The organism is Allobosea sp. Root483D1 (assembly GCF_001429505.1).
Lineage (GTDB): Bacteria > Pseudomonadota > Alphaproteobacteria > Rhizobiales > Beijerinckiaceae > Allobosea.
The window spans coordinates 223853-277575 of record NZ_LMJW01000004.1 but is presented as its reverse complement, the minus strand read 5'-3'; the positions used below and the strand labels follow the sequence as shown (position 1 = coordinate 277575).

At 67.7% G+C, this 53723-nt stretch carries 57 protein-coding genes, 1 other RNA gene and 2 pseudogenes (2 of these 60 running past the window's edge); 29 read left to right on the top strand and 31 right to left on the bottom strand.

The annotated features are described in order from the left end of the window. Both ASE66_RS08370 and bluB read left to right on the top strand, forming a co-directional pair. Positions 1 to 1055 carry the 3' portion of a cobyrinate a,c-diamide synthase gene (locus tag ASE66_RS08370; protein WP_057189158.1) on the top strand. It extends 271 nt beyond the left edge of the window, so 1055 of the gene's 1326 nt are visible here — the last part of the coding sequence; the start codon falls outside the window, past its left edge; the stop codon is at positions 1053 to 1055. Then, the gene (gene bluB, locus ASE66_RS08365; protein ID WP_057189157.1) at positions 1052 to 1675 is read left to right on the top strand and encodes a 5,6-dimethylbenzimidazole synthase; all 624 of its coding nucleotides are present in this window, start codon (positions 1052 to 1054) and stop codon (positions 1673 to 1675) included. The genes ASE66_RS08370 and bluB overlap by 4 nt, the downstream gene beginning before the upstream one ends. 5 nt (positions 1676 to 1680) lie before the next feature. On the opposite strand, the gene ASE66_RS08360 is transcribed toward bluB, so the two are convergent. Further along, complete coding sequence (locus ASE66_RS08360; RefSeq protein ID WP_057189156.1) at positions 1681 to 2877, bottom strand: CynX/NimT family MFS transporter; 1197 nt, start codon at positions 2875 to 2877, stop codon at positions 1681 to 1683. Positions 2878 to 3024: 147 nt separating this feature from the next. Between ASE66_RS08360 and ASE66_RS08355 the strand changes: the two genes are divergently transcribed. Further along, complete coding sequence (locus ASE66_RS08355) at positions 3025 to 3945, top strand: LysR family transcriptional regulator (protein ID WP_057189155.1); 921 nt, start codon at positions 3025 to 3027, stop codon at positions 3943 to 3945. Here ASE66_RS08355 and ASE66_RS08350 read toward each other — a convergent pair. Then, complete coding sequence (locus tag ASE66_RS08350; RefSeq protein ID WP_057189154.1) at positions 3929 to 4582, bottom strand: CoA transferase subunit B; 654 nt, start codon at positions 4580 to 4582, stop codon at positions 3929 to 3931. The genes ASE66_RS08355 and ASE66_RS08350 overlap by 17 nt on opposite strands. Before the next feature lie 15 nt (positions 4583 to 4597). Further along, positions 4598 to 5302, bottom strand: coding sequence for a CoA transferase subunit A (locus ASE66_RS08345; RefSeq protein WP_057189153.1), 705 nt, complete (start codon positions 5300 to 5302; stop codon positions 4598 to 4600). A gap of 177 nt (positions 5303 to 5479) precedes the next feature. Between ASE66_RS08345 and ASE66_RS08340 the strand changes: the two genes are divergently transcribed. From ASE66_RS08340 to ASE66_RS08320, 5 genes are all read left to right on the top strand, one after another. Continuing rightward, complete coding sequence (locus tag ASE66_RS08340; protein ID WP_057189152.1) at positions 5480 to 6748, top strand: phosphopantothenoylcysteine decarboxylase; 1269 nt, start codon at positions 5480 to 5482, stop codon at positions 6746 to 6748. 4 nt (positions 6749 to 6752) lie between these two features. After that, entirely contained in the window at positions 6753 to 7238 is a 486-nt protein-coding gene (dut, locus tag ASE66_RS08335; protein ID WP_057189151.1) for a dUTP diphosphatase, read from the top strand. Further along, positions 7235 to 7687: an RrF2 family transcriptional regulator gene (locus tag ASE66_RS08330; RefSeq protein WP_057189150.1), complete on the top strand. Its 453-nt coding sequence runs from the start codon at positions 7235 to 7237 to the stop codon at positions 7685 to 7687. Before dut ends, ASE66_RS08330 begins: the two co-directional genes overlap by 4 nt. A gap of 96 nt (positions 7688 to 7783) precedes the next feature. Further along, positions 7784 to 8758: a cysteine synthase A gene (cysK, locus tag ASE66_RS08325; RefSeq protein ID WP_057189149.1), complete on the top strand. Its 975-nt coding sequence runs from the start codon at positions 7784 to 7786 to the stop codon at positions 8756 to 8758. After that, positions 8755 to 9207, top strand: a complete 453-nt coding sequence (locus ASE66_RS08320) for a GNAT family N-acetyltransferase (protein ID WP_057189148.1) — start codon at positions 8755 to 8757, stop codon at positions 9205 to 9207. Before cysK ends, ASE66_RS08320 begins: the two co-directional genes overlap by 4 nt. A 5-nt stretch (positions 9208 to 9212) precedes the next feature. Here ASE66_RS08320 and ASE66_RS08315 read toward each other — a convergent pair whose 3' ends face one another. From ASE66_RS08315 to rpmH, 6 genes and pseudogenes are all read right to left on the bottom strand, one after another. Next, entirely contained in the window at positions 9213 to 10064 is an 852-nt protein-coding gene (locus ASE66_RS08315; RefSeq protein WP_057189147.1) for a VOC family protein, read from the bottom strand. 165 nt (positions 10065 to 10229) lie between these two features. Further along, positions 10230 to 10895, bottom strand: a complete 666-nt coding sequence (gene yihA, locus ASE66_RS08310; protein ID WP_057189146.1) for a ribosome biogenesis GTP-binding protein YihA/YsxC — start codon at positions 10893 to 10895, stop codon at positions 10230 to 10232. Positions 10896 to 10904: 9 nt separating this feature from the next. Then, positions 10905 to 11537: a CatB-related O-acetyltransferase gene (locus tag ASE66_RS08305; protein ID WP_057189145.1), complete on the bottom strand. Its 633-nt coding sequence runs from the start codon at positions 11535 to 11537 to the stop codon at positions 10905 to 10907. Positions 11538 to 11835: 298 nt separating this feature from the next. Beyond that, positions 11836 to 13659, bottom strand: a pseudogene (gene yidC, locus ASE66_RS08300) (membrane protein insertase YidC); the annotation flags it as partial. A 44-nt stretch (positions 13660 to 13703) separates the two neighbouring features. Further along, complete coding sequence (rnpA, locus tag ASE66_RS08295) at positions 13704 to 14087, bottom strand: ribonuclease P protein component (protein WP_057189144.1); 384 nt, start codon at positions 14085 to 14087, stop codon at positions 13704 to 13706. Between the two features lie 56 nt (positions 14088 to 14143). Further along, positions 14144 to 14278: a 50S ribosomal protein L34 gene (gene rpmH / locus ASE66_RS08290; protein ID WP_057189143.1), complete on the bottom strand. Its 135-nt coding sequence runs from the start codon at positions 14276 to 14278 to the stop codon at positions 14144 to 14146. A 233-nt stretch (positions 14279 to 14511) separates the two neighbouring features. Here rpmH and ffs point away from each other — a divergent pair. The 4 genes from ffs to recR all read left to right on the top strand — a co-directional run bounded on the left by ffs (position 14512) and on the right by recR (position 17636). Beyond that, positions 14512 to 14610, top strand: an RNA gene (gene ffs / locus ASE66_RS31280) — signal recognition particle sRNA small type. A 98-nt stretch (positions 14611 to 14708) separates the two neighbouring features. Next, positions 14709 to 16565 carry a DNA polymerase III subunit gamma/tau gene (locus ASE66_RS08285; RefSeq protein WP_057189142.1) on the top strand — a complete coding sequence of 619 codons (1857 nt, stop codon included), beginning with the start codon at positions 14709 to 14711 and terminating at the stop codon, positions 16563 to 16565. 19 nt (positions 16566 to 16584) lie between these two features. Continuing rightward, a complete protein-coding gene (locus tag ASE66_RS08280; RefSeq protein WP_057189141.1) occupies positions 16585 to 16905 on the top strand; it encodes a YbaB/EbfC family nucleoid-associated protein in 321 nt (106 codons plus the stop codon). A 125-nt stretch (positions 16906 to 17030) separates the two neighbouring features. Beyond that, positions 17031 to 17636 carry a recombination mediator RecR gene (gene recR, locus ASE66_RS08275; protein WP_057189140.1) on the top strand — a complete coding sequence of 202 codons (606 nt, stop codon included), beginning with the start codon at positions 17031 to 17033 and terminating at the stop codon, positions 17634 to 17636. 7 nt (positions 17637 to 17643) lie between these two features. On the opposite strand, the gene ASE66_RS08270 is transcribed toward recR, so the two are convergent. Further along, positions 17644 to 17931 carry a hypothetical protein gene (locus ASE66_RS08270; RefSeq protein ID WP_057189139.1) on the bottom strand — a complete coding sequence of 96 codons (288 nt, stop codon included), beginning with the start codon at positions 17929 to 17931 and terminating at the stop codon, positions 17644 to 17646. Positions 17932 to 18120: 189 nt separating this feature from the next. Here ASE66_RS08270 and dapD point away from each other — a divergent pair, with 189 nt between their 5' ends. After that, the gene (gene dapD / locus ASE66_RS08265; RefSeq protein WP_057189138.1) at positions 18121 to 18963 is read left to right on the top strand and encodes a 2,3,4,5-tetrahydropyridine-2,6-dicarboxylate N-succinyltransferase; all 843 of its coding nucleotides are present in this window, start codon (positions 18121 to 18123) and stop codon (positions 18961 to 18963) included. 112 nt (positions 18964 to 19075) lie between these two features. After that, positions 19076 to 19669, top strand: a complete 594-nt coding sequence (locus ASE66_RS08260; protein WP_057189137.1) for a hypothetical protein — start codon at positions 19076 to 19078, stop codon at positions 19667 to 19669. A 27-nt stretch (positions 19670 to 19696) separates the two neighbouring features. On the opposite strand, the gene ASE66_RS08255 is transcribed toward ASE66_RS08260, so the two are convergent. After that, positions 19697 to 20251: a DUF1269 domain-containing protein gene (locus tag ASE66_RS08255; protein ID WP_057189136.1), complete on the bottom strand. Its 555-nt coding sequence runs from the start codon at positions 20249 to 20251 to the stop codon at positions 19697 to 19699. An 85-nt stretch (positions 20252 to 20336) separates the two neighbouring features. Next, a complete protein-coding gene (locus ASE66_RS08250) occupies positions 20337 to 21827 on the bottom strand; it encodes an MDR family MFS transporter (protein ID WP_057189135.1) in 1491 nt (496 codons plus the stop codon). Between the two features lie 161 nt (positions 21828 to 21988). On the opposite strand from ASE66_RS08250, the gene ASE66_RS08245 reads away from it, so the two are divergent. Together ASE66_RS08245 and ASE66_RS08240 are read left to right on the top strand one after the other, a co-directional pair. After that, positions 21989 to 22366, top strand: coding sequence for a hypothetical protein (locus ASE66_RS08245; protein ID WP_057189134.1), 378 nt, complete (start codon positions 21989 to 21991; stop codon positions 22364 to 22366). Continuing rightward, on the top strand, positions 22363 to 22863 hold the full coding sequence (locus ASE66_RS08240) for a hypothetical protein (protein WP_057189133.1): 501 nt from the start codon (positions 22363 to 22365) through the stop codon (positions 22861 to 22863). Before ASE66_RS08245 ends, ASE66_RS08240 begins: the two co-directional genes overlap by 4 nt. Here the strand turns inward: ASE66_RS08240 and ASE66_RS08235 are convergent. Beyond that, positions 22860 to 23321, bottom strand: a complete 462-nt coding sequence (locus tag ASE66_RS08235) for a winged helix-turn-helix transcriptional regulator (RefSeq protein WP_057189132.1) — start codon at positions 23319 to 23321, stop codon at positions 22860 to 22862. The genes ASE66_RS08240 and ASE66_RS08235 overlap by 4 nt on opposite strands. Before the next feature lie 115 nt (positions 23322 to 23436). On the opposite strand from ASE66_RS08235, the gene ASE66_RS08230 reads away from it, so the two are divergent. Further along, complete coding sequence (locus ASE66_RS08230) at positions 23437 to 24714, top strand: MFS transporter (protein ID WP_057189131.1); 1278 nt, start codon at positions 23437 to 23439, stop codon at positions 24712 to 24714. A gap of 58 nt (positions 24715 to 24772) precedes the next feature. Here the strand turns inward: ASE66_RS08230 and ASE66_RS08225 are convergent, their stop codons facing one another. The 4 genes from ASE66_RS08225 to ASE66_RS08210 form a co-directional block, all read right to left on the bottom strand. Further along, positions 24773 to 25261 (bottom strand): GlcG/HbpS family heme-binding protein, encoded by a 489-nt coding sequence (locus tag ASE66_RS08225; RefSeq protein ID WP_057189130.1) that lies wholly within the window; start codon positions 25259 to 25261, stop codon positions 24773 to 24775. Positions 25262 to 25359: 98 nt separating this feature from the next. After that, positions 25360 to 25968, bottom strand: coding sequence for a response regulator transcription factor (locus ASE66_RS08220; protein ID WP_057189129.1), 609 nt, complete (start codon positions 25966 to 25968; stop codon positions 25360 to 25362). Then, the gene (locus ASE66_RS08215; RefSeq protein WP_057189128.1) at positions 25965 to 27473 is read right to left on the bottom strand and encodes a sensor histidine kinase; all 1509 of its coding nucleotides are present in this window, start codon (positions 27471 to 27473) and stop codon (positions 25965 to 25967) included. Before ASE66_RS08215 ends, ASE66_RS08220 begins: the two co-directional genes overlap by 4 nt. Before the next feature lie 80 nt (positions 27474 to 27553). Further along, on the bottom strand, positions 27554 to 28528 hold the full coding sequence (locus tag ASE66_RS08210; protein ID WP_057189127.1) for a sensor histidine kinase: 975 nt from the start codon (positions 28526 to 28528) through the stop codon (positions 27554 to 27556). 189 nt (positions 28529 to 28717) lie between these two features. Here ASE66_RS08210 and ASE66_RS08205 point away from each other — a divergent pair, with 189 nt between their 5' ends. The 9 genes and pseudogenes from ASE66_RS08205 to ASE66_RS08170 all read left to right on the top strand — a co-directional run bounded on the left by ASE66_RS08205 (position 28718) and on the right by ASE66_RS08170 (position 37148). Beyond that, positions 28718 to 29521 carry a DeoR/GlpR family DNA-binding transcription regulator gene (locus ASE66_RS08205; protein WP_057189126.1) on the top strand — a complete coding sequence of 268 codons (804 nt, stop codon included), beginning with the start codon at positions 28718 to 28720 and terminating at the stop codon, positions 29519 to 29521. Positions 29522 to 29620: 99 nt separating this feature from the next. Next, a pseudogene (gene glpD, locus ASE66_RS08200) lies at positions 29621 to 30832 on the top strand (glycerol-3-phosphate dehydrogenase); the annotation flags it as partial. A 1-nt stretch (position 30833) separates the two neighbouring features. Then, the coding region (locus ASE66_RS33155) for a glycerol-3-phosphate dehydrogenase C-terminal domain-containing protein (RefSeq protein ID WP_274532943.1) at positions 30834 to 31148 on the top strand (315 nt) is incomplete at its 5' end. Continuing rightward, positions 31145 to 32230 carry an ABC transporter ATP-binding protein gene (locus ASE66_RS08195; RefSeq protein ID WP_057189125.1) on the top strand — a complete coding sequence of 362 codons (1086 nt, stop codon included), beginning with the start codon at positions 31145 to 31147 and terminating at the stop codon, positions 32228 to 32230. The genes ASE66_RS33155 and ASE66_RS08195, both read left to right, overlap by 4 nt. 1 nt (position 32231) lies before the next feature. Next, positions 32232 to 33326, top strand: a complete 1095-nt coding sequence (locus tag ASE66_RS08190) for an ABC transporter ATP-binding protein (RefSeq protein ID WP_057189124.1) — start codon at positions 32232 to 32234, stop codon at positions 33324 to 33326. Then, positions 33323 to 34222, top strand: a complete 900-nt coding sequence (locus ASE66_RS08185) for a carbohydrate ABC transporter permease (protein ID WP_057189123.1) — start codon at positions 33323 to 33325, stop codon at positions 34220 to 34222. The genes ASE66_RS08190 and ASE66_RS08185 overlap by 4 nt, the downstream gene beginning before the upstream one ends. Then, positions 34222 to 35019, top strand: coding sequence for a carbohydrate ABC transporter permease (locus tag ASE66_RS08180; RefSeq protein ID WP_057189122.1), 798 nt, complete (start codon positions 34222 to 34224; stop codon positions 35017 to 35019). The genes ASE66_RS08185 and ASE66_RS08180 overlap by 1 nt, the downstream gene beginning before the upstream one ends. Beyond that, entirely contained in the window at positions 35019 to 35297 is a 279-nt protein-coding gene (locus ASE66_RS08175; protein WP_057189121.1) for a DUF2160 domain-containing protein, read from the top strand. Before ASE66_RS08180 ends, ASE66_RS08175 begins: the two co-directional genes overlap by 1 nt. Before the next feature lie 78 nt (positions 35298 to 35375). Beyond that, positions 35376 to 37148, top strand: coding sequence for an ABC transporter substrate-binding protein (locus ASE66_RS08170; protein WP_156412062.1), 1773 nt, complete (start codon positions 35376 to 35378; stop codon positions 37146 to 37148). Between the two features lie 88 nt (positions 37149 to 37236). Here the strand turns inward: ASE66_RS08170 and ASE66_RS08165 are convergent, their stop codons facing one another. Continuing rightward, positions 37237 to 37641: a VOC family protein gene (locus tag ASE66_RS08165; protein ID WP_057189120.1), complete on the bottom strand. Its 405-nt coding sequence runs from the start codon at positions 37639 to 37641 to the stop codon at positions 37237 to 37239. A gap of 68 nt (positions 37642 to 37709) precedes the next feature. Next, a complete protein-coding gene (locus tag ASE66_RS08160; RefSeq protein ID WP_057189119.1) occupies positions 37710 to 38174 on the bottom strand; it encodes a MarR family winged helix-turn-helix transcriptional regulator in 465 nt (154 codons plus the stop codon). A gap of 68 nt (positions 38175 to 38242) precedes the next feature. On the opposite strand from ASE66_RS08160, the gene ASE66_RS08155 reads away from it, so the two are divergent. After that, on the top strand, positions 38243 to 38974 hold the full coding sequence (locus ASE66_RS08155; RefSeq protein WP_057189118.1) for a DUF899 domain-containing protein: 732 nt from the start codon (positions 38243 to 38245) through the stop codon (positions 38972 to 38974). A 140-nt stretch (positions 38975 to 39114) separates the two neighbouring features. Here ASE66_RS08155 and rfbB read toward each other — a convergent pair whose 3' ends face one another. From rfbB to ASE66_RS08125, 6 genes are all read right to left on the bottom strand, one after another. After that, positions 39115 to 40170, bottom strand: coding sequence for a dTDP-glucose 4,6-dehydratase (rfbB, locus tag ASE66_RS08150; protein WP_057189117.1), 1056 nt, complete (start codon positions 40168 to 40170; stop codon positions 39115 to 39117). Continuing rightward, complete coding sequence (rfbC, locus tag ASE66_RS08145) at positions 40167 to 40745, bottom strand: dTDP-4-dehydrorhamnose 3,5-epimerase (RefSeq protein WP_057189116.1); 579 nt, start codon at positions 40743 to 40745, stop codon at positions 40167 to 40169. The genes rfbB and rfbC overlap by 4 nt, the downstream gene beginning before the upstream one ends. A 123-nt stretch (positions 40746 to 40868) precedes the next feature. Further along, entirely contained in the window at positions 40869 to 42014 is a 1146-nt protein-coding gene (locus ASE66_RS08140; protein ID WP_057189115.1) for an anhydro-N-acetylmuramic acid kinase, read from the bottom strand. A gap of 163 nt (positions 42015 to 42177) precedes the next feature. Continuing rightward, entirely contained in the window at positions 42178 to 42384 is a 207-nt protein-coding gene (locus ASE66_RS08135) for a hypothetical protein (RefSeq protein WP_057189114.1), read from the bottom strand. Between the two features lie 85 nt (positions 42385 to 42469). Beyond that, a complete protein-coding gene (locus ASE66_RS08130) occupies positions 42470 to 44053 on the bottom strand; it encodes an ABC transporter substrate-binding protein (RefSeq protein ID WP_057189113.1) in 1584 nt (527 codons plus the stop codon). Then, positions 44050 to 45573 carry a serine hydrolase domain-containing protein gene (locus tag ASE66_RS08125; RefSeq protein WP_057189112.1) on the bottom strand — a complete coding sequence of 508 codons (1524 nt, stop codon included), beginning with the start codon at positions 45571 to 45573 and terminating at the stop codon, positions 44050 to 44052. Before ASE66_RS08125 ends, ASE66_RS08130 begins: the two co-directional genes overlap by 4 nt. A 223-nt stretch (positions 45574 to 45796) precedes the next feature. Here ASE66_RS08125 and ASE66_RS08120 point away from each other — a divergent pair, with 223 nt between their 5' ends. Next, entirely contained in the window at positions 45797 to 46108 is a 312-nt protein-coding gene (locus ASE66_RS08120; protein ID WP_057189111.1) for a hypothetical protein, read from the top strand. A gap of 12 nt (positions 46109 to 46120) precedes the next feature. On the opposite strand, the gene ASE66_RS08115 is transcribed toward ASE66_RS08120, so the two are convergent. Genes ASE66_RS08115 through ASE66_RS08095 form a run of 5 tightly spaced genes read right to left on the bottom strand, consistent with a single transcriptional unit; the run spans position 46121 to position 52192 of the window. Then, positions 46121 to 47407, bottom strand: a complete 1287-nt coding sequence (locus ASE66_RS08115; RefSeq protein WP_057189110.1) for a four-carbon acid sugar kinase family protein — start codon at positions 47405 to 47407, stop codon at positions 46121 to 46123. Positions 47408 to 47409: 2 nt separating this feature from the next. Further along, a complete protein-coding gene (locus ASE66_RS08110; protein ID WP_057189109.1) occupies positions 47410 to 48684 on the bottom strand; it encodes a ribulose-bisphosphate carboxylase large subunit family protein in 1275 nt (424 codons plus the stop codon). A gap of 4 nt (positions 48685 to 48688) precedes the next feature. Beyond that, a complete protein-coding gene (locus ASE66_RS08105; RefSeq protein WP_057189108.1) occupies positions 48689 to 49228 on the bottom strand; it encodes a VOC family protein in 540 nt (179 codons plus the stop codon). Between the two features lie 33 nt (positions 49229 to 49261). Next, positions 49262 to 51139, bottom strand: coding sequence for a TRAP transporter large permease subunit (locus ASE66_RS08100; RefSeq protein ID WP_082613282.1), 1878 nt, complete (start codon positions 51137 to 51139; stop codon positions 49262 to 49264). A 36-nt stretch (positions 51140 to 51175) separates the two neighbouring features. After that, entirely contained in the window at positions 51176 to 52192 is a 1017-nt protein-coding gene (locus ASE66_RS08095) for a TRAP transporter substrate-binding protein (protein WP_057189107.1), read from the bottom strand. A gap of 113 nt (positions 52193 to 52305) precedes the next feature. Between ASE66_RS08095 and ASE66_RS08090 the strand changes: the two genes are divergently transcribed. After that, the gene (locus tag ASE66_RS08090; RefSeq protein WP_057189106.1) at positions 52306 to 53382 is read left to right on the top strand and encodes a LacI family DNA-binding transcriptional regulator; all 1077 of its coding nucleotides are present in this window, start codon (positions 52306 to 52308) and stop codon (positions 53380 to 53382) included. Positions 53383 to 53596: 214 nt separating this feature from the next. On the opposite strand, the gene ASE66_RS08085 is transcribed toward ASE66_RS08090, so the two are convergent. Then, positions 53597 to 53723 carry the 3' end of an acyl-CoA dehydrogenase family protein gene (locus tag ASE66_RS08085; protein WP_057189105.1) on the bottom strand. Its footprint extends 1523 nt past the window's final position, so the window shows 127 of its 1650 coding nt (coding positions 1524-1650); the start codon falls outside the window, past its right edge; it ends in the stop codon at positions 53597 to 53599.

Sequence of the window (53723 nt, the reverse complement as noted above, 5' to 3'; positions counted from 1 at the left end):
TGGGGCTGTTCGACGGTGTTCCCGGTCCAGACGGCCATACCGGCGCCAGCGCCGACATCGCGGCGCTGCTCGGCTGGCCGGTCGTGCTCGTCGTCGACGTCTCCGGGCAGGCGCAATCGGCTGGCGCGGTCGCGCTCGGCTGCATGGCCTATGACAAGCGCATCCGTATCGCCGGGGTGATCCTCAACAAGGTCGCGAGCGAGCGCCATCGCCGCCTTGCCACGGCCGGCATAGAGAAGATCGGCCTCCCCGTTCTCGGCGCCTTGCCGCGCGAAGCGAGCCTGATCCTGCCCGAGCGCCATCTCGGCCTGGTCCAGGCCGGCGAGACCGAGGACCTGCACCAGCGCCTCGATGCGCTTGCCGATGCCATCGCGGCGGCGGTCGATCTCGACGCCGTCCTCGCGGCTGCCGGTGCGACCGCCTTGCCGGCTTCCACACGCCAGACGATCCCGCTGCCGGCGCCGGGCAAGCGCCTTGCGATCGCCCGCGACGCCGCTTTCAGCTTCGTCTATCCGCATGTCGAGGCGGGCTGGCTCGCGCAAGGCGCCGAGCTCGTACCGTTCTCGCCGCTCGCCGACGAGCCGCCGCCCGAATCCTGCGATGCCTGCTGGCTGCCGGGCGGCTACCCCGAGCTGCATGCCGGCCGGCTCGCCGCCGCCTCGCGCTTCCTCGACGGCCTGCGTGATTTCGCCCGGACCCGCCCGGTCCATGGCGAGTGCGGCGGCTATATGGTGCTGGGCAAGAGCCTGATCGATGCCGATGGCGTCAGCCATGCCATGGCCGGTCTGCTCGCGGTCGAGACCAGCTTCGCCAAGCGCAAGATGAACCTCGGCTATCGCAATGCGGCGCTCGCCACGGACGGGCCGCTCGGCCTCGCAGGCGATCGCCTCAGCGGGCACGAGTTCCACTATGCGACCGTGATCTCGCAAGGCGAGGATCCGCCCTTCGCGGTGGTCACCGACCCGCATGGCTCGGCTCCCGTGCCGGCCGGCAGCCGCCGCGGCCTGACCTCCGGCTCCTTCTTCCACGCGATCGCGGTGCGGGAGGGGGCGTGACCGCGCCGCCCGTCTTCGATGGCGACTTCCGCGACAAGCTCGGCGAATTGATCGCCTGGCGCCGCGATGTCCGGCGCTTCCGGCGCGAGCCGGTACCGGAAGAGCTGCGGGCAAAGCTGCTCGATCTGATGCAGCTCTCCCCTTCGGTCGGCCATTCGCAGCCCTGGCGCTGGCTGGAGGTCACCGATCCCGAGCAGCGCAGCGCGGTGCAGGCCAGCTTTTCCCGCTGCAATGCGGAGGCTCTGGCCGATTTCGAGGGCGAGCGCGCCGCGCTCTATGCCCGCCTCAAGCTCGAGGGCCTGTGCGAGGCGCCGGTGCAGTTCGCGGTGTTCTGCGACCATGTGACGGCACAGGGCCATGGCCTCGGCCGGCGGACCATGCCGGAGATGCTGGATTATTCGGTCGTCGCGGCAATCACGCAGTTCTGGCTCGCCGCGCGCGCCCATGGGCTCGGCCTCGGTTGGGTCTCGATCCTCGACCCGGCCGAGATCGCTGCAATCGTCGGCGCTCCCCCTGAGTGGAAGCTGATCGGCTATCTCTGCCTCGGCTATCCCGAAGAAGAGCACGAGGTGCCGGAGCTGGTCCGCGCCGGCTGGGAGAGCGATTCGCGGCTCGGCTGACGCAGCTAGGCCGCCCGCCTGCGCATTCCGCGCAGACCGAGCGCTGTCACAATGGCCAGCACGGCCGCGCCGCTGACCAGACCGGCTGCCGAGGGCCAGCCCAGCGCCTCGATGACGCCGCCGATGGCGACCGGGCCGACGACCTGGCCAAGATTGCTGCCCTGCATCAGCAGGCCGACGACGACCGGGGTCAACGCCGCCGTCGGCGCGAGCACCGGCGCCGAGGACAGCAATGTCGCAGGGATGATCCCGCCGACCATCGAGAACAGCGCGCAAAGCAGGAAGGTCGCGGTGTCCGGCAGCAGGCCAAGGAAGATGCCGATAGCGGACAGCCCCATGACGAGGCTCGCGGCGATGATCAGGCTGACACGCGAGACGCCGCGCGCCAGGAGCATGCCGGCGGTGAGGTTGCCGATGATGTTGACGGCGCTGGCGAGCGCACCGAGCAGGCCGGCGGTCGCGAGCGAGACCTGCATGCGCTGCATCAGCAGCACAGGCAGGAAGCTGAACAGGGCAAAGAACATCAGCGCATAGAGCGCAAAGGTGAGGCCCAGCAGCAGTGGCCCACGCGCGCTCAGCACCGCGCCGGCATCGCCGGCGAGAGCCGACCAGGATGGACGCGTACCGCCGCTGGGGTTCGGCACCGTGAGCACGGTCAGCACGATCGCGACGACCGCGAGAGCGCCGGTGACCCGCCAGATCATGCGCCAGTCGGTGAGCCAGAGCCCGGCAAGCATGGCGAGCGCGATACCGGTCGGCATGAAGCAGCTCCACAGCGCCATGGCGATGTCGCGCTGGGCGGGGCTGGCGACACGCTGCAACATGGCCGGCCCGGCAATGGTGATCAGCAGGAAGCCGAAGCCTTCGAGCACGCGCGAGGCCAGCAGCATCGGAAAGCGCGGCGCCGCGGCGCCCAGGAAAGCGCCGACCGCAACGGCCAACAGGCCGAGCAGCAGAACGCGCCGCGCGCCGAGGCCGATGGCGAGCGTGCCGACCGGGATGCCGCCGACCATGCCGAGCACGGCGAAGATCGAGGCGAGCCAGCCGAGCGTGCCGAGATCGAGCCCGAACTCGGCCTGGACCAGCGGCATCGCGATCGCGGCTTTGCCGACCTGCAGCGCCGCGACGATGCCACTGGCGACCACGACCGTGACGGCGAGCCAGTCGGTCCTGGCCCCGGGCGTTGCGACGGCGGCTGTCATGAGCGCGATCTCGCGACGATGATCTGAGCGGGATGACCGGCCATGCTCTGTTCCTCGGATCGCACTACCGCGTCGCCCGGAGATGCGGTTTTCCATCGATCTCGAAAAGTGAGATAATTGGCATCGAGTCGATCAAGGAAATCGATCATGCTCGATGCGCTCACCCTCGACCAGATGCGAACCTTCGTCACCGTCGCCGAAGCCGGCAGCTTCCGCTCGGCCGCGACGCGGCTGTCACGGGCCCAGTCTGCGATCAGCCATGCGATCGCCAATCTCGAAACGCAGCTCGGCCTCATCCTGTTCGACCGCTCCGGCCACCGGCCCGCCCTGACGGCGGAGGGACGAGCCCTGCTCGCCGACATCCGGGAGGTGCTGCTGCGCGTCGGTGCGCTGAAAGCGCGCGCACATGGCCTGAGCCAAGGCGTCGAGATCGAGCTGTCGCTGACGATCGACGTGCTGTTCCCCTCCCCGCTGATCGGCGCCGCCCTCGCCGGCCTGCGCGAGCGCTATCCGTCGGTCTCGATCCGGCTCGCCATCGAGCCGCTCGGCGGACCGATCGCGGCCTTGCTTGAGCGGCGCAGCGCGCTCGCCATCACGGTCGGCGAGAATTTCCGCGATCCGCGCATCGCGATCGAGGCGCTGACATCGATCGAGATGATCGCTGTCGTCGCGGCGACGCATCCGCTCGCCCTGGCCGGCGACGGGCGCCTTTTGACCCGCTCCGAGCTCGCCCAGCATCTCCAGATCGTGCAGATCGACCCGACGCCGATCTCGGGCGCGCAGGATTTCGGCGTGCTCTCGCCGCAGACCTGCCGCGTCACCGGGCAGGACACCAAGCATGCGATGATCCTGGCCGGGCTCGGCTGGGGGCGGCTACCGAACTGGCTGATCGAGCGCGACCTTGCCGAGGGCAGGCTGGTCCGGGTCGCGACCAGGGCGCTCGGCCGGAATGCCCAGCTTCCGGCCGAAGCCTATCTCGCCCACCGCCTCGACGAGGCGATGGGCCCGGCCGCGCGCGCCTTCGCGGAGGCGCTGGCGCAGCTTTGCGAGGTCAGAGCGCGACCTTGAACGGCGCCTCGGTCTTGTCCTTGATCTCGTCGAGGGTGACGCCCTCTGCGAGCTCGATCAGGGTCATGCCGCCGCCGTTCTCGTCGATCGCGAAGACGCCGAGGTCGGTGATCACCATGTCGACGACGCCGGCGCCGGTCAGCGGCAGGTCGCAGGCCTTGAGCAGCTTCGGCGATTCCGAGCCGTCCTTGTTCTTGGCGACATGCTCCATCACCACGACGACCTTCTTGACGCCGGCGACGAGATCCATGGCGCCGCCCATGCCCTTCACCATCTTGCCGGGGATCATCCAGTTGGCGAGGTCGCCATTCTCCGCGACCTGCATGGCGCCGAGGATGGAGAGGTCGATATGGCCGCCGCGGATCATGCCGAAGGAATCCGAGGAGGAGAAATAGCTCGTCGTCGGCAGTTCGGTGATGGTCTGCTTGCCGGCATTGATCAGGTCGGGATCCTCCTCGCCCTCATAGGGGAAGGGGCCCATGCCGAGCATGCCGTTCTCCGACTGGAGCTGCACGTTCATGCCGTCGGGGATGTAGTTCGAGACGAGCGTCGGGATGCCGATGCCGAGATTGACGTAGAAGCCGTCCTTCAGCTCCTTGGCGGCGCGAGCGGCGATCTGTTCACGGGTCCAGGCCATGTGCGTGATCTCCTCTCAGGCCGAGCGCTTGCGGGTGGTGCGCTGCTCGATGCGCTTCACCGGATTGGCGACGTGCACGATGCGCTTCACGAAGATGCCGGGCGTATGCATGTGATCGGGGTCGATCTCGCCGGCCGGGACGAGATGCTCGACCTGGGCGATCGTCATGCGCGAGGCCGAGGCCATCATCGGATTGAAATTGCGCGCCGTCTTCCGGTAGACGAGGTTGCCCTCGGTATCGCCCTTCCAGGCGTGGACGATCGAGATATCGGCGAAGAGGCCGCGCTCCATGATGTAGCGCTCGCCGTCGAACTCGCGCTCTTCCTTGCCTTCGGCGATCAGCGTGCCGACGCCGGTCTTGGTGAAGAAGGCCGGGATGCCGGCGCCGCCGGCACGGATGCGCTCGGCGAGCGTGCCCTGCGGATTGAATTCGAGTTCGAGCTGGCCCGAGAGGTACTGCTCGGCGAAGAGCTTGTTCTCGCCGACATAGGACGAGATCATCTTCCTGATCTGGCGTGTCTCCAGGAGGACGCCGAGGCCGGCGCCGTCGACGCCGGCGTTGTTGGAGATGAAGGTCAGGTCCTTGGCGCCGGAGTCGCGGATCGCCTCGATCAGCGTATCGGGAATGCCGCAGAGGCCGAAACCGCCGGCCATGATGGTCATGCCATCCTTGACGACGCCGGCGAGCGCCGCCTTGGCGTCAGGAAAAACCTTCTTCATCGGAATGCCTTCGTCGCTGGAGATCTCAAGGGAGGCTTTAAAAACAACTAGCCGAGCGCATGGTGCGGTTGCAACCTGTGTCGCTGACGCGCCCCTCGTGCGACGATGCACGACACATGACAGCCCGGCCCGGCCGATGCTACCAAACGGCGCGCCCTGCCTTCCGGAGCCACGCCCTTGCCCGCTTCCCGCTCCATCCTGCTGATCATCGGCGGCGGCATTGCCGCCTATAAGTGCCTGGAGCTGATCCGGCGCCTGAAGGACCACGGCATCGCCTGCCGCTGCATCCTGACCAGAGCGGGCGAGCAGTTCGTCACGCCCCTCGCCGTCTCCTCGCTCGCGGGCGAGAAATGCTTCACCGATCTGTTCTCGCTGACGGACGAGGCCGATATCGGCCATATCGCCCTGTCGCGCTCGACCGACCTCATCGTCGTCGCGCCGGCCACGGCCGATCTGATCGCCAAGATGGCGAACGGCCATGCCGACGATCTGGCGTCTACAGCGCTGCTTGCAACGGATAAACGCATCCTGATCGCGCCGGCGATGAACCCGCGGATGTGGCAGCATCCGGCGACCCGGCGCAACATGGCGACGCTGCAGAAAGACGGCGTCCTCGTCGTCGGCCCCAATTCCGGCGCCATGGCCGAGCGCGGCGAGAGCGGCCCGGGCCGCATGGCCGAGCCGCACGAGCTGCTCGTCGCGATCGAGCTCGCCCTTGCCGGCGAAGCCCGGCAGACGCCGGCGATCGGCTTCCTCGGCCGCCTGCCCGGCGGTGCGCCCTCCGGGCCGAAGCCGCTGGCGGGCAAGCGCGTGCTCGTCACCTCCGGCCCGACGCATGAGCCGATCGACCCGGTCCGCTACATCGCCAATCGCTCCTCGGGCAAGCAGGGCCACGCCATCGCCGCAGCCGCCGCTGCCGCCGGCGCGCAGGTAACACTGATCTCCGGCCCCGTGACCATTGCCGATCCCGCCGGCGTCGATACCGTCCATGTCGAGAGCGCCCGCGACATGCTGGCGGCGACTGAAAGCGCACTCCCGGCCGACATCGCGATCTTCGCCGCCGCCGTCGCCGACTGGCGCACCGCAGACGCCCCCGGCCAGAAGATGAAGAAGGATGGCAGCAAGCCGCCCAGCCTTGCCCTGGTCGAGAACCCAGACATCCTCGCCACCATCGCCGCGCGCGAAATCGACCGGCCGACCTTGGTCGTCGGCTTCGCGGCCGAGACGCAGAACGTCGTCGACTATGCCCGCGCCAAGCTGGCGAGGAAGGGCTGCGACCTGATCGTCGCCAACGATGTCGGCGGCACCGGCGTCATGGGCGGCGACGCCAACACCGTTCACCTCGTCAGCACCGACAGCGTCGAGACCTGGCCGACCCTGCCCAAAGCCGAAGTCGCGACGCGCCTCGTCGCGCATTTCGCCGCCCTGCTGTCGCAGAAGAGCTGAGGCGATGGCAACGCTCCGCATCCGCCGCCTGCCGCACGCCCATGACCTGCCGCTGCCGGCTTATGAGAGCGCCGGCGCCGCCGGGCTCGATCTGCGCGCCGCTCTGCCCGATGGGCCGCTGCGGCTGGAGCCGGGCGCGCGCCTGCTCGTGCCGACCGGCCTCGTGCTCGAACTGCCCGTGGGGACGGAGGGCCAGGTCAGGCCGCGCTCAGGCCTGGCACTGCGCCACGGCGTCACCCTGCTCAACACGCCCGGCACGATCGATGCGGACTATCGCGGCGAGGTCAAAGTCATCCTGATCAATCACGGGCAGGAGACCTTCACCGTCGCGCATGGCGACCGTATCGCCCAGCTCGTCGTCGGGGCAGTGCTGCAGGCCGAGATCGTCGAGGTCGAAGAGCTCACGGACACGGCGCGCGGCGCCGGCGGCTTCGGCTCGACCGGAGTGAGCGACCCCCCCCCGCGCCATGCGGCCGGAGGCAAGGCATGATCCAACTCTCACGCCGCAGCCTGCTTGCGGTCACCGCCGTGGTCGACATTGCCCTGCACGCCCGCCCCACCCCTGTCGCGGCCAAGGCACTGGCGGCGCGCCACGAATTGCCGCCGCGCCATCTCGAAACCGTGCTGCAGGCGCTGGTCCGGGTCGGCATACTTAAGGGCGTGCGCGGCCCGCGCGGAGGCTACGAGCTCGCCCGGGAACGCCGCCGCATCACCGCCGGCGAGATCGTGCGCGCCGCGATGCAGGCGAATGCCGACGAGACCCTGCCGCCGCTGCCGCAGTCCGCACTGGTGGATGTGGTGATCGACCCGATGATGCAGCAGGCCATGGAGGCGTGGCTCGCCAGGCTCGACGCGGTCAGCGTAGCCGACCTCTGCCGCGAGGCCGAGGAGCGTTCCGCGACCGGGAAACCACCGCTCGATACCAATTTCACGATTTGATCCGTTAAATGTCCAATTTCTCGACAGATTCTGTGATTTGATGCTAGCTTGAGGATCCAGTTCACAAGCCCAGACCAGTCCAACAAGGAGGCCGCCATGGCCGATGCAGCGCAGAAGCCCGCCCATGTTCCCGGCCGCGGCCGCGTCTACAACTCGATCACCGACACGATCGGCGATACCCCGCTGGTGCGCCTGAACCGCCTGCCGGCCGAGCGCGGCGTCCAGGCGACGATCCTGGCCAAGCTCGAATTCTTCAACCCGATCTCCAGCGTCAAGGACCGCATCGGCGTCGCCATGATCGACGCGCTCGAAGCCTCGGGGGCGCTCAAGCCGGGCGGAACCCTGATCGAGCCGACCTCGGGCAACACCGGCATCGCGCTCGCCTTCGCTGCCGCCGCGCGCGGCTATCGCCTGATCCTGGTCATGCCCGAGACGATGTCGCTGGAACGGCGCAAGATGCTGGTCTTCCTTGGCGCCGAGCTGGTGCTGACGCCCGGGCCCGGCGGCATGCGCGGCGCCATCACCAAGGCCGAGGAACTCCGGAACGAGATTCCCGGCTCGATCATCCCGCAGCAGTTCGAGAACCCGGCCAATCCGGCGATCCACCGCGCGACCACCGCCGAGGAGATCTGGAACGACACCAATGGCGGCGTCGACATCGTCATCTCCGGCGTCGGTACCGGCGGGACTATCACCGGCGTCGGCCAGGTGCTGAAGGCGAGGAAGCCGTCGGTGAAGATGGTCGCGGTCGAGCCGGAGGATTCGCCGGTCCTGTCGGGCGGCCAGGCCGGCCCGCACAAGATCCAGGGCATCGGCGCCGGCTTCGTGCCGGGCATCCTCGATCGCAGCGTGATCGACGAGGTCGTCACCGTCGGCAACCAGACCGCCTTCGAGACCGCGCGCGCGCTGGCCAAGGCCGAGGGCATCCCGGCCGGCATCTCCTCGGGCGCGGCTGTCGCGGCGGCGCTGGAGGTCGGGGCCCGGCCGGAGAATGCCGGCAAGACGATCGTGGTGATCATCCCGTCCTTCGCCGAGCGCTATATCTCGAGCGCGCTGTTCGAGGGTCTGTGACCCCAGCGAACCTGCAGATCGTCCGGCTGAGCGAAGCGCTGCCGGACGATCTGCCCGCCTTGCAGGCCGAGGCGGCAGCCGAAGGCTACCGCTTCGTCGAGGGCATCCTGGAAGAATGGGATGCCGGCCGCTACGCCGGCACAGATGGGCGCAATACGCTTCTCGCCGTCTATCACGAGGGCGCGCTGGCAGGGATCGGAGCGGTGACGCCAGACCCTTACGACCCCGCTCCCGACCTGCTGCGTATCCGCCATGTCTATGTTCGGCCGGAGCACCGGCGCGGAGGCGTCGGCAGGACGCTCGCCAGCGCACTGATCCAGCAGGGCCTCGCGCTGGCGCCACGGCTCTCGCTCAATGCCGCCGACGCAGGCGCCTCCGCTTTCTGGGAGGCGATGGGCTTTCGGCCGGATAGCGGCGGCACGCGCCGCAGTCATCTTCTGGAGCGCTGAGGCGTTCAGCGCCGCAGCGTGATCCGATTGCCCCAGGGATCAACGACCGAAGCTGCATCCCCGCTCACCGCAACCAGACGCCGGCTCAGCGCTGCATAGGCCTCATCGTCTCGCGCCACCAGTTCGAAGCTCGACAAACCCGCCTCGCCCTCCCGGCGCGGGCCGGCGCCGCGACTGTGCCAGGTATTGGTCGCGATGTGGTGGTGATAGCCGCCGGTCGCCAGGAAGCTCGCGCCGGGATAGTGCACCATCACCTCGAAGCCGAGCGCATCGCGATAGAAGCCCTCGGCCTGCTCGACGTCGCCGACGCGCAGATGGACATGGCCCATCACGGTGCCATCCGGCATGCCGGCATAAGCGCGATCGTCGGCGTCGCGCAGCAGCGCATCGAGATCGAGCCGCTCGGTCGCCATTTTGATCCGTCCGCCATCGAGGCGTGGCCATTCGGCTCGGCCGCGATCGCGATAGATTTCGATGCCGTTGCCCTCGGGGTCGGAGAGATAGAGCGCCTCGCTGACGAGATGGTTCGAGGCGCCTTCCAGCCCAGTACGCGTCTCGGCGGCATGCCCCAGCCAGTTGCCGAGGTCGCGGCGTGACGGCAGCAGGATCGCCATGTGGAACAGGCCGGCGGCCGAGGAGGGATGCTGCGCACCAGCCTCCAGCTTGACCAGCGGCTCGCCTGCGGCGCCGAGCACCGCGTGGTCCGTATCCTGCTCGATGACCGAAAGCCCGATCGCATCGCGATAGAAGGCCGTCAGCCCGGCGAGATCGCGCACGCGCAGGGAGACCGCCCCGATATGGACGGGGGCGTCGAGCGCTTCGTTACGAGGGGCCAGGGTCTCTGTGGCTGCGGACATGGGACTGCTCCAAACTTGCCGGCGGCAACGCCGCCTGAGAGCAAGATGGGGCTTTCAGCCGCGCTTGTCGTCCCCTTGCCGGGCAAATCCGATATTGCGCTATCGCAATCTAACCGAGCCCACGCTGCGAAATGAGAAGCGACGAAGCAATGACGGCCCGAGCCGTCAGGCGCGCTCCGCCAGAGCCCGCGCGATCGCCGCCCGGAACTCGGGGATGCCGAGCCCCTTTTCGCTTGAGGTCAGCAGCACCTCGGGGAAGGCGGCGGGACGGCGCTTGATCTCGTCATAGGTCGCCTCGGCCATGAAGGTCTGGTCGGCCGGCTTCAGCGCGTCGCCCTTGGTCAGCACGACCTGATAGCTGACGGCGGCCTTGTCGAGCGTCTCCAGCACGGCGCCGTCGACATCCTTGATGCCGTGACGGGCATCGATCAGCACATAGACGCGCATCAGATTGGCGCGACCACGCAGATAATCATGGATCAGCCGCGTCCAGGCCGCGACCTTCTCCTTGCCGACGGCGGCATAGCCATAGCCGGGCATGTCGACGATGGTCAGGCGCTCGTCATGATCGACCTGGCGGAAGAAGTTGAGCTGCTGGGTGCGGCCCGGCGTGTGCGAGGTCCGCGCCAGGGCGTTGCGGCGGGTCAGCGCGTTGATCAGGCTCGATTTGCCGACATTGGAGCGGCCCGCGAAGGCGATCTCCTGCCCGACCATGGGCGGCAGGTCGTCGATCTTGGTCGAGGCCCAGACGAAGTCCCAGGGGCCCTCGAACAGCTTGCGGGCGGTTTCGAGTTCGTAGGCGCTGAACGGCGTGGTCAGATCTGAGGTCATTGCCCCTGCCTACACGGCGGCGCGCAGCGCGTCGATGTCCGCACCGGCGATCAATGGCAGGTTGCGCGCGATCTTCTCGGGTTCCCAGTCCCACCAGCGGATCTCGAGCAGCGCCGCGACCACCTCCGGCGGGAAGCGCATCTTCACGACGCGGCCGGGATTGCCGACGACGACGGCATAATCAGGCACGTCGCGCGCGACCTGGGCACGCGTGCCGATGATGGCGCCGTCGCCGATGGTGACGCCCGGCATGATCACCGCCTCGCGGCCAATCCAGACATCGTTGCCGATCACCGTATCGCCGCGCAGGGCCAGGCCGTCACGGGTGAAGTCGGGGACGTTCTCGAAGCCGAACATGCCGAACGGATAGGTCGAGAAGCCGCCCATCGGGTGGTTGGCGCCGTTCATGATGAACTGCGCCGCCTGGGCGATGGCGACGAACTTGCCGATGATCAGCCGGTCGCCGATGAAATCGAAATGATAGCGCACGCAACGGGCGAGGAAATGCTCCGGGCCGCGCGAGTCGTCGTAATAGGAGTAGTCGCCGACCTCGACGAGCGGATGGTCGACGACCGCCTTGAGGAAGGCAGTGCCCTTCCAGCCGGCGATCGGATGGCGAGTTTTCGGATCGGGAAGAGGCATGGCGCGGCACTAAGCACATCGCCATCGTCGGGGACAAGCTACGAAACGGCTCAACCTGCCCGCAAACGAAAAACGCCGGAGCCCCGAGAGGCATCCGGCGTTCGATTTCTCTCGCGGGCGGGGCTTTCGCCCCGCTCCTTCACTTCTCGTTGCTGTTTGCCGGCTTTTCCGAAGCCGCAGCCGCGGCCGCGGGCTCCGGCTTCTTCTTGCCGACGGATTTTGCCGCGACCACCTTCGCTACTGGCTTGTCGGTGGCCGGCTTTTCGACGATGGGCTTGGCCACCACCGAAGCAGCCGGCTTCTTGCTGAACATGCCCTTGATATTGTCCCAGAGCTCGATCTTGACGCCGTGCTTCCTCATGATGAAGCCTTGCTGCGTCACCGAGAGCAGGTTGTTCCAGGTCCAGTAGATCACCAGGCCGGCCGGGAACGAGCCGAGCAGGAAGGTGAAGAACACCGGCATCCAGGTGAACATCATCTTCTGGACCGGATCCGGCGGCTCCGGATTCATCTTCATCTGCACGAACATCGTCACGCCCATCAGGATCGGCCAGATGCCGAGATGCAGCATGGCCGGCGGCGTGAACGGCAGGGCGCCGAACAGGTTGAAGAGATTGGTCGGGTCGGGCGCGGCAAGGTCGCGGATCCAGCCATAGAACGGCGCATGCCGCATCTCGATGGTGATGAACAGGATCTTGTAGAGCGCGAAGAAGACCGGGATCTGCACCAGCACCGGCCAACAGCCGGCGAGCGGATTGATCTTCTGCGTCTTGTACAGCTCCATCAGCGCCTGCTGCTGCTTCATCTTGTCGTCAGCATAGCGCTCGCGGATCGCCAGCATCTCCGGCTGGACCGCCTTCATCTTCGCCATCGAGGCGTAGGACTTGTTGGCGAGCGGGAAGAACAGGCCCTTCAGCAGGACGGTCACGACCAGGATGGCGATGCCGAAATTGCCGACATGCTTGTAGACCCAGTCCATCACGTAGAACATCGGCTTCGTGATGAAATAGAACCAGCCCCAGTCGATCATCAGCTCGAAGCGCTTGATGCCCTGGTTCTTCTCGTAGCCGTCGATCGCCGCGACTTCCTTGGCGCCGGCGAACAGGCGCGAGGCGGCGCTGGCCGAGGCGCCAGGCGCGACATTGACGGCTTCGCCGAGGAAGTCGGCCTGGTAGGTGCGCACAGCCCCGGTCTGCACCGAGGAGTAACGGCCCTCGTATTTCTTGCCCTGGTCCGGGATCGCGGCCGCAGCCCAGTACTTGTCGGTGATGCCGACGAAACCGCCGACCACGTCCTTCCAGGCCTTGCCATGCGTCGCCGAGCCGAGCGCCGGCTCCTTGTCGATGGCGTCGTAGGTGTATTCCTGCAGGCCCTGCTCGCCGAGCGAGCCGATCATGCCCTCGTGCAGCACGTAGTAGCCGAGCGTCGTCGGCTTGCCGACGCGCACGACCTGGCCATAGGGGTAGAGCGAGACGGCGCTCGCGCCCTTGTTCTCGACCTCGTCGCGGATCGAAAACATCGCGTTGTCATCGACCGAGATGGTGCGCTTGAACAACAAGCCCTGGCCGTTGTCCCAGGTCAGCGTCACCGGCTTGGCCGCGGTCAGGACCTCGCTGTCGGCGGTCCATACCGTGTTGGCATTCGGCAGCGGGACGTTGGCGCCAGGCCCCGCGACCCAGCCGAAATCGGAATAATAGGCATTCGGGCCACCGGCCGGTGAGAGCAGCACGATGATCGGGCTCTTCGGGTCGACCGTCTCGTGATAGGCCTTGAGCGAGACGTCGTCGATGCGCGCGCCGGTCAGCGAGAGCGAGCCGGCGATCTTGGGCGTATCGATCCTGAGGCGCGGACCGGCGGCGAGCGCCGCCTCGCGGGTCGCAGCGACCGGGGCGGCCGTGACAGGCGCCTGGCCGGGCTGAGCCGGCGCCGCACCCGGCGCTGTGCCGGGAGCAGCCGGAGCGCCGGAAGGCTGGGTCGCCTGCTGGCTCTGCGCCTGCTGGTTCTGCTGAGCGATCTGCTTTTGCTTCTCGGCCTGCGGCATGCCGTAGAAATATTGCCAGCCGAGCAGCACGACGACCGAGAGAGTGATCGCCAGCAGCAGATTGCGGTTGTCTTCTTTCATGATCATCGTCTGAAAACGGTCTCGCTGGCGGCCCTGACGGGCGTCTATGAGGCGGGGCGCGAAGGGGAGCGCCGATCGGGGCGGCGCTTGCCGCTGCTCGGGCGGGCGCGATCGAGCGCGACCGCGATATCATCGACCATGGTCGCGAACGCGGCGTTCACGGTTTCTGGGCGGGCAACGATCACGAGATCGCAGGGCTTGCCGGTCTGCTCCGCCAGGGCGAGCGCAGCGGCGGCGCGCAGGCGGCGGCGGATGCGGTTGCGGACCGCGGCGTTGCCGGTCTTTCGCGAAGCCGTCAGCCCGAGGCGCAAGCCGTCCTGGGCCGGCTTGTCGAGCACCTGCGCAGTGAAGGCGGACGAACGAAAACGGCGGCCATGCTCGGCCGCCGCGAGAAAGTCCTTGCGTTGCGTCAGACGGGCGAGGCGCATGGCGATTGGCCAGTCTTACCGGAACGGGCGCGCCAGACCTGCGCGCCTTGAGCTCATCAGGCCGACAGGCGCTTGCGGCCGTGGGCGCGACGGGCGGCAATGACCTTGCGGCCGCCGGTGGTCGCCATGCGGGCGCGGTAGCCGTGGCGGCGCTTACGCACCAGCTTGCTGGGTTGGTAGGTTCTCTTCACGGTCCGTCTCCGGGGCCTTAATCGGCGCGGCGAGCACAGCTCTCATAAGAAAGCCGATACCAACCAGGCCTATCATGCAAAAAGGGTCCGCGCCGCCCGGTAGGCAGCGCAGGTGGCGGGCTTATGGCGGATGGGGCAGTCCAAGTCAATGCTGAAACAGCTGTGCCGGACCGTCGCAGCGGCACCGTCCCTCGCGGACTTGCGCTCGCGCGCCAAAGCGACGATATAGCCGGCGGGAGGTTGGCGAGGGACGTCTCACTCGCCAACCCGGTCAGATCCGGAAGGAAGCAGCCGTAACGAGACCGAACGGGTCTTCGTCCAACCTCCTACTTCTGCGCCGCCTGCGGAGCGCTTCCTCACACATTGCTGACGCGTTCGCGCCGCCTGCGGCAGATGCGGCGTTGACCACCGCGCCGCGATTGGCGAAAGCATGGTCATGACCGACGAGACCGTCCCCGCCGACGAGCCGGGTTTCCCCGGCATGGCTCCGGCGCCAGCCCCGGCCGCAGCGCCCGCTGGCTATCGCGTGCTGGCCCGCAAATACCGGCCGGCCCATTTCGGCGACCTGATTGGCCAGGACGCCATGGTCCGGACGCTGACCAACGCCTTCGCAGCGGGCCGCATCCCGCAAGCCTGGATGCTGACCGGCGTGCGCGGCGTCGGCAAGACCACGACAGCGCGCATCCTGGCGCGGGCGCTGAACTACCAGAACGCCGACGGCAGCGGTGCCCCGACCACCGATCTCACGCAGTTCGGCGTGAATTGCCAGGCGATCGTCGAGGGCCGCCACATCGACGTGATGGAGATCGACGCCGCCTCGAACAACGGCGTCGACAATGTCCGCCAGATCAACGACGCGGTGCGCTACGCCCCGACCAGCGCGCGCTACAAGGTCTACATCATCGACGAGGTCCACATGCTCTCGGGAGGCGCCTTCAACGCCTTCCTGAAGACGCTGGAGGAGCCGCCGCCGCACGCCAAGTTCATTTTCGCCACCACCGAGATCCGGAAAGTCCCGGTGACGGTGCTGTCGCGCTGCCAGCGTTTCGACCTGCGCCGTGTCGACGCCGCCCTGCTCGTCGGCCATCTCGACAGGATCTGCCGGGCAGAGGGAATCGAAGCCGAGGAGGAGGCGCTCGCTGCGGTGGCCCGCGCCGCCGAGGGCTCGGTGCGCGATTCGCTCTCCATCCTCGACCAGGCGATCGCCCATGCCGGCGGCAAGATCACCCTGGACGAGGTCCGCAGCATGCTCGGCCTCTCCGACCGGGCGCGCGTCATCGACCTTTTCGAGCTCGTCATGAAGGGCGACATCGCGGGTGCACTGGGCGAGCTCAGGGCGCAATATGACGCCGGCGCCGATCCGGCCGTCGTGCTCTCCGACCTCGCCGAGTTCAGCCATCTGGTGACGCGCCTCAAGCTCGTGCCGGATGCCGCCAAGGACAACAGCCTCTCCCAGGCCGAACGGGTGCGCGGCGCCGATTTCGCCCAGCGCCTGTCGATCCGCGTGCTGGCGCGAGCCTGGCAGATGTTGCTCAAGGCCGTCGGCGAGGTTCGCCAGGCCGACCGGCCGGTGATGGCGGCCGAGATGGCGCTGGTGCGCCTCGCCCATGCCGCCGACCTGCCGACGCCGGACGAGGCGCTGCGGATGCTGCGCGACGGCAGCGGGGCTATCGGCGGGAACGGCTCTGCCGCGCCGCGCCCACCGTCGGGTGGCGGTGCGACCGCGCTCGCGGCACGCCCGGTGCTCGCCAGCGCCAATCCGATGCCCGCCGCCGCGCCAGCCGCCCAGCCGCGCGCCAGCGCACTGCCGCAGCCGCAGAGCTTCGAAGAGGTCGTCGCGCTCGCCTCGCGCCATCGCGACATCACCATGAAGCTGGCACTGGAACGCGATGTCCGGCTGGTGCGCTTCGAGCAGGGCCGGGTCGAGTTCTCACTGGCCGAGCATGGCAATCGCCTGCTCGCCAACGACCTGTCGAAGCGCCTGAAGGAGTGGACCGGCCAGACCTGGCTAGTGGCCATCGTCAACGCCGAGGGCACCGCGACCCTGCGCGAGCAGGCGGTGGCGGCCCGCGATAAGCGCGAGAACGATGCCGCCAACCACCCCGCCGTGCGCGCCGTGCTGGAACGTTTCCCGGGCGCGCGCATCGTCGACGTCCGCGATCCGCGCGCGGCGGAAGCCGAAGTGCCCGCCGCCGCCGGCGGCGACGACGACCTGCCGGAAACCGAGCCGCTCTTCGACGATAGCGAGCCCGATTTCGACGGCATCGAATTCTGGACCGATAATTGATGACGAAGGGAGCGCCGCCATGCGCGACATGATGGGCCTGATGAAGCAGGCGCAGGACATGCAGAAGAAGATGGCCGACATGCAGGCCCAGCTCGAGACGCTCGAATTCGAGGGCTCGGCCGGCGGCGGCCTGGTCAAGGTGGTGATGACCGCCAAGAACGTGCTGAAATCGGTGAAGATCGATCCGAGCCTGATGGTTCAGGGCGAGGAGGAAATCCTCGAGGACCTCGTCATCTCCGCCAGCAACGATGCCCGCAACAAAGGCGAGCGCGCCGTGCAGGAGAAGATGGCCGATGTCACCCGCGGCCTGCCGATCCCACCCGGCATGAAGCTGTTCTGAGGGTCCAAGGCGGTCATGCCCGGGCTTGACCCGGGCATCTCTTGTTGACCCGGGCATCTCTTGCAGAAAAGCCCTCCTATCCCGAGATGGTCGGCTCGAGGCCGACCATGACGCCCTAGAGACCCATGTCCCGCACCATTGCCGGCCCCGAGATCGAGCGCCTGATCCAGCTCCTGGCCAAGTTGCCGGGCCTGGGCCCGCGCTCGGCCAGGCGTGCCGCGCTCCACCTCGTCAAGAAGCGCGAGCAATTGCTCGGCCCGCTGGCCGAGGCGATGGCGCTGGCGCGCGAGCGCATCGTCGTCTGCTCGACCTGCGGCAATGTCGACACCAGAGACCCCTGCGGGCTCTGCCGCGATCCGCGCCGCGACGAGAGCCTGATCGTCGTCGTCGCGGATATCGCCGATCTCTGGGCGCTGGAGCGCTCGGGCGCGGTCAGCGGGCGCTATCACGTGCTGGGCGGCGTGCTCTCGGCGCTCGACGGCATAAGGCCGGAGAACCTATCGCTCGACGCTCTGGTGGCGCGGGCCTCGGAGCCCGCGGTGACGGAAGTGATCCTTGCGCTCAACGCCACGGTCGAGGGCCAGACCACGGCGCATTTCATCACCGATCTCCTGGCGCATCTGCAGGTGAAGGTGACCAAGCTCGCCCATGGCGTGCCGGTCGGCGGCGAGCTCGACTATCTCGACGACGGCACGCTGGCGGCGGCGATCCGCCAGCGCACGGGCTTTTGAGGCCGCCTCAGTTGTCCCAGGGCGAGGCGCTCTTGCAGCGGTAGCCGACAAAGCATTGCGGCGTGTCGCGGGCGGGAACCCAGGCCGGGTCGGCGATTTCGTCGAACTGGCAGAAGCTGCGGTCGCGCACGAAGCGGTCATAGGTATAGCCGCCGGTGCCGAGCACGATCGCGCCATTGGCGATGACGCTCTGGCGGTTCGCGTCGCAGCTGCGCGCCGGGGACTGCGGCCGCCCCTGCGCGAACGCCACCCCGGCGAGGCTCAGGGCGAAAAGAGCAATCAGGATCCGCGTCATCTTTCGCCTCCACTGCGTTAAGCCTGTTCGCATTGTAACATGCCAGCGCCGCCCGCGTTCCCGCTTTGCCTTGACGACGCCGCGGGCTTCCGCCATCGCTCCGCCCTACACTGCAAGACCTGCCTACACTGCAAGACCTGCCTACACTGCAAAACCCGCCTACACTGCAAGACCCGCCGGAGCCAGACCATGTCCCTGACCGATCTCGCCGCCACCATCGACGCCGCCTGGGAGAACCGGGCCGAGATCGGCATCAACACCAAGGGCGCCGTGCGCGAGGCGGTCGAGCAGGCGATCGAACTGCTCGATTCAGGCCAGGCTCGCGTCGCCGAGAAGGTCGGCGGCGACTGGATCACGAATCAGTGGCTGAAGAAGGCGGTGCTGCTCTCCTTCCGCCTCGCCGACAACGAGGTCATGGCGCACGGTCCGGGCGAAGGCGTGTTCTGGGACAAGGTGCCGTCGAAGTTCGCCGGCTGGGGCGAGAACCGCTTCCGCGCCGCCGGCTTCCGCATCGTGCCGCCGGCCGCCGCGCGCAAGGGCTCCTATCTCGGGCCGAACGTCATCCTGATGCCGTCCTTCGTCAACATCGGCGCCTATGTCGATTCCGGCACCATGGTCGACACCTGGGCGACGGTCGGCTCCTGCGCCCAGATCGGCAAGAACGTGCATCTTTCGGGCGGTGTCGGCATCGGCGGCGTGCTCGAGCCGCTGCAGGCGAACCCCACCATCATCGAGGACAACTGCTTCATCGGCGCCCGTTCCGAGGTGGTCGAGGGCGTGGTCGTCGGCGAGGGCTCGGTGCTCGCCATGGGCGTCTTCATCTCGGCCACGACCAAGATCGTCGACCGCGCCACCGGCCAGGTCCATGTCGGCAAGGTCCCGCCCTATTCGGTCGTCGTCGCCGGCTCGCTGCCGGGCAAGCCGCTGAACGACGGCACGCCCGGCCCTTCGCTCTACTGCGCCGTGATCGTCAAGACCGTCGACGCCCAGACCCGCGCCAAGACCGGCATCAACGAGCTGCTGCGCGACTAGAGCCCGCTCCGATCAGCTTGCAATGCAAGCTGATCGGCAAGACGGTTTCTAACTAATATCAGGTTGATTCAACCCGGTTGGATCGGGCTCTAACCCGACGGAGGCGGAGCCCATGAAGACGCTTCTGAGCGCCGCTGCCCTCTCGATCTTCACCCTCTGCGCGCAACAGGCGCGCGCCGAGCCGGTCAATCTGACGCTGAAGCTCGTCGACGAAGCCGGAAAACCGCTGGCCGGCCAGGCGCTGCGGATCGCGATCGGTTCGGAGGCCGAGGCCAGCGCGCCGGGCGCGGGCCAGCGCCTGTCGACCGATGCCGGCGGGGTCGTGCGCATGACGGCTGAGGCGACGATCGACCGCCGCAGCGTCTCCTCGACCAGCGCCTTCACCCGCCACCCGGCCGAGCATGTCGTCGTCGGCGTCGAGCTCGATCTGATCGGCCGGCGCGCGCTCTATCGCGTCAGGCTCGACCAGACCAAGGCCGGCACGGTCGGCCAGATCAACGCCTTCCTGGCAGGGGCCGGCGGCCGCTTCGACCTGCCGCTCGCCTTCCATGCCGATACGCAAAGCTGGAGCCTGCCCGACGACCCGGCCGGCCCGCGCCTGACCGGCATCGGCGCCGAACTCAAGGCGCAGAGCATGGAAGGCTCAACTGAAACCGGGCGCAGGATCACCCTCACCATCGCCAAGCAGAGCTTCAAGCGGCGGTAGAAAACGGGTCCAGTCCCGTGCCGGCGCTCACGCGCCGGGGATCGGATTCGGCGTCGGCTCCGTCGAGGCGGGCGCCAGCTCCTGCCGCTGCGCCGCCGGCGAGGCCGCGAGCGCGTCGCGCAGCGTCTGCTCCTGCGAATGGTCGAGCGAGGTCTTCAGCACGACGCCGCCGGTGCCCTTGATCGCTTCCAGCACCTTGTCGGCCGTCATCTTCTGGATCAGCACGAAGAGCGCGGCGTTGCCCGGCTGCAGATTGGCGGCGAGTTCCTTCATGAAGCCGTCATTGACGCCGTAGTCGGTCAGCGCCCCGCCGAGCGCGCCGGAGGCTGCGCCGATCGCCGCGCCGAAGACCGGCATAAGGAAGATCGCGCCGATCAGCAGGCCCCAGAAGCCGCCTGAGGCGGCACCGAGCGCGGTGGTGTTGAGGAGCTGGTTGAGCTTGATCTTGCCGCCCTCGTGCATCACCGCGATCGCGGCGTCGCTGATCTGGATCAGGTATTCCTTCTGCAGGCCGAAGAGCTTCTGCCGCATTTCCTCGGCCCTGGCTTCGGTCGGATAGACGATGACGACGAGATCGGACATGGCGCACTCCTCTGACACGACGACACAAGCTGCCGCCGCTCTGTGACGGGCTTGCGGCAAACGCGCAATGAACCCGCGCGTTCCACTACTCCCCGGCCACCTCCTTCGCAGCGGCGAGGGCCGAGCCGCGCAGCGGCAGCTCCTGCATGCGTAGCAGGAAGAGCAGCGCCAGGGCGAATCCCGCGAAACTTGCGGCGAAGACATAGCGGAACAGGCCGACCATGGTCGCGCGATCGACCGCGCCCGCCTTGAGCGTCTCGGCCGAGAGCCCGGCGCCGCTGGCGCCGAGTCCGCCGAGCACGATCGCGCCGAAGATGGCGACGATCAGCGCCCCGCCGATCTGGCGGAAGAAATTGGCCGTGCCCGTGGCGGTGCCGAGCTGGTGCATCGGCACCGCGTTCTGGATCGAGACGGTCGCGACCGGCAGCAGCGTGCCGAAGCCGACACTGATGAAGGCCAGCACCAGCCCAAAACCCCACAGCGGCAGCTGGTCGCCATAGGCGATCAGCGCGGCCGTGCCGGCGAGCGCGACGGCGAGGCCGGCGACCGGTACGCGCTTGTAATGCGTCAGCTTGCCCATCGCCCACCCGGACGAGGTCGCGCCAAGGACCGTGCCGCAGGTCAGCGGGATCAGGCCGAGGCCAGAATTGGCGGCGGACAGGCCCGCCACCGTCTCGAAATAGAGCGGTAGATAGATGGTCAGGCCGATGAAGGTGCCCATGCCGAAGCCGGCGGCGATGGTGCCGTTGCGCACAACAGGATTGGCCAGGACCGAGAGCGGAATCAGCGGCTCCTCCGCACGGCGCAGGCGCCAGGCGAAGCAGAGCCAGAGCAGGACCGAGCCGGCGACGAGGCCGAAGATCTGAGGAGAGGCCCATGGGTAATGCGTGCCGCCCCAGGACAATGCCAGCAGCAGGGTCATCGTCGCGCTGGTCATCAGCAGCGCGCCGAACACGTCGAGCTTGTGCGGGCGCTCGTGCCGCGGCAGGCGCCGCAAGGCCTTGTCGGTCATCCAGTAGGCGCCGAGCCCGAGCGGCAGGTTGATCCAGAAGATCACCGACCAGTGCAGCGCCTCGGAGATCAGGCCGCCGAGCACCGGCCCGAGCAAGGAAGAGGTGAAGAAGACCGTGGCGAAATAGACCTGGTACTTGCCGCGCTCCCGCGGCGGGACCATGTCGCCGACGATGGTCTGCGCCATGGCGATCAGGCCGCCGCCGCCGAGCCCCTGGACGAAGCGAGCAGCGACCAGCAGCCAGAGCGAGGGCGCGAGCGCGCAGGCGATCGAACCGACCACGAAGATCACGATGCCACCGAGCATGGTGACGCGCCGGCCATGGATGTCGGCGAACTTGCCGTAGAGCGGCGTCACCGCGGTCGAGGCGAGCAGATAGGCGGTGACGACCCAGGGCAGATGGGCGACGTCGCCGAGCTCGCGGCCGATCGTCGGCATCGCGGTCGCGACGATGGTCTGGTCGAGCGCCGCCAGGAACATGGCGAGCATGGTCCCGGTCAGGATCGACCGGATATCGGCATGGGAAAGCGCCGCTTGCGCCGGCGGCTCGACCCGCTTGTCCATCGGCACGTGTCCGTCCTGTGTGCAGGGAATACCGGAGATTACAGCCAGGGCCAGCCATGCGCCAGAGTCGGGGACGCAAGGCCGCCGCGAAGTGGGCGCAGCCCTGCATTGGCTCAGGCTGCAGACAGCGGTTAGCATGCTGTCTTCTACTGCGAGGGCCCATGCGCACGCATCTCCTCCTCCCGCTGCTGCTGATGATGCCGATACAGGCCGAGGCGCTCGAGCTGACCGGCCGCTACGGCTATGCCGGCGAATGGGCGGTGACCGCGCGGCTCACCGAGGCGGAGGCGGCCGGCTCACGGCGCAAGCGCGATTTCGCGGGGCCCGTCATCCTGAAGCATCTCGCTTTGTGCGGACCGGGCGAGGTCGCGGAGAAATCCGGCAGCCTCAACCTGCGGCGCGACGGGCAGCGCTATGCCGCGATGCTGACGATCGGAGCGGAGAGCTGCGCGGTAACCGGCACTTTGGCCGAAGACGGCGTCGCCTTCGCCGATTGCGGCAGGGCCGGGAAGATACCGCTCAGGCTCTGGCTGAAATGACGGCTCTGCGCTGCCTCGCTGCCCTAGCTGCCGCCCTCGCCTGCGGCACCGCCCTGGCCGATACGCGGCCCTCCCTGTGTCAGGCCGGAGAAACCGCCATTTTCTCCTGTGCGATCAACGGCAAGACCGCCTCGCTCTGCGCCTCCGCCGACATCGGCCCGGGTCAGGGCAGCCTGAGCTATCGCTTCGGCCGCAAGGGCGCGATCGAGCTGACGCATCCGGACAAGCCCGTGCCGCCGGACCAGGCCTTCAGCACGGCGGTCGTCGGCGATGCCGGCTTTGCCGGCGACATCGTCCGCTTCAGCCGCGGCGAGACGCGCTACACACTCTATTCGATCATCGTGAGGGGACAGGGCGAGCGCGACGGCATCCTCGTCACCAGAAGCGGCCGCCAGCTCGCCGACCTCAAATGCAGGGATTTCGCACTCGGCACCGGCGCCTGGCGGCTGCTCTATCGCGCCAAGCTGCCCAAGGCGGAGCCGGCCTCACTCGACTAGCCCCGCTCCTCGGCTTCCGGCACCTTCAGGATCATCGCACCATCCGCATCGATCGGCCTGCCATCCTCGGTCTGCACGGTCAGCGTGACCTTGCGGCCGCTGTCGCGCTCGATCAGCGAGGAATGCTGCTCGCCCGGCCCGAACAGATGCTGCTCGCCCCATTGGCGGAGCGCCACCATCACCGGAAAGAGGTCGCGGCCCTTGGCGGTCAACCGGTATTCCTGCCTGGTGCCGCCGCTGGCAGCCGGAACCGCTTCGAGGATGCCGCGCGCGGTCAGCGTGCGCAGCCGCTCGGAGAGGATGTTGCGGGCGATGCCGAGGCTCTTCTGGAACTCGCTGAAGCGGGTCATGCCGTCGAAGGCGTCGCGCACGATCAGCATCGACCACCAGTCGCCGATCGCATCGAGCGCCCGGGCGCTCGGGCAATAATCGCTGACCAGGCTGCGGCGCTTGACCATTGGTTGCGAGGCTTTCCTCAAGGCTCCGTGAACGGCATTCGGTTGCAAGATAAAACCATGCCTGCTACTCCGCAATGAGTTTCATAATGAAACTTATCTAGCGGAGACCTGCCTCATGCGACTGGATCCCGAGGCGGCGCCGGCCGGCGCCGCGAGCGTTGACGCACGCCCATCACCGCCTTCTCCGGCAGCCCCGCTCTCAGCCGGCATGATCCTGCTCTTCGCGGTGGCGAGCGGGCTGGCCGTCGCCAACGCCTATTTCGCCCACCCGCTGCTCGACATCATCGCCGACGATCTCAAGCTCTCGCGCGCCACGGTCGGGCTCGTCGTCGGCGCGACGCAGCTCGGCTACGGGCTCGGGCTGATCCTGCTGGTGCCGCTCGGCGACCTCGTCGACCGCCGCAAGCTCGTCATGCTGCAATCGCTGCTCTCGGTCGCGGCGCTGATCTGCGTCGCTTTCTCCACCTCGGGCGCGATGCTGCTCGCGGCGATGGCGGCGATGGGCTTCCTCGCCGTGGTGACGCAGGCCTTCGTCGCCTATGCCGCGAGCCTGGCGCGTCCGGAGGAGCGCGGCCAGGTGGTCGGCGCGGTAACCAGCGGGATCGTGCTCGGTATCCTGCTCGCCCGGGCCATCGCCGGCGCGACGGCCGATCTCTCGGGCTGGCGGGCGGTCTACCTGCTCTCGGCAGCGGCGACACTCGTCATCGCCATCGTCCTGTTCAAGGCCTTGCCGCCCGAGCGCAGGCCGCCGGCACAGCTCTCCTATCCGCGCCTGATCGGCTCGCTCTTCGTGCTGTTCCGGCAGGAGCGCGTGCTGCGCATCCGGGCGATCATCGCCATGCTGATCTTCGCCGACGTCACCACGCTGCTGACGCCGCTGGTGTTGCCGCTCGCCGCTCCACCCTTCTCGCTGTCGCATACGGCGATCGGCCTGTTCGGCCTGGCCGGAGCGGCGGGCGCGCTCGGGGCGGCGCGGGCCGGCGCCTGGACCGATCGCGGTCATGGCCAGCGCCTCACCGGCATCGCGCTGGCGCTGATGCTGTTCGCCTGGCTGCCGATCGGATTGCTGCCGCAGTCGATCTTCTATCTGATCGCCGGCGTGCTGATCCTGGATTTCGGCCTGCAGGCGGTTCACGTCACCAACCAGGCGATGATCTACCGTGTCCGGCCGGAGGCGCAGAGCCGGCTGACCGCCGGGTACATGCTGTTCTATTCGATCGGCAGCGCGTTGGGATCGTCGGGCTCGACGCTGGTCTACGCCTTCGCTGGCTGGACCGGCGTCAGCCTGCTCGGCGCAGCCATCGCCGCAATCGCGCTGGTCTTCTGGGCCGCGACGCTGAAGGCGATGCCAAGCGAGGCGACGCGGGCGGTGACAGCGAATCCTGCCGCCTGAAACGATCAGGGCCGCTGCCTTGCGGCAACGGCCCTGACGCCCCCTCACGGAGATCCGGTCACTTCAGCTTGGCGGCAATCGCCTGCAGGCCGGCATTGGCGCATTCCTCGTCGAGATGGCCGCCGGGGGCGCCGCCGACGCCGACCGCCGCGATGACCTCGTCACCGACCTTCACCGGCACGCCGCCGCCGAGCAGCAGAAAGCCCTGGATGTGGACGAGATTGCGGGCGCCGGCATTGTTGGCGGCAGCCTCGGCCATAGCGCCGGTGTTGTTCTTGGCGGAGACCGAAGTGAAGGCCTTGGCGCGGCTGGCATCGATGGTGTGCGGGCCGGCGCGCTCGGCGCGGATGGTGGCGAGCACGACGCCGCCACGGTCGACCACGGTGGCTGCGACGTTGAAGTTCTTGGCGGAGCAGGCGGCGACGGTCGCCTGGGCGAGCTCGACGGCGAGCGCGGTCGGCAGTGCGCGAACCTGCAGGACCTGGGCCTGGGCGAGCGTCGGCAGGGCGATGGCGGTGGACATGATGGCGAGGCGGACAAACGACATGACGATCCCTCTGGTGACCACCGTTATGGTGTGAGGGGATGATGCCGAACCCGGTCTGCCGTGTGCATCCGGGCGATCCGCGCGCGGCCTACGTAGTTCTACCGATCGGCACCGACCAAATGCAGCCGGACCATCTCGGCGACGGAGGTCGTCTCCAGCTTCTCTGCGATATGGGCGCGGTGGGTGTCGACGGTACGTGGCGAGATCGACAGCACCCGCGCGATCTCCTTGGTCGAGCGCCCCTCGGCGATCAGCGCGAGGATCTCGGCCTCGCGCTGCGACAGGCGTTCGAGCCTTAGCCTGAGCGAGGCCGTGCCGCTCTCGGCGGCGAGCAGGCCGTCGAGCGTCGCGAGCGCCGCCTGGACGGTGTCGATCAGCACCTGTTCGTCGACCGGCTTGGTCAGGAAATCCGCGGCGCCATTGCGGAAGGCGGCGCGGCAGGCCTCGACATCGCCATGGCCAGTGATGACCACGACCGGCCAGCGGCAACGGGCGGCCATGAGCCTTTCCTGCAGCTTCAGCCCGGTCAGGCGCGGCATGCGGATATCAGTGACGATGCAGCCCGGCGCCAAGCTAGGCAGCGCCTCCATAAAGGCGGCGCCGTCGGCATGCGGCTGGACGTCGAGCCCGACGGTACGCAGCAGGAAACTCAGCGCCTCGCGCACCTCCCAATCGTCGTCGATCAGATGGACGAGCTGCCGGCTCATTCGGCGGCCTCCCGCTGATTCTCGGCGCTGCGCGGCAAGCGGACGCTGAAGACCGCGCCGCCCTCCGCCGCATTCTCGGCGGCCAGCGTTCCGTCGAAGCGCTCGACCAGCCGGACACAGAGCGCGAGGCCGAGGCCGAGCCCAGCCGGCTTGGTGGTGAAGAAGGGCTCGAACAGACGCGCCTGCGCTTCCGGTGACAGGCCGGGACCGCTGTCGCGGACCGCGAGCACGGCATCGCCACCCTGTGTGCCGACCTTGATCGTCACGCTACGCTCGCCATCGCGGCCTTCGACCGCCTCCAGCCCGTTGCGGACGAGGTTGAAGACGACTTGTTCGAGCTGGACCCGGTCGGCCCGCACCAGTGACCGGCTGCCATCGCCGCTGACCCGCAATGTCGCGCCGATGCCTTGAGCGTTCGCCGCGAGGAGATGGACGACTTCGCCGGCAAGCTCGGTCAGATCGACCGTTTCGACGACCGGCTCGGACTTGCTGATCCAGGCGCGCAGCCGCCCGAGAATGTCGCCGGCGCGGCGGGCATTGCGCGCAATCGCCTCGAAGGCGCCGGCCAGCACCGCCTGATCCGCCTCGGGCTGGGCCAGCAGCCGCCGCGCGGCCTGGGCCTGGCTGAGAATCGCGGTCAGGGGCTGCGTCAGTTCATGGGCGATGCCGGAAGCGAGCTCGCCCATGGCGTTGACGCGCCCGGCATGGGCCAAGCGCGCATCCTGCTCGGCGAGCCCAGCCTTTCGCGCTGCCTCGCGCGCGACGTTCCGGGCTTCGAGCAGGCGATCGACCAGGAACATGGCAAGCGCGACGAGCAGGCCAGCCAGCGCCAGGAAGGCCAGCGGCGGCAGCGGCCAGTCCGGCGCGCTCGTCGTCAGCGTCAGGCGCAGCGGCTGGGTGCGGCTGGCGATCTCGGCGCTGAAGGCGCTCGCCGGCGGATCGCTCGCCTGGCCGGGCTCGATCAGCCGCAGATGAACCGCTGCCCCTTCCGGCAGGGGCGTATCGCTCGCCGAGAGCCGGGCCATGTCGATGACGAGCGCGAGCGCGTAATGGCCGACGCCGTCGGTCAGCGCCCGCTTGACCAGGAGTAGCCTAGCGCCGCCATCGAGCGCGCGCGTCCGCAGGTTCGACCCGGCAGCCTGCCGCGCCTCCTCCGTGACAACAGCCGGGTCGGCCACGTCGAGCAGCGAGCGCGGCGGGCTCAGCGCGAGGTCGACCACGTCTATACCGACGATACGCGGATAGAAGCGGACAATGCTGGCGGCGACCTGCTCGACCGTGGCGATCGGCGCCGGCTCGGCCGCCTGCACCAGCGCCGACAGGCTGGTCAGATGCGCATCGTGCTGGTCGACACGCTGCGAGATCAGCCGGTGCAGGGTCCGCCCGGCCTCCTCCAGTTCCGCCGCAGCATGGCTGCGCCGGTTCAGTGAGTAGGCGGCGCAGGCGAGCCCAAACGCGACCAGGCCCGCTACGAGGATGGCGGCGCGGCGCGATCTCCACAGCATGCGCGTGTCGTCTCTCCTGTCGGAATTGCCGGGAAGACTAGCCGGTTTCGTTCCGCCATACAGCGGCCGGCGGCGGGTCGCTAGTTTTCCGCCAGCGCCGCTGTCGGCGCGTCGAGGGAAAGCGCGATGCCTCCGGCCGCGAAGTCGAGCTGCGCGGTGCCGCCGAGATAGCTGCCGAGGACCTTCTCGATCATCTGCGAGCCGAAACCGCGCCGCTGCGGCGGCGGCACATGCGGGCCGCCGCTTTCCTGCCAGCGGAAATGGAACTCGCCGCCCTCGTTGCGCCAGGAGACGTCGATATGGCCGCCATCCTGCGAGAGCGCCCCGTATTTCACCGCATTGGTCCCGAGTTCGTGCAAGGCGAGCGCCATCGCCAGTGCGCATTTCGACGAGAGCGTCACCGAGGGGCCGTCAATGGCGATGCGCTCGTCGGAGCGATGCGGTGCCAGCACGACCTCGACCAGTTGCCTGAGATCGGCGCCGTGGCGGCTCGCCATCATCAGCACGTCCTGCGCCGCCGCCAGGGCCTGCAAGCGGTCGGAGAGGCGCCGCTTCACCATGTCGAGCGGCTCGTCCGAGCCGCGCAACGACTGGTTGACGATGCCGGAGACCATGGCGAGCAGGTTCTTGATGCGGTGGTTCAACTCGGCGGCGAGCAGGCGATGGCGCTCCTCGCCCGCGTGCAGCAGGGTGATGTCGCGCGAGACCGAGAGGATGGCTTCGGGCTTGCCGTCGGACGCGATGATCGGCGAGACCTGCACGTCCCAATAGCGCGGATTGCCCGCGGCGGTATTGGCCGGCCCCTGGAACCGGTAGCTTTTGCCGGCCCGCGCCGCCGCCAATGCCGCCTCGGCTTCCGCCTTGCTGGCGCCATCCCAGAACTGCATCCAGGGGCAGCCGCGGATCGCCGCGAAATCCTGGACCTCCATCACGCGCTGGCCGCCTTCGCTCATGAATTCGAGCGCGCCGTCGAGACCGATGACCTTGATGCAATCGTCCGAGGCCGCCAGCACGGCGCTCAGGAAGCGGACATCCTTGTCGAGCTGTGTCGGCACAGGCAGGCTTTCGAGTCGGGAGTGAGACGGCACACTTCGACCGCTAGCGCAGCCGCTGTCAAACGCGCATGTCTTTTGACATGTCGCCGGTTCGCGGTGCCCGGCCCGCATCCTTAGCCGCCGAACCTCCCGAGGTTGACGCTCCCGCATGTCGCCGTCAGCTTGGCGCCACGTCACGAGGAGTCGGATATGGAGAGCATCACGCCACGCCAGCGCGAGATCGTAGCGCTGGCCAGGGCGCAGGGACGCGTCAATGTCGAGGAGCTGGCGACGCGCTACGAGGTCAGCGCCCAGACCATCCGCAAGGACCTGAACCAGCTCTGCGACCAGCGCATCATGTCGCGGGTGCATGGCGGGGCGGTGGTGGCGTCCGGCGTCGAGAACCTCGCCTATGAGGCCCGCCGCTTCATCGCCCGCGACGAGAAGGCGGCGATCGGCCGGGCCGCGGCGGCGCTGATCCCGAACGACGCCTCGCTCTTCATCAACATCGGCACGACGACCGAGGAGGTGGCGCGCGCGCTCACCGACCATCACGGCCTGCTCGTCATCACCAACAACCTGCATGTCGCGACGCTGCTCTACCCGCATGAGAACATCGAGGTGATCGTCGCCGGCGGGCCGGTCCGGCGTTCCGATGGCGGCGTGATCGGCGCCGCCGCCGTCGACCTGATCCGCCAGTTCAAGGTCGATTATGCCGTGATCGGCACCTCCGCCATCGACGAGGAGGGAGCGCTGCTCGATTTCGACTATCGCGAGGTCCGGGTCTCGCAGGCGATCATCGAGAACGCCCGCCAGTGCCTGCTCGTCGCCGACAGCACCAAGTTCGAGCGCTCCGCCCCCGTCCGCATCGGCCATCTGCGCGATGTCGACGTCTTCGTCACCGATAGGCTCGATCCGCCGCCCTTGCGCGAGCTCTGCCGCAGCGAGGGCATCAGCGTGGTCGAAACCGAAACGCTCGCCACACTCGCCTCGCAACCCAAAAGTGAAAGCTAGAATTTTCGCTTTCGCTTTCGTTTTGCCGTTGCACGCAAGAAAATCACGCTCTACCGTACGTTGAAGAGGCCCCGCAAGGGCTGCCTGCGGGAGGAATGCGTGACGGCTCCGGTGTTCGACATCGCCATCATCGGCGGCGGCGTGAACGGCTGCGGCATCGCCCGCGATGCGGCCGGGCGCGGAGCCTCGGTCGTGCTGTTCGAGCAGTCGGACCTCGCCAGCGCGACGTCCTCGGCCTCGACCAAATTGATCCATGGCGGCCTGCGCTATCTCGAGCACTACGAATTCCGGCTGGTGCGGGAAGCGCTGACCGAGCGCGAGGTGATGTGGCGCGCCGCGCCGCACATCATCCGCCCCTTGCGGTTCGTGCTGCCGCACCATGCGGGCCTCAGGCCCTGGTGGATGCTGCGGCTCGGCCTTTTCCTCTACGACCATCTCGGCGGCCGCAAGCTGCTGCCGGCGACGCGCTCGCTCGACCTCCGGCGCGACGCCGCCGGCGAGCCGCTGCAGCCGCGTTTCGGCCGCGCCTTCGAATATTCCGATTGCTGGGTCGAGGATGCCCGCCTCGTCGTGCTCAATGCCCGCGACGCGGCCGAGCACGGCGCTTCGATCCTGCCGCGGACCAAGGTGATCGGCGCGCACCGCCAGGGCGATCTCTGGGTGGTCACGACCGAGGGCCCCGATGGTGTCCGGGCCGAGACCAGCGCACGCGTGCTCGTCAACGCTGCCGGGCCCTGGGTCGCGGACGTGCTGAACGGCATCGTCGCCAGCAACCGCCCGGCTGCGGTGCGGCTGGTCCAGGGCAGCCATATCGTGGTGCCGCGCCTGTTCGAGCACGACCGCTGCTACATCTTCCAGAATGCCGATGGCCGCATCATCTTCGCCATCCCCTATGAGGGCGACCTGACCCTGATCGGCACCACCGACAAGGACTATGACGGCGACCCCGCCAAGGTCGCCGCCAGCGAGGACGAGATCGCCTATCTCTGCGCCGCGGCGAGCGAGTATTTCCGCAAGCCGATCAGGCGCGAGGACGTGGTCTGGACCTATTCCGGCGTGCGCCCGCTTTATGACGACGGCGCCAGCAAGGCGCAGGAAGCGACGCGCGACTATGTGCTGACGCTGGACGAGCCAGCCGGCTCGGCGCCGCTGCTCTCGGTTTTCGGCGGCAAGATCACCACGGCGCGACGGCTCGCCGAGGCCGCCGTCGAGAAGCTCGCCGCCGCGGTGCCGGCGCTGCGCGCTCCGCCCTGGACGGCTGGCGCGCATCTGCCCGGTGGCGATTTTCCGGTCGAGGGCTTCGAGGGACTGNATCGTCGCCGCCCGCCCCTGGCTCGACCGCAAGCTGGCCCGCCGGCTCGCCCGCGCCTACGGCACCCGCACCGACGCCTTGCTCGAAGGCGCCAAGGCGATGGCCGATCTCGGCCGCGTCTTCGGCGCCGATCTCACCGAGCGCGAGGTCGCCTGGCTGATGAGCCAGGAATGGGCTGGGAGCGCCGAGGACGTGCTGTTCCGGCGCAGCAAGCTCGGCCTGCGCTTCTCGCCCGAGCAGCGCCGGGCGCTTGACGAGTACATGGCCGCGAAAGCCGCGCCGGCCCTGCCCCACCACATGGAGGCGCGGGGATGAGCCTGACCCTCGATCGTCTCGGCCTGACGCGCGGCGCGCAAACCCTGCTCGCCGACATCACGCTGACACTGGAGAGGGGTTCGCTCAACGTGCTGCTCGGCGCCACGCTCGCCGGCAAGACCTCGCTGATGCGCCTGATGGCCGGGCTCGATGCGCCAAGCACCGGCAAGGTCCTGGTCGAAGGCCGCGACGTCACCGGGCTGCCGGTGCAGAAGCGCAATGTCGCGATGGTCTACCAGCAGTTCATCAACTACCCGGCGCTGTCGGTCTTCGAAAACATCGCTTCGCCGCTCAGGGTCGCCGGTCTGCCGGCGCGCGAGATCGAGGCCAGGGTGAAGAGCGCCGCCGCGCTGCTGCGGCTCGAGCCTTATCTCCAGCGCAAGCCGCTCGAACTCTCCGGCGGCCAGCAGCAGCGCACCGCGATCGCGCGCGCTTTGGTCAAGCGGGCGGAGCTCGTCCTGCTCGACGAGCCGCTCGCCAATCTCGACTACAAATTGCGCGAGGAATTGCGCGAGGAATTGCCGCGCATCTTCGCCGAATCCGGCGCAATCTTCGTCTATGCCACCACCGAGCCGAGCGAGGCGCTGCTGCTCGGCGGCAATACCGCGACCCTGTTCCAGGGGCGGGTGACCCAGTTCGGCCCGACGGCGCAGGTCTATCGCCAGCCGCATGATCTTGTGACGGCGCAGGTTTTCTCCGACCCGCCGCTCAACACGCTCGCCGGCACCAAGCAGGGCGGCGAGGTCAGGCTCTCGACCGGCCAGAGCATCCCGACCACCGGCGCCTTCGCCAGCGTGCCGGATGGCGCCTACACGATCGGTTTCCGGGCCCATCACCTCTCGCTCGATGGGTTGCCGGCGCCAGCGATCGCGCTCGAGGCTTCCGTCTCCGTCTCCGAGATCACCGGCTCGGAATCCTTCGTCCATCTCGATGTCGGCGAGCATCGCCTGATCGCGCTGGTGCCGGGCGTGCGCCGGCTGGAACCCGGCGCGGCCGTGACTGCCTGGCTCGATCCTGCCCGCATCTTCCTGTTCGACGCCGCCGGCGCGCTCGCGGCCGCCGCTCCGGCAAAGGCAGCGTGACATGGCCCAGATCACGCTCGACAAGCTCGCCCACGCCTACAAGCCCAACCCGCAAGGGCCGCAGGACTACGCCCTGCGCGAGGTCGACCATGTCTGGCGCCAGGGCGGCGCCTATGCGCTGCTCGGGCCCTCGGGCTGCGGCAAGACCACTCTGCTCAACATCATCTCAGGGCTGGTCGTTCCGACGCGCGGGCGCATCCTGTTCGACGGCGTCGACGTCACCCGCCTGTCGACCGAGGCGCGCAACATCGCCCAGGTCTTCCAGTTCCCGGTCGTCTACGACACCATGACGGTGCGCGAGAACCTCGCCTTCCCGCTGAAGAACCGTGGCGTGGCGCGGGTCGAGATCGAGGCCCGCGTCGCCGAGATCGCCCGCCTGCTCGATCTGACCTCGGCGCTCGACCGCAAGGCGAGCCGGCTCGGGGCCGACGCCAAGCAGAAGATCTCGCTCGGGCGCGGGCTGGTCCGGCCCGACGTCGCCGCGATCCTGTTCGACGAGCCTTTGACCGTCATCGACCCGCATCTGAAATGGCAATTGCGCTCGATGCTGAAGGAGCTGCATCGCAAGCTCGACCTCACCATGATCTATGTCACCCACGACCAGACGGAGGCGCTGACCTTCGCCGACACGGTCGTGGTGATGCATGATGGCGGCGTGGTCCAGACCGGCACGCCGGAGGAGCTGTTCCAGCATCCGGCCCACACCTTCGTCGGCCATTTCATCGGCTCGCCTGGCATGAACGTGCTGCCCTGCGCCGTCGAAGGTGCGCATGCCAATCTCGCCGGCCAGCAGATCGCGCTGGCCCGGCATTATCCCGCGCTCGCCGGCAAGGTCGAGCTCGGCATCCGACCGGAATACGTGACCTTGAGCCCGCGCGGCGGCGGACTGCCGGTCAAGATCACCAGGATCGACGATATCGGCCGGGCTCGTATCGCCCGCGTCGAGCTCGATGGCCTCAAGCTCGCCGCGAGCGTGCCGGAAGGCGCGAGCTTCGACGGCGATCAGGCCGCGCTAGCGCTGCAGCCAAGCCAGATCCACATCTACAGCGACGGCCATCTGGTGAAGGGGCAAGCGCTGCCGGGAGGTGCGGTATGAAGCCGGTCAACCAGAAGGCCTGGCTGCTCGTCCTGCCGGTACTGCTGATCGTCGCCTTCTCGGCGGTGATCCCGCTGATGACGGTGGTCAACTATTCGGTCCAGGATTCCTTCGGCAACAACCAGTTCTTCTGGAACGGCGTCGGCTGGTTCGCCGAGCTGCTCGATCCCAAAAGCGATCTCGGCTCGCGCTTCTACGACTCGCTATGGCGCAACCTCGCCTTCTCCGCGATCATCCTCGCCATCGAGATACCGCTCGGCATCCTGGTCGCGCTGTCGATGCCGCGCGAGGGCTGGACGGTCTCGGCGACGCTTGTGCTGATGGCGCTGCCGCTGCTGATCCCGTGGAACGTCGTCGGCACGATCTGGCAGATCTTCGCGCGCGGCGACATCGGCCTGTTCGGCGCGGCGGTGAACGGCCTCGGTATCCGCTACAACTACGTCTCCGACCCGGTCGCGGCCTGGTTCACCATCGTCGTGATGGATGTCTGGCACTGGACCTCGTTGGTCGCGCTGCTCTGCTATGCCGGCCTGAAGTCGATCCCCGACGCCTATTACCAGGCGGCTCGCATCGATGGCGCCTCGCGCTGGGCCGTGTTCCGCACCATCCAGCTGCCCAAGATGAACCGCGTGCTGCTGATCGCTGTGCTGCTGCGCTTCATGGACTCGTTCATGATCTACACCGAGCCCTTCGTCGTCACCGGCGGCGGCCCCGGCAATTCGACGACCTTCCTCTCGATCGAACTGGTGAAGCTCGCACTGGGCCAGTTCGACCTCGGCAAGGCGGCGGCGCTCTCTATCGTATACAACCTGATCATCCTCGCGGTCTGCTGGGTGTTCTACACGGTCATGACCACCGCCGATGCGCGGGCCGACTCTGAAGCGGGGAGGGGCTGATGCGCGGCGGCCGGCTGATCCTGTCGCTCTATCTGATCGCACTGATGTTGCCGATCTATTGGCTCGTCAACATGAGCTTCAAGACCAACACCGAGATCACCAACGCGCTGACGCTTTGGCCGCGGACCTTCACGACCGCCAACTACGCCAAGATCTTCACCGACCCGAGCTGGTACAACGGCTACATCAACTCGCTGCAATATGTAGCGCTGAACACCCTGCTCTCGCTCGCCTTCGCGTTACCGGCGGCCTACGCCTTCTCGCGCTACCGCTTCCTCGGCGACAAGCATTTGTTCTTCTGGCTGCTCTCGAACCGCATGGCGCCGCCGGCGGTGTTCGCATTGCCCTTCTTCAACCTCTATTCGGCGATCGGCCTGTTCGACACGCCGCTCGCGGTGGCGCTGGCTCATTGCCTGTTCAACGTGCCGCTGGCGGTCTGGATCCTCGAAGGCTTCATGTCCGGCGTGCCGCGCGAGATCGATGAGACGGCGGCGATCGACGGCTATTCCTTCCCGCGTTTCTTCGTGAAGATCTTCATGCCGCTGATCGCCTCGGGCATCGGCGTCGCCGCCTTCTTCTGCTTCATGTTCTCCTGGGTCGAGCTGCTGCTGGCGCGCACGCTGACCAGCGTCAGCGCCAAGCCGATCGCCGCCACCATGACCAGAACGGTCTCCGCCGCCGGCATGGACTGGGGCGTGCTCGCCGCAGCCGGCGTGCTGACGCTGATCCCCGGCGCACTCGTGATCTGGTTCGTCCGAAACTACATCGCCAAGGGCTTCGCCCTGGGGAGGGTGTGATGGAACTCAACTGGATGGCCTGGACCTGGCAGACCGGCCTCTTCTTCGCCGGGATCGCCAGCCTGCTCCTGATCCTGACGCTGCTCGCGATGTTCCGGCCCGAGACCGAGCGGGTCGGCGTGCTCGGCATCGCCACCACGCGCGGCGACCGGCTCTTCATCTCGCTGCTCGGCAGCGCCTTCATTCACCTCGCCTGGCTCGGGATCGTCGGCCAGCCGCTGTGGTGGGCTTCCGGCCTCGCGCTCCTCTATGCCGCAGCGGTGTTCCGCTTCGTTTAGAGGAGGCAAGCCCAACAATAAGAAACGACCGACCCGGAAGAACGGGCGGCACCCCAAGGGAAACGTCGGAGGACAACGATGACGATGCTCAGCAGGACCCTTACAGCCAAGACCCTTGCCAGCCTGACCGGCGCGAGTCTGTTCGCGCTGACGCTCGCAGCCGGGCCGGCCCTCGCCGGCCCCGAGGAAGCCCGCAAATGGATCGACAGCGAGTTCCGGCCCTCGACGCTCTCCAAGGAGGAGCAGCAGAAGGAGATGGAGTGGTTCATCAATGCGGCGAAGCCCTTCGCCGGCATGGAGATCAACATCGTCTCGGAGACGATCACCACGCATGAATACGAGGCCAAGACCCTGGCCAAGGCCTTCAGCGAAATCACCGGCATCAAGCTGACGCACGACCTGATCCAGGAAGGCGACGTGGTCGAGAAGATCCAGACGCAGATGCAGTCCGGCAAGAACATCTATGATGGCTGGATCAACGATTCCGACCTGATCGGCACGCATTTCCGCTATAAGCAGGCGACCAACCTGACCGACTGGATGGCAGGTCCGGGCAAGGACGTCACCAATCCCGGCCTCGACGTCGACGACTTCATCGGCAAGTCCTTCGGCACCGGGCCGGACGGCAAACTCTACCAGCTGCCGGTGCAGCAGTTCGCGAACCTCTACTGGTTCCGCTACGACTGGTTCCAGCGCGCCGATCTCAAGGAGAAGTTCAAAGCCAAATACGGCTACGATCTCGGCGTGCCCGTGAACTGGTCGGCCTATGAGGATATCGCCGAGTTCTTCACCAACGACGTCAAGGAAATCGACGGCACCAAGGTCTTCGGCCATATGGACTATGGCAAGAAGGACCCGTCGCTCGGCTGGCGCTTCACCGACGCCTGGCTCTCCATGGCCGGCAATGGCGACAAGGGCATCCCGAACGGCCTGCCGGTCGACGAATGGGGCATCCGTATGGAGGGCTGCCGCCCGGTCGGCTCCGCGGTCGAGCGCGGCGGCGACACCAACGGCCCGGCGGCGGTCTACTCGATCGTCAAATATGTCGACTGGCTGAAGAAATATGCCCCGCCGCAGGCGCAAGGCATGACCTTCGGCGAGTCCGGCCCGGTGCCCGCGCAGGGCACGATCGCCCAGCAGATCTTCTGGTATACCGCCTTCACCGCCGACATGGTCAAGCCCGGCCTGCCGGTGATGAGCTCGGACGGCAAGCCGAAATGGCGGATGGCGCCCTCCCCCAAGGGTGCCTACTGGAAGGACGGGATGAAGCTCGGCTACCAGGACGCCGGCTCGGCGACCCTGCTGAACTCGACCCCGGTCGAGCGCCGCAAAGCGGCCTGGCTCTATCTGCAGTTCATCGTCTCGAAGACGGTCAGCCTGAAGAAGAGCCATGTCGGCCTGACCTTCATCCGCGAGAGCGACATCTGGGACAAGAGCTTCACCGAGCGCGCCCCGCAGCTCGGCGGGCTGATCGAGTTCTACCGCTCGCCGGCGCGCGTGCAGTGGACCCCGACCGGCAACAACGTCCCGGACTATCCGCGCCTCGCCCAGCTCTGGTGGCAGAACATCGGCGACGCCTCTTCGGGCGCCAAGACACCGCAGGCGGCGATGGATGCGCTCGCCGCGGCGCAAGACTCGGTGATGGAGCGCCTGGAGCGTTCCGGCGTGCAGGGCGATTGCGGACCGAAGCTCAATCCGCGCACCACGGCGGAAGAGTGGTTCGCTAAGGCCGAGAAGGCCGGCACGCTGGCGCCGCAACGCAAGCTCGCCAACGAGAAGCCGAAGGGCGAGACGATCGACTACGACACGCTGATCAAGAGCTGGCCAGCGTCTCCCCCGAAGCGCGGCTGAGCCCCCTCCTCCCGGCTCGGACGTGCGAAAGGGGCGCGGCAGCAATGCCGCGCCCCCGAATTTTTCCAGCCCCCTCGCCGGCTTGCGGTTACGACTGCACCGCGCTTGGGTCCATCCACATCACCCCCCAGGCATGGCCGTCGAGATCCAGAAAACTGTGGTCGTACATGAAGCCGTAATCCGTCGGCTCGTCAGTGGTCGTGCCGCCGGCGACGAGCGCCGCCGCGACGATCGCGTCGACCGCCTCGCGGCTCTCGCGCGAGAGCGTGAGCAGAACCTGCAGCGACTGGCTGGTGTCGGCGATCGGCTTCGGCGAGAAGCTCGCGAACTTCTCATGGGTCAGCAGCATCACCAAGATCGTGTCGCTGATCACCATGCAGGCGGCGGTGTCATCGGTGAACTGCGGGTTGAAGGAGAAGCCGAGCGCCCCGAAGAAGGCCATCGACTTCTTGAGGTCCTTCACGGGCAGGTTGACGAAGATCATCTGGGGCATTGTGGCTCCTCAAGTCGGCATCGTCCTGGTCGATGCATCGGCCAATGGGCCGGGGCGATGTGGCGCGGCTATGACACGGCCTGGAGCGCCTGCCTGAGCCTGGCCGGTTCGATGTCGGTGAGGCGGGCATCGACCTCGTCATGCGTGCGCTGCCAGATCGGCATGGCGCGCGCGAGCAGGGCAATTCCCTCCGGCGTAATTGCCAGGAGCCGGCTGCGGCGGTCCTTCTCGCCCGCGGTCACGACGACGAGGCCGCGGCGTTCGAGCGGCTTCAGCGCCGCGGTCAGCGTGGTCCGGTCCATGCCGAGCAGGTGGGCGACCGGGCCGATCGGCGGCGGCTCCGGCCGGTTCAGCGACATCAGAAGGGAGAATTGCTGATTGGTGAGATCGACCGGGCGCAAGGCTTCGTCGAACAATCGCGCCAACGACCTAGCCGCGCGCTGGACATACAGGCAAAGGCAATGGTCGCGCACATGCAGCGTCGTGGCGAAGGGGACGAGGGATTCGATCGGTGCTTCCAATGATTTTGACATCGTTCAGATATGTTGATATCAACGCAACCAATCTAGGCCGGGGGGCTGGATGCTGCAAGGAGGCGATGATGGAGCATCAGGTGGTTTCCCGTTCCAAATGGCTGGACGCACGCAAGACCCTGCTCGCCCGCGAGAAGGAGTTCACCCGGCTGCGCGACGAGATCAATGCCGAGCGGCTGGCCTTGCCCTGGGTCAAGGTCGACAAGGACTATGTGTTCGATACGCCCGGGGGCAAGAAGACGCTCCCCGAATTGTTCGACGGCCGCAGCCAGCTCGTGGTCTACCATTTCATGTTCGGGCCGGACTGGGAGGCGGGCTGTCCGGGCTGCTCCTTCATGGCCGATCATTTCGACGGCACGCTGGCGCATCTCAACAATCACGACGTCACGCTGGTCATGGTCTCGCGTGCGCCGCTCGACAAGATCGAGGCCTACAAGGCGCGCATGGGCTGGGTCGTGCCCTGGGTTTCGTCCTTCGGCAGCGAGTTCAACTTTGACTACCACGCCTCCTTCACCAAGGAGGAGCTCGCCCAAGGCGCGGTGCTCTACAATTTCACGCGGACGCCGTCGGAGCAGGCCCATGATGAATTGCCCGGCCTGAGCTCCTTCATCCGCGACGAGAACGGCGAGGTCTTCCACACCTACTCGGGCTACGCCCGCGGTGGCGAGGAGATGCTGTCGACGCTGATGATCCTCGACCGGGCGCCGAAGGGCCGCAACGAGAATTCGACACTGAGCTTCGTCAAGCGCCATGACGAGTACGAGGACCAGCCGAAAGCTCACGCCTGCTGCGCCGCCTGAGGCCGCAGCGAGCCAGATCACGCGCATAGGGTTGGTGGGATGCCCGCTCCCGCAAGGGGATGGGCTTGGGGCGCGTGTTTTTTCCGATGACTGCAGCGGGCCGGCCACCAGCTCCGGAGGCCGGCCCGGCGCGAGGAAATTCAACCGGCTCCGAGCCGCTCGCCGCGGTAGACACCGGAGCGGATCCGGCCCCACCAGTCGCGATTCCCGAGATACCAGGCGACCGTCTTGCGAAGCCCGCTCTCGAAGCTCTCCTGCGGCCGCCAGCCGAGCTCGCGCTCGATCTTGGACGCGTCGATCGCATAGCGCTGGTCGTGGCCCGGCCGGTCGACGACGAAGCGGATCAGGTTCTCGCGAGGACCGATCGCGGCATCGGGAGCCAGCTCGTCCATCAGCGCGCAGATCGCCTTCACCACCTCGAGATTGCTGCGTTCGGCGGAGCCGCCGACATTGTAGCTCTCGCCGATCCGCCCGCTCCGCGCGATCAGGGCCAGCGCGCGGGCGTGATCCTCGACATGCAGCCAGTCGCGGATTTGGGCGCCCGAGCCATAGACCGGCAGATCCTTGCCCTCGAGTGCGTTGAGGATCATCAGCGGGATCAGCTTCTCGGGGAAGTGATAGGGCCCGTAATTGTTCGAGCAGTTTGAGAGCACGACCGGCAAGCCGTAAGTGTGGTGCCAGGCCCGCGCCAGATGGTCGGACGCCGCCTTCGAGGCCGAATAGGGCGAGTTCGGCTGATAGGGCGAGGTCTCGCTGAACAGCCCGTCCTCGCCGAGCGAGCCGAAGACCTCGTCGGTCGAGATCTGGTGGAAGCGGAAGCCGGCCTGTTCCGCCGGAGGCAGCGAGCGCCAGTGCCGCAGCGCCTCCTGCAGCAGCACGAAGGAGCCGACGATATTGGTCTCGATGAAGGCGGCGGGCCCGTCGATCGAGCGGTCGACATGGCTCTCGGCGGCGAGGTGCATGACGATGTCGGGCGCGAATTCGACGAAGGCCTGCCGCATCGCCGTTCCGTCGCCGATATCGGCCTGCAGGAAGGTGAGCCGCGGATCGTTCGAGACGGGCTCGAGATTGTCGAGATTGCCGGCATAGGTCAGCTTGTCGACGACCAGTACCGGATGCGGCGTCTGCCGGATCAAATGGCGCACCACGGCCGAGCCGATGAAACCGGCGCCGCCGGTGACGAGATAGCGCTTCACGCGAAGTCCTCGTAGCGGAAGGGGCTGGCGAAACCGGCAAATCCGGGCAGCGTCGTATCCTTGCCGGAGAGCTGCGCCTCCGTCCCGGCGACCGGCCAGTCTATCGCAAGCTCGGGGTCGTTCCAGGCGATGCCGCCTTCCGTTTCCGGAGCGTAGGGGCCGTCGACCTTGTAGGTGACCTCGGTGCCGGGTTCGAGCGTGCAGAAGCCATGGGCGAAACCGCGCGGCACGAAGAGCTGTTCGGCGCCCTCGGCAGTGAGCGTCGTCGCGCACCACCTGCCGTAGCTCGGCGATCCCACGCGAATATCGACGGCGACGTCGAGAATCGCGCCCTTCAGCACCCGGACCAGCTTGGCCTGCGCCGCCGGCGGCGCCTGGAAATGCAGGCCGCGCACCACGCCGGGCGCCGCCGAGAGCGATTGGTTGTCCTGCACGAAGACCGCGTCGATGCCGGCCACCGCGAAGGCCTCCCGGCTCCAGGTCTCCATGAAGTAGCCGCGTGCATCGCCGAATTTCTTCGGCCTGATCAGCACGACGGCTGGGATGGCGAGGGGCTCGAAGGCGAAGTTGCTCATGCCGCCCTTGAACCCTCGCCGGCGCGCGCCGTCAACGCCCGCTCGAGCCCGTTCCGATCAACTTGCATCGCAAGTTGATCGGTAAAACGGTCTCAAACTCAAAGTGAGAGACGGATTCACCGATCAGATTGATTCAATCTGATCGGTGAATCCGTCTCTCGCGATCCGCCCGCCCGTCATCGGCTCAGCAACCCCGGTGGTCAGCGGGAAGCTGATCGGCAGACCGGCCTTGCGGCGCATGGCCAGAAAGGCGAAGCACTCGGCTTCGATCGCGTCGCCGCGCCAGCCGACGGCCTCGGCCGGGACCGCCTCGGTGCCGGTGCGCCCGTTGAGCTCAGCCATGATCGCCGGATTGCGCCGCCCGCCGCCGCAGACGATCAGCCTTTCCGGCCGAACCGGGAGCAAATCGAGCCCGCGCCCGACCGCGCCGGCGGTGAAGGCGGTCAGCGTCGCCGCCCCGTCCTCGAAGCAGAGGCCCTCGGCCATCGCGGCGGTGAAATCGTAGCGGTCGAGCGATTTCGGATAGGGCGCGACGAGATAGGGGTGTTCGAGCAGGCGCGTGAGCCGGGCTTCGTCGACCGTGCCGGCGAGCGAGAAGGCGCCGTCGCGGTCCATCTCGCCCTTGCCGTGCTGCTTGATCCAGTCGTTCAGCGGCGCATTGCCCGGGCCGGTATCGAAGGCGAGCACGCATTCGGCATCGGCGAAGGCGCTGAGATTGCCGACGCCGCCGAGATTGAGCACGGCGGTCTCCTGCCCGGCACCGAGGCTGCGCATCAATGCAGCGTGATAGCTCGCAACGAGCGGTGCGCCCTGGCCGCCGGCGCGGACATCGGCGGTGCGGAAATCATAGACGACATCGATACCGAGCTGCCCGGCCATCAGCGCGCCGTCGCCGAGCTGGCGGGTGTCGCCCTTGCGCTCCCTGGTCGGGGCGCGGTGCAGCACAGTCTGGCCATGGAAGCCGATGGCCGCGACCGCGCTCGCCGCGATGCCCTCAGCGGCGAGGAATTCAGCGACGGCCTCGCCTTGCGCCAGCGTCAGGGCGCGCTCGGCCTGCGCGAAAATCGCCGGCTCCGGCCCCTCGAAACGCCAGGTCAGTGCCGCCTGCACCGCCTCCGCGAGCAGGTCGCGAACCTCCTGGCGATAGGGCGAGAGCCGCCACGGTCCGAACTCGGCGACCACCACGCCATCCGTGCGGATCGCGGCGATGTCGATATTGCCGTCGAGGACCGTTCCGGTCATCAGGCCGATCGCCCAGGCTGGCTGCATGCGCGGGTTCTCCGTTGCTTCGCCCGGCCCTCGCAGCCTTCATCCTGAGGAGCCGTGCAGCGGCGTCTCGAAGGATGCTCAAGGAGGCTCTGGAGTATTCTCGATCACCCTTCGAGACGCGATCTGCGATCGCTCCTCAGGATGAGGGCTCAACGGCCCGAGCTCAGCCGGCCCGCAACGCCGCGTCGAAGGCGTCCTGCAGCATCTCCCGGCATTGCCTGGCCTGCTCCCGGCTGGGCTCATGCAGGATGTGCGGGGTGATGTCGGCGAGGTCGCGCAGGGCGAAGTCGATCGCCGACATGAGATCGAGCGCATCGCCGTCATGCTCGACGACCGGCGGCTTCAACCTGAACTGCAAAACCTGACCCATTACGCGTCTCACAAGACTGGAAGGCGAATCGTTCTGCTGAGTCTCGTCCGCAATCGGTCAGGAACCGGTTAACGCCGCGTCGGCGTCACTTCTTCTCGACGTTCCAGAACAGCATCACCGGCGCAGCGAGCACGCCCGAGACATTGGCCCGCCGAGCATAAGGCTGGTCGAACTGGCCGAGCACGCGATAGGGCTGCATCTCGGCCAGACGCTTGTGCAGCGCCTCGACCGCCGCCTTGCGGGCAGCATCGTCGGGCGCATCGACCACCGCGCCGCGCAGCTTCTCGGCATCGGCATCGCAGGGCCAGCCGGCCCAGGCCTTCTCGCAGGCCATGTTGGTGCCGATATTGGTCATCGGCGACTGCATGGTCGCGCCCGAGGCGTAGGTCACGAACAGGTTCCAGCCGCCCTGGTCCGGCAGGCTCTTGTTCTGCTGGCGGGTGGTGACGGTGCCCCAGTCGGAGAACTGGACGTCGACATTGACGCCGGCCTTCTTGAGCTGGGCGGCGGCGACCTCGGCCATCCGTCCGATCGCGGCGATGTCGTTGCTGGTGGTCAGTACCAGCCTCTCGCCCTTGTAGCCGGCTTCCGCCAGCAACTGCTTCGCCTTCTCAAGATCGGGCCTGGCATAAGCTTCCGTCCCGGCTTCCGTGCCATTCGGGCCGCCGCAGATGAAATAGGCGGCGCAGCGCTTCCACCATTCCTCGTCGCCAAAGCCGCCGGCCAGGAATTCGGCCTGATCGGTGGCATAGGCGAGAGCGAGCCGCGCCTTCGGGTTGTTGAACGGCGGATGCAGGCTGTTCGGCCGCAGCATCACCTGGTTGGCGAGGTTGGAATACCGCTCGACCTTGACGTCCTTGGCCGCCGCGACGACCGGGATCAGGTCCTGGCTCGGCTGCTCCCAGATGTCGATCTCGCCGGTCTGCAAGGCGGCAGCGGCCGTCGCCGCGTCGGGCATGATCAGCCATTCGACCCGGTCGACCTTGACGATCCGCCCGCCGGCGAGCCCGTCGGCCGGCTCGGAACGCGGCACGTAATCGGGGTTCTTGTCGTAAACAACCTTGGCGCCGCTGCGCCATTCGGCCCGGTTGAACTTGAACGGGCCGGAGCCGATCGTTTCGGTCACCGGCTTCATCGGATCGGTCGCGGCATCGGCCTCGCGCATGATTACCGGGATCTGGCCGACGGCCGAGCCGAGCGCGAACGGCACCAGTGCCATCGGCTTCTTCAGCTTGAGCACGAAGGTCCTGTCGTCCTTCGCCTCCATGCCTTCGGTGTATTCGCCGAGCTTGCCGCCGATCGTGTCGCGCACCATCCAGCGTTTCAGTGAGGCGATGACGTCGCGCGTCGTCACCGGCTGACCATCATGGAATTTGAGGCCCGGCCGGAGCGTGAAGGTCCAGCTCAGCTTGTCGTCTGAGGTCGAGAAGCGCTCGACCATCTGCGGCTTCGGCTGGAGATTGGCGTCCCAGGCAAACAGGCTCTCGTAGATCATCAGCCCGTGCATACGGGTGATCACGATCGAGGCCGCGACCGGGTCGAGCGTCTTGAGGTCGGCATGCGGAGCGACACGCAGCACGTTCTTCGGCGCCGGCTGTGCCTGTGCGCCGGACGCGAGGACGAGTGCGGTCGCGCCGATTAGAGCGGCGACAGGGCGGGAACGGGTCATGACTGGCCTCCCTCGATGCGTTGGAAATGCAGGATGCGCGAACGATGGCCGGCAAGGCGCAAGCTTCCGTCCGGCTGCAGCCAGAGGCAAGGCCGGTGCCGCCATGGGCCGTGCGCGAGATCGGCCAATGCCCGGCCGCCGGGCAGCGGCGTCAGCCGTGTTTCCCGGCCGATCGTGCCGGCCCAGGGCCAGGATGCCGTGCCATCGGCGCGGATGGCGATCTCGACGCCGAGTCGGGCATCGCGCCAGCGCCCGGCGAAGCGCTCGTCGAGCCTCGTCTCAGCCGGCACCGGCAGCAGCCGGCGCGCAACGCCGCCAATCATACCAGCCAGCGCACCATCGGCCTCGGCTTTCAGCCTGATGTCGAGATAGGCCGGCAGGCTGCGCATGCCACCGACTCCATCCGCGACGAGCTTCTCATAGCCGCCCATGAAGCTGATCGCGCCGCCAGCGAACTCGGCCCAGAACGGTCCGTCTTCTGTCGTATAGAGGCCGGCGGGGAGCTTGTCGGGATCGCTCGACAAGGCTTCGCCGAGCATGGTCGCCAGTACGCGCAGCGCCGGCCAGAGCGCATCCTCTTCGCGATTGGTCAGGACGACGACGCCAACGCCATGCTCCGGTGCCATCAGCATGTGGTTGCGATAGCCGGTCAGCGAGCCACCATGGCCGATGATCCTGATACCGCCGAGCCGGCTCGCGACCAGGCCGAGCCGGTAGAGGCTTTCGCTGCCATCGGCAAAGTGGCGCGGCGCGGCGAGGCGGTCGAGCAGCCCGGCATAGGGCTCGCGCCCCGCCATCAGCGCCGCCGCCCAGCGCGCCAACCCGGCCGCGCTGCCAGCCATGCCGCCCGAGGCCGAGAAATTGAAGCCGTAGAAACCGCGTCGCCAGCCCTGCCCGTCGGCCCAGTAGCCGGTGGCGAGGCCGGGGACGACCTCGGTCTCGTCGGAGACGAAACGGATCGGCAGCGAGGCCGGCGCCATCAGCGCGTCGACCAGTTGCGCGGCGCCCTTGCCGGTCCGGCGCTCGAGGATCACCTGCGCCAGCCGCCAGCCGGTGTTGGAGTAGGCCATCTCGCTGCCGGGCTCGGCATTGAGGCCGGGCAGGCGGCAGGCGGCGGCGAAGATCTCGGCGGAGGAAAGGCTCGCGGTGAAGGGCGTGCCCTGCTGCCAGAGCGCTTCCATCATGTCCGGCAGCGCGCCGGTCATGTCGAGCGCCCGGCCAAGAGGTATGGCACCCAACGCCTCCGGCAGCTCCGGCAGGAAACTGCCGAGTGTTGCCTCGAGCGGCACGCCCTCCCTCAGCAGCAGGGCGGCGCAGATATGCTTGCTGATCGAGGCCAGCCGGTTCTGCGTATCGGGGGTGAAGGGCAGGCGGTGCTCGATCACGGCAAAGCCGCCGATGGCGCTCTCGCGCACGCCATCGCGGTCGAACAGCACGATGGCGCCGCCCGGCCCGCCTTGCCGCGTCCAGGGTTCGGCGATCGCCTGCGCCTCGCTGCGCCCCTTTACCCAGTCGACCATGCGCTTCTGCTCTCCGGCGATCCGTCCCGGATGGAACTGTCGCGGATGTGGGAGCGTTTAGGCAATCCTTTGGCCATGCATCGGGGTCTGGTCCCCTCGTCATGAAAGCGGCACAATCGCTGGTCGATCCTGCGATCGCGCGCGCGGCGGCGTGCTGGACCGCGGCCCGACCCCGTCGGCTACTGTGGATTTGATGAAGAGATATTGAGGAGGCGGATTGATCATGAGACGCGCATTTTTCGTGGCCGGGGCCTTGGGTCTCGCCGGTATTGCGGCGGGTTGCTCGCAGCCGCAGCGCTTCGGCGCGCCGCCACCCGGCCTTGCCCCCGCTGGCGCCGTGGCGACCAAGCGAATCGTCAGCGATGGTGCCGGCGGCCTGCAGTTGCCTGATGGGACGCGCGTCCAGACCGATCAGAGCGGCGGTTTCACCTTGCCCAACGGCGCCTATGTCCGGCGCGACCGTGCCGGCGCGCTCAACTTGCCGAATGGCTCGCGCTGCGTTCCCGACAATCAGGGTGGCTTCGTCTGCCCCTGAGCGCGGAGCGCCTCAGCCAGTCTCGGCGACGCGGTTGAAGAAGTCGGGCGTGCCCATCTGGCCGCCCTTCAGCACGATATCGAGACCATCGAGCCTGGAATCATCGCTATGGGCGCGGCAGAGCGGCGCGCCCGGCGTGCAGGGCGAGCGATAGGACAAGCCCCAGATGGGGAGCGCGCGGATCGCCAGCGTCGAGGTGTCGCCGCCGGCGACGACCAATCGCGCGATCCGCGCCTCGTCCATGATCGCGCGCAGCAGTGCCCCGGTCGCCGCGGCAACCTTGCCTGTCTCGGCGGGAGGGCCGGCCGGCTTGTCGGTAATCAGCATGACGTTCCGCGCGGCCAGGCGGGTGATCGTTTCGGCGCGCAGCTCATCGAGATAGGTGGGCTCGCCAGTCAGCCGCTCCGGGTCGATCGCGATCGTCTCATAGCGCTCGGTGAGTCCGACCTGCGCGCGGGTCACCGGTGACAGGCTGCCGACCAGCGCGAGCAGGTTGCCGCCGGACTCGGGACGCGCAAGCTTCGGCATCTCCAGCCGAGCAGCCTGAGGGAAGCCGACGAAAGCCTGCGCCACCGAACTCGCGCCGATCGCGAGCATCGGCCCGGCGCTCATGCGCTCGCGCAGCAGCTGGCCGACCGCCGCGAGATCGGAAGGGCGCGATACGTCGAACAGGACAGCTTCTGGCTGCCCCTCCAGCGCAGCGTCCAACGCTGAGGCAGCCCCGCCGCCTTCATGGCTGCGATAGTCGACGAGGCCGACACGCTCCAGGCCTTGCGCTGCCAGATGCCGGCGCAGATCGCCCTCCGCCATCGGCGTCACCGGATGGACGCTCATCGTCGGGTGGCGATCGATGCGGTGGACGGTGCCGCCGGCGCCAGCCGCGGCGAAGAGATTGCCGAACAGGCAGTAGCGGCCGAGATTTGGCTGGCCGCCGATGATCGGCAGCAGCGGGTTCGGAAAATGCGGCCGCAAGGCCCGCGCCGCCACGCCGAGGCTACCGACCCCGGGGGCGCTGTCGAAGGTCGAGCAGCACTTGTAGTGCAGCAGGCCGACGCCGAGCGCGGCGAAGAAGCGCCCGGCTTCGTCCAGTTCCTGCGCCATCGCGTCCGGCACCATCGCCCGTGTCGCGCCGGCGATGCCGACTGCGTCGAGCGTCCCGGCGCTGGCGAGCTGCTGAGGCGTCGGGATGCGCAGGAAGAGCAGAGCGCGCTGGCCGGCCTCCGCCAATGTCGCGAGCGTGTCGGTGGCGCCGGTGAAGTCGTCGCCGTACCAGCCGTAACGGGGCGCCTCGCCGGCCATGTTCAGCCGGCACCCTTGCCGAAGAAGGCGAGCGCCTGCGCGAGCTCGCTATGTCCCTTCGCCGCCTCGGTCAGCGGCACGCCGGCGGCGACCGCCTCCCAGGCCTGGCGGATGCTGGCGACGCCGGCTGCGGGTCCACCGGGGTGGGCGAGGATGCCACCGCCCGCCATGAACAGGAGGTCGTCATGGCCGAGCGCATCCCAGGTCGGCTGCGCCGTGCCCGCCCATTGCCCGGAGGAGAAGGCCGGCAGGACGCGATCATCGATGCCCTCGGTGAGCGGCGTCACGCAATCCTGCGCCGAGGTCACGACCTCCTCGTCTTCCTGCGCGAATTTGCCCTGCAGGCCATGGACATGCATGTGGTCGACGCCCGTGAGCCGCCACAGGGTCTGGTAGGCCTGGAAGCCGATGCCGAGCAACGGATGGCGCGAGAGCGCGCCGAAGCCGTTGCGGTGGCCGTGCAGGGCAAGGCTGGTCGAGCGGCGCAGGGTCTCGACCGCCGAGAACCCGCACCAGTTCAGGCTGACCATGACGCAGGTGCCGCCCTCGCGCTCGACCAGCTCGGCATGGCGGCGCATCTGGTCGGTCTCGGCGGTGATATTGAAGGCGACCATCACCGCCTTGCCGGTGCGATCCTGATGGCGGCGCACCGCAGCCATCACCGCCGGTACGCGCTGGGCGAGCGGCGCATGCACCGGATCGGCCGAGATCTCGTCATCCTTGATGAAGTCGAGCCCGGCGGCGCAGAGCTTGCCGACCAATTCTGCGGTCTCATAGGGGCGCAGGCCGACATTGGGCTTGATGATCGAGCCGATCATCGGGCCATCAATGACGCCGGTCGCCCGGCGGGTACCGGCGATACCGCGTGTCGGCAGCGGGAACAGGCGGCGATAGGCGGCGGGCAAGGCCATGCTCTCGAGCCTGAGGCCGGTGACCTCGCCGAGATCGAACAGGTTGCCGGCGACGATCGACGCCAGGGTCGGCAGGTTGGCGCCGACATTGTCGACCGGGAAGGACAGCGTGATACGGGCCCGCCGCCATGGGCCGTTGACGCCTTTCCGCGCCAGCCAGGCATTGGGCAGGCTCGGCTCGGCGGCGCTACCCTGTTCCTCGACAGCGATGACGGCGGCGCGGGTGCGGTCGCGCAACTCGTCAGTCTCGCCAGCGACGCGGGTGAAGGTGCCGCTCGATTGCTCGCCGGCCATCACCTCGGCGACCTTGCGAGGGTCGAGCGGCGTCTCGATCAGATAGGAGGCCTCGAAGCGTTCGGTCGCCATGTCGTCAGAGCTTACTCAGATCGGGGAAAGGGCGCACCGGGTCCTTACCGTCCCAGCTTTCCCCCGCCTCGCGGATCAACCGGAACATCTCGCCCTTGGGACCGGCGACCTCGGAGAGCTCGATCACCGTGCCGGGATGGTAATGCGTGTCGAAATAGATGAAGCGGCCACGCTCGCCGACCTCGCCCGACATCACCGGCTTGAAGCCCTCGGCAAGGAGCCGCGTGAGGTCGGCATCGTAGTCCGAGGTCCAGTAGGCGACATGCTGCAGGCCGCTATGGCCGGCATCGGTGAAGTCCTTGTACATGGACGGCACCGCGTTGCGGCACTGGATCAATTCGATCTGCAGCGGGCCGGAATTGGCGAGCGCCACCGAGTTGTGCGGCTCGTAGGCCTGCCCCTTGTAGCGATAGTTCTGGATCGGGACCTTGGGATTGTAGAAGAACGGCCCGACGCCGAGCACCCGGCTCCAGTAATCCATCGCCGCCTCGATATCGGGGACGACATAGCCGGCCTGACGAATCTGGCCAAAATGACGGCTCATGGGTGCTTTCCTGCGAAGATGGATGGTTGAGCGCTAGAGGAAGCCGATGGAGAACCACGGCACGGCGGCGACGATGACGAGGCCGACCAGCAGTGCGGCGATATAGGCCCAGATGTATTTCAGCCCCTCGTCGGGATTGATCTTCGAGATCGCGCAGGCGCCGTAATAGCCGACGCCGAAGGGCGGGGCGAAAAGGCCGATGCCCATCGCGAAGATCACGACCATGGCGTAGTGGACCTCGTGCACGCCGATCTGCTTGGCGATCGGGAAGAGCAGCGGCCCGAACAGCACGATCGCCGGGATGCCCTCGAGCACACTGCCGAGGATGACGAAGGCGACGATCGAGATGGCGAGGAAGCCCCAGGTTCCGCCGGGGACCGCCGCCATGATCTTGGCGAGGTCCTGCGAGAAGCCCGATTGCGTCAGCCCCCAGGCCATGGCGGTGGCGCAGCCGATGATGAAGATGATCGCGCCGGTGAGCGAGGCGGTGTCGACCAGCATGCGCTTGAGCCGGCGCCAGTCGAACTGGCGGTAGATCAGGATGCCGGCCAGCACCGCATAGGCGATGCCGATGGTCGAGACCTCGGTCGCGGTGGCGACGCCCTCGACGACGGCGGCGCGGATGACGAACGGCAAGGCGATGGCGGGAGCCGCGATCAGACAGAGCTTGCCGATCTCGCGCTTCGAATACTTGGCGACCTGGCTGAGATCCTCGCCCCGGTTGCGCCACCAGACGACGAAGCAGAGCGCGATGCCGAGCACCACGGCCGGCAGCATGCCGCCGGTGAACAGCGCCGCGATCGAGACGCCGGTGACCGAGCCGATGGTGATCAAGACGATCGAAGGCGGGATCGTCTCAGTCTGCGCGCCGGTCGCCGAGAGCAGCGCGACGAGGTCGCCGGGCTTGGCGCCGCGCTTCTGCATCTCCGGGAACAGCACCGGTGCGATCGCGGCCATGTCGGCGATCTTCGAGCCGGAGATGCCGGAGACCAGGTACATCGCGCCAACAAGCACATAGGAGAGACCGCCACGGACATGGCCGAGCAGCGATGCGAGGAACTGGATCATGGCGCGCGCCATGCCGGTCATCTCGATCAGCGCGCCCAGGAAGATGAACAGCGGCACGGCGAGCAGGATGAGATGGCTCATGCCCTCGTCGAGCCGGCCGACCATGACGACCATCGGCGTCGAGGTCGTCAGCGAGAGATAGCCGAAGGTGGCGAGCGCGAAGGAGAAGGCGATCGGCACGCCGGCGAAGACATTGGCCGCGACGAGCCCGACGAAGAAGATCACCAGGTTGAGCTTGCCGAGCGGCTTCAACGCCGGCCCGAGCAGCCAGAACAGGACGATGAGGACGATCGTGAGCCCAGCAGCCTGCAGGACCGGCTTCCACGAACCGAAGCGCAGCAGCCGGCAGAACGCCGCGAACAGCATCAACACGATGCCGATCGGCAGTGCCGCGGCGCGCCAGGAATTGGCGATCTCCAGTGCGGGGGTGACGATGAAGCGCTCGTCCTCGGCGTAGTCGAGCGCCTCCGGCAGGATCATCAGCAGGAAGGCGATCGCGGCGGTGATGGCGAGCGCTTCGAGCAAAGCGCGCGTCTGCGGGCCGACGCGGGTGACGAGGCCGGTCATGCGCATATGTTCGCCGCGGCGCAGGGCCACGACCGCGCCGAGCATGGAGAGCCACAGGAACAGGATCGAGGCGAGTTCGTCCGACCAGACCAGCGGCGCATGGAAGGCGTAGCGGGCGGTGACGCCCGCTCCCAGGATGACGATCTCGGCGAGGACGAGCACGGCCGCGACGAGCTCGACCGCCGTGCCGACGGCGCGGTCGAGCCTGTCCGCGAGGCGACCAAATCCGGTCGCCGGCATGGCCGGCGGCGGCAGGTTGGCGGCATGAGCGTCCATGGGGTGTCCTCGAGCGTTCGGCTGCGGCTCACTCGCTCAGGCGAGCTTGCCGACCGCTCCTTCGAGCAGGCCCCAGGCCTCGGCGCCGAAGCGCTCCTGCCATTCCTTGTAGAACCCGCCATCGCGGAGCTTGGCCCGGAAGCTGTCGGGGTTGGTCTTGTTGAAGGCAAGCCCCTTCGATTGCAGATCGGCCTGCACGGTATCGTTGAGGCTCTTGATGTCGCCGCGCTGGGCGACGCCGGCGTCGTTGATCGCCGACGCCACGATCTTCTGGATGTCCGGCGGCAGGCCGCGCCAGGCGCGACCATTGGCGATGAACCAGAAGCCGTCCCAGATATGGTTCGAGACCGCGCAGCTCTTCTGGACCTCATAGAGTTTGGCGACCTGGATGATCGGCAGCGGATTCTCCTGCGCATCGACCACCTTGGTCTGCAGCGCCGAATAGACCTCGGAGAACTGCAGGCTGGCCGGGGCGGCGCCGAGCGCCTTGAACATCGAGATCGAGAGTGGTGAGACCGGCACGCGGATCTTGAGCGAGGCCATGTCGGCCGCCTGCTCGATCGCCTTGCCCGAGGTGGTCATCTGGCGGAAGCCGTTGTCCCACATCTTCTCGAAGGCGTAGAGGTTGACCTTCTCGATCGCGGCGCGGACATGCGCGCCGACCGGCCCGTCCATCGCCTTCCAGACCTGGTCGTAATCGGCGAAGGCGAAGCCGACCGCGTTGATCGCCGCGACCGGCACCAGCGTCGCGATCACCAGCGCCGACGGAGTGAAGAAGGTGATGCCGCCATTGCGGACCTGGCTCAGCATGTCGGTGTCGCCGCCGAGCTGGTTGTTCGGGAAGATCTTGATCTCGACCCGCCCGTTGGTCTCCTTGGCGACGCGCTCGGCCGCCTGCTGGGCGCGGATGTTGAGCGGGTGGCTGAGCGGCAGGTTGTTGCCGTATTTCAGCTCGATCTCGGCGGCCCGCGCGATCATCGGCATGCCGATCAGCGATATGGCTGGGGCGGCGGCGAGGCCCTTGATGAGCGTGCGGCGGCTCGGTCCGGTCATGATGTCCTCCCTGGACGTGCTGATGCGATTTGATCGCTCTTGAGTGCTTGACGCTCAGCATAGAAATCGCATCTGATGGTCTTCAAGCTCATTTTCTGATGGTTTTTGATTGAATGAACGCGCCGATCCCCAAGCTTGCCGAGGAGACCGAGCCATCCGCGCCGCGTCGCCGCCAGATGGCGCGGGTCGAGGACGTCGCGCGACTGGCGGGCGTCTCGACGGCGACGGTCGACCGGGTGCTCAACCAGCGGCCGGGCGTGCGGCCCGCGACCGTCCAGCGCGTGCTGAAGGCCGCGGGCGAGCTCGGTTACGTCATGGAAGGCGCGCTGCCGGCCAGTGCGCTCCGGCCCTTGCGACTCGGCTTCCTGCTGCCGGCCGGGAACAACCGTTTCCTCGGCATGCTCGGCCGATTGATTGCGGGATCGCAGGACCAGCTCGCATCCTTCAACATGCGCGCCCGGGTCGAGCATATCGAGAGCTTCAAGCCGGAGCTGCTCGCCCATGAGCTCCGGCGGATCGGCCGCGAGGTCGACGGCGTCGCCTTCATGGCACTGGAGCACCCGACCGTGCGCGAGGCGGTCGACCTGCTGGCCGATCGCGGCGTGCCGAGCGTCACCCTGATCTCCGACATAGCCAACACCGCCCGCGCCGCCTATGTCGGGCTCGACAACCGTGCCGCCGGGCGCACCGCCGGCCAGCTCATCGCCCGCTTCATCGGGCCGCGCCGCGCCAAGGTCGCGATGATCGCCGGCAGCCTGAGCTACCGCGCCCATGAAGAGCGCGAGATGGGCTTCCTGCATCTGTTCGAGGAGCTCTATCCGGAGATCAAGGTCGTCGGCCTGCGCGAGGGCCATGACGACGAGGCCAAGAACTACCGCCAGACCAAGACCCTGCTCGGCCAGCATCCGGACCTTGCCGGCATCTACAATATCGGCGGCGGGCCGGAGGGCATCGCCCGGGCGCTGAAGGAGGCCGGACGGCAGGATGTGGTCTTCGTCGGCCACGGGCTGACGCCGGAGACGCGCGGCCTTCTCGTCGACGGCACCATGGATGCGGTCATCACCCAGCAGCCGCTGGTGACGCTGATGAGCTGTGTCGCGATCTTCGCGAACCTGCGCGCCGGCCGGCCTCCGGCGGAAGGAACCGCCCGGCCCGGCATCGAGATCGTGCTGCGCGAGAACCTGCCCTGAGAAGGTGACGCAAACGGTCGCGATGGTTCCAAGGACGCCTGCTTGCAGAAAAACCGCGTGTCGTCCCGGGCGACCGGAGGGAGACCCGGGACCCATTCCGGAACCTTATTCGGATACGCTCCGGAATGGATCCCGGATCTCCGCTACGCTCCGTCCGGGATGACCGCACGTTGATGGCGAAATCCAACTGCGCAATGGTGCACTCGGCCGAGCTTCAGCCCTGCGCCACCGTAGCCCGTCTTACGATCCCCGCGAGCTCCGGCGATGGATCAAGCGTGCCGAAGACATAGCCCCAGTCGGCGTCGAGCCGGGAGCGGCAGAAGCTCTCGAACACCGCCTCG

What these genes read in the sequence shown, in the direction of transcription:
- ASE66_RS08215 (WP_057189128.1), bottom strand. Translation starts at nt 27,473, where the DNA reads ATGCTGTGGAGATCGCGCCGCGCCGCCATCCTCGTAGCGGGCCTGGTC.
- ASE66_RS08355 (WP_057189155.1), top strand. Translation starts at nt 3,025, where the DNA reads ATGCTCGATGCGCTCACCCTCGACCAGATGCGAACCTTCGTCACCGTC.
- ASE66_RS08120 (WP_057189111.1), top strand. Translation starts at nt 45,797, where the DNA reads ATGAGACGCGCATTTTTCGTGGCCGGGGCCTTGGGTCTCGCCGGTATT.
- ASE66_RS08255 (WP_057189136.1), bottom strand. Translation starts at nt 20,251, where the DNA reads ATGTCCGATCTCGTCGTCATCGTCTATCCGACCGAAGCCAGGGCCGAG.
- ASE66_RS08270 (WP_057189139.1), bottom strand. Translation starts at nt 17,931, where the DNA reads ATGACGCGGATCCTGATTGCTCTTTTCGCCCTGAGCCTCGCCGGGGTG.
- dapD (WP_057189138.1), top strand. Translation starts at nt 18,121, where the DNA reads ATGTCCCTGACCGATCTCGCCGCCACCATCGACGCCGCCTGGGAGAAC.
- ASE66_RS08190 (WP_057189124.1), top strand. Translation starts at nt 32,232, where the DNA reads ATGGCCCAGATCACGCTCGACAAGCTCGCCCACGCCTACAAGCCCAAC.
- rfbC (WP_057189116.1), bottom strand. Translation starts at nt 40,745, where the DNA reads ATGAGCAACTTCGCCTTCGAGCCCCTCGCCATCCCAGCCGTCGTGCTG.
- ASE66_RS08305 (WP_057189145.1), bottom strand. Translation starts at nt 11,537, where the DNA reads ATGCCTCTTCCCGATCCGAAAACTCGCCATCCGATCGCCGGCTGGAAG.
- ASE66_RS08180 (WP_057189122.1), top strand. Translation starts at nt 34,222, where the DNA reads ATGCGCGGCGGCCGGCTGATCCTGTCGCTCTATCTGATCGCACTGATG.
- ASE66_RS08360 (WP_057189156.1), bottom strand. Translation starts at nt 2,877, where the DNA reads ATGACAGCCGCCGTCGCAACGCCCGGGGCCAGGACCGACTGGCTCGCC.
- ASE66_RS08345 (WP_057189153.1), bottom strand. Translation starts at nt 5,302, where the DNA reads ATGAAGAAGGTTTTTCCTGACGCCAAGGCGGCGCTCGCCGGCGTCGTC.
- ASE66_RS08240 (WP_057189133.1), top strand. Translation starts at nt 22,363, where the DNA reads ATGACGGCTCTGCGCTGCCTCGCTGCCCTAGCTGCCGCCCTCGCCTGC.
- ASE66_RS08155 (WP_057189118.1), top strand. Translation starts at nt 38,243, where the DNA reads ATGGAGCATCAGGTGGTTTCCCGTTCCAAATGGCTGGACGCACGCAAG.
- ASE66_RS08245 (WP_057189134.1), top strand. Translation starts at nt 21,989, where the DNA reads ATGCGCACGCATCTCCTCCTCCCGCTGCTGCTGATGATGCCGATACAG.
- ASE66_RS08230 (WP_057189131.1), top strand. Translation starts at nt 23,437, where the DNA reads ATGCGACTGGATCCCGAGGCGGCGCCGGCCGGCGCCGCGAGCGTTGAC.
- ASE66_RS08235 (WP_057189132.1), bottom strand. Translation starts at nt 23,321, where the DNA reads ATGGTCAAGCGCCGCAGCCTGGTCAGCGATTATTGCCCGAGCGCCCGG.
- ASE66_RS08330 (WP_057189150.1), top strand. Translation starts at nt 7,235, where the DNA reads ATGATCCAACTCTCACGCCGCAGCCTGCTTGCGGTCACCGCCGTGGTC.
- ASE66_RS08225 (WP_057189130.1), bottom strand. Translation starts at nt 25,261, where the DNA reads ATGTCGTTTGTCCGCCTCGCCATCATGTCCACCGCCATCGCCCTGCCG.
- ASE66_RS08090 (WP_057189106.1), top strand. Translation starts at nt 52,306, where the DNA reads ATGAACGCGCCGATCCCCAAGCTTGCCGAGGAGACCGAGCCATCCGCG.
- ASE66_RS08315 (WP_057189147.1), bottom strand. Translation starts at nt 10,064, where the DNA reads ATGTCCGCAGCCACAGAGACCCTGGCCCCTCGTAACGAAGCGCTCGAC.
- ASE66_RS08160 (WP_057189119.1), bottom strand. Translation starts at nt 38,174, where the DNA reads ATGTCAAAATCATTGGAAGCACCGATCGAATCCCTCGTCCCCTTCGCC.
- ASE66_RS08095 (WP_057189107.1), bottom strand. Translation starts at nt 52,192, where the DNA reads ATGACCGGACCGAGCCGCCGCACGCTCATCAAGGGCCTCGCCGCCGCC.
- ASE66_RS08250 (WP_057189135.1), bottom strand. Translation starts at nt 21,827, where the DNA reads ATGGACAAGCGGGTCGAGCCGCCGGCGCAAGCGGCGCTTTCCCATGCC.
- ASE66_RS08260 (WP_057189137.1), top strand. Translation starts at nt 19,076, where the DNA reads ATGAAGACGCTTCTGAGCGCCGCTGCCCTCTCGATCTTCACCCTCTGC.
- ASE66_RS08165 (WP_057189120.1), bottom strand. Translation starts at nt 37,641, where the DNA reads ATGCCCCAGATGATCTTCGTCAACCTGCCCGTGAAGGACCTCAAGAAG.
- ASE66_RS08195 (WP_057189125.1), top strand. Translation starts at nt 31,145, where the DNA reads ATGAGCCTGACCCTCGATCGTCTCGGCCTGACGCGCGGCGCGCAAACC.
- ASE66_RS08285 (WP_057189142.1), top strand. Translation starts at nt 14,709, where the DNA reads ATGGTCATGACCGACGAGACCGTCCCCGCCGACGAGCCGGGTTTCCCC.
- ASE66_RS08185 (WP_057189123.1), top strand. Translation starts at nt 33,323, where the DNA reads ATGAAGCCGGTCAACCAGAAGGCCTGGCTGCTCGTCCTGCCGGTACTG.
- recR (WP_057189140.1), top strand. Translation starts at nt 17,031, where the DNA reads ATGTCCCGCACCATTGCCGGCCCCGAGATCGAGCGCCTGATCCAGCTC.
- rnpA (WP_057189144.1), bottom strand. Translation starts at nt 14,087, where the DNA reads ATGCGCCTCGCCCGTCTGACGCAACGCAAGGACTTTCTCGCGGCGGCC.
- ASE66_RS08100 (WP_082613282.1), bottom strand. Translation starts at nt 51,139, where the DNA reads ATGGACGCTCATGCCGCCAACCTGCCGCCGCCGGCCATGCCGGCGACC.
- dut (WP_057189151.1), top strand. Translation starts at nt 6,753, where the DNA reads ATGGCAACGCTCCGCATCCGCCGCCTGCCGCACGCCCATGACCTGCCG.
- ASE66_RS08130 (WP_057189113.1), bottom strand. Translation starts at nt 44,053, where the DNA reads ATGACCCGTTCCCGCCCTGTCGCCGCTCTAATCGGCGCGACCGCACTC.
- ASE66_RS08170 (WP_156412062.1), top strand. Translation starts at nt 35,376, where the DNA reads ATGACGATGCTCAGCAGGACCCTTACAGCCAAGACCCTTGCCAGCCTG.
- ASE66_RS08115 (WP_057189110.1), bottom strand. Translation starts at nt 47,407, where the DNA reads ATGGCCGGCGAGGCGCCCCGTTACGGCTGGTACGGCGACGACTTCACC.
- ASE66_RS08125 (WP_057189112.1), bottom strand. Translation starts at nt 45,573, where the DNA reads ATGGTCGACTGGGTAAAGGGGCGCAGCGAGGCGCAGGCGATCGCCGAA.
- ASE66_RS08350 (WP_057189154.1), bottom strand. Translation starts at nt 4,582, where the DNA reads ATGGCCTGGACCCGTGAACAGATCGCCGCTCGCGCCGCCAAGGAGCTG.
- yihA (WP_057189146.1), bottom strand. Translation starts at nt 10,895, where the DNA reads ATGACCTCAGATCTGACCACGCCGTTCAGCGCCTACGAACTCGAAACC.
- ASE66_RS08220 (WP_057189129.1), bottom strand. Translation starts at nt 25,968, where the DNA reads ATGAGCCGGCAGCTCGTCCATCTGATCGACGACGATTGGGAGGTGCGC.
- ASE66_RS08280 (WP_057189141.1), top strand. Translation starts at nt 16,585, where the DNA reads ATGCGCGACATGATGGGCCTGATGAAGCAGGCGCAGGACATGCAGAAG.
- ASE66_RS08110 (WP_057189109.1), bottom strand. Translation starts at nt 48,684, where the DNA reads ATGGCGACCGAACGCTTCGAGGCCTCCTATCTGATCGAGACGCCGCTC.
- ASE66_RS08205 (WP_057189126.1), top strand. Translation starts at nt 28,718, where the DNA reads ATGGAGAGCATCACGCCACGCCAGCGCGAGATCGTAGCGCTGGCCAGG.
- ASE66_RS08135 (WP_057189114.1), bottom strand. Translation starts at nt 42,384, where the DNA reads ATGGGTCAGGTTTTGCAGTTCAGGTTGAAGCCGCCGGTCGTCGAGCAT.
- cysK (WP_057189149.1), top strand. Translation starts at nt 7,784, where the DNA reads ATGGCCGATGCAGCGCAGAAGCCCGCCCATGTTCCCGGCCGCGGCCGC.
- ASE66_RS08140 (WP_057189115.1), bottom strand. Translation starts at nt 42,014, where the DNA reads ATGCAGCCAGCCTGGGCGATCGGCCTGATGACCGGAACGGTCCTCGAC.
- ASE66_RS08175 (WP_057189121.1), top strand. Translation starts at nt 35,019, where the DNA reads ATGGAACTCAACTGGATGGCCTGGACCTGGCAGACCGGCCTCTTCTTC.
- ASE66_RS08105 (WP_057189108.1), bottom strand. Translation starts at nt 49,228, where the DNA reads ATGAGCCGTCATTTTGGCCAGATTCGTCAGGCCGGCTATGTCGTCCCC.